The sequence below is a fragment of the Devosia sp. BK genome, from assembly GCF_032907385.1.
Lineage (GTDB): Bacteria > Pseudomonadota > Alphaproteobacteria > Rhizobiales > Devosiaceae > Devosia.
On record NZ_JAIMBX010000003.1, the window covers coordinates 226,380 to 284,050 of the forward strand.

49 protein-coding genes (2 of these 49 cut by a window edge) are annotated in these 57,671 nt (G+C 61.6%); 30 read left to right on the forward strand and 19 right to left on the reverse strand.

Annotation, left to right across the window (positions count from 1 at the left end):
* The 11 genes from tolB to DevBK_RS16760 form a co-directional block, all read left to right on the forward strand.
* Positions 1–566: the 3' end of a Tol-Pal system beta propeller repeat protein TolB gene (gene tolB, locus DevBK_RS16710; protein ID WP_062629263.1), read on the forward strand. Its footprint begins 745 nt before the window's first position; the window shows 566 of its 1,311 coding nt (coding positions 746–1,311); its start codon lies off the left edge, out of view; its stop codon occupies positions 564–566.
* Between the two features lie 275 nt (positions 567–841).
* On the forward strand, positions 842–1,342 hold the full coding sequence (gene pal, locus DevBK_RS16715) for a peptidoglycan-associated lipoprotein Pal (protein WP_061909390.1): 501 nt from the start codon (positions 842–844) through the stop codon (positions 1,340–1,342).
* 250 nt (positions 1,343–1,592) lie between these two features.
* A complete protein-coding gene (gene ybgF, locus DevBK_RS16720) occupies positions 1,593–2,654 on the forward strand; it encodes a tol-pal system protein YbgF (RefSeq protein WP_317186255.1) in 1,062 nt (353 codons plus the stop codon).
* Positions 2,639–3,913, forward strand: coding sequence for a tRNA lysidine(34) synthetase TilS (gene tilS, locus DevBK_RS16725; RefSeq protein ID WP_317186256.1), 1,275 nt, complete (start codon positions 2,639–2,641; stop codon positions 3,911–3,913). The genes ybgF and tilS overlap by 16 nt, the downstream gene beginning before the upstream one ends.
* Before the next feature lie 222 nt (positions 3,914–4,135).
* Positions 4,136–6,067, forward strand: a complete 1,932-nt coding sequence (ftsH, locus tag DevBK_RS16730; RefSeq protein ID WP_061909384.1) for an ATP-dependent zinc metalloprotease FtsH — start codon at positions 4,136–4,138, stop codon at positions 6,065–6,067.
* 110 nt (positions 6,068–6,177) lie between these two features.
* Positions 6,178–7,524 (forward strand): phosphoglucosamine mutase, encoded by a 1,347-nt coding sequence (gene glmM / locus DevBK_RS16735; RefSeq protein ID WP_317186257.1) that lies wholly within the window; start codon positions 6,178–6,180, stop codon positions 7,522–7,524.
* Positions 7,525–7,643: 119 nt separating this feature from the next.
* A complete protein-coding gene (locus DevBK_RS16740; RefSeq protein ID WP_317186258.1) occupies positions 7,644–8,333 on the forward strand; it encodes a hypothetical protein in 690 nt (229 codons plus the stop codon).
* Between the two features lie 102 nt (positions 8,334–8,435).
* Positions 8,436–9,419: a D-erythronate dehydrogenase gene (gene denD / locus DevBK_RS16745; RefSeq protein ID WP_317186259.1), complete on the forward strand. Its 984-nt coding sequence runs from the start codon at positions 8,436–8,438 to the stop codon at positions 9,417–9,419.
* 38 nt (positions 9,420–9,457) lie between these two features.
* Positions 9,458–10,471 carry a UDP-N-acetylmuramate dehydrogenase gene (gene murB / locus DevBK_RS16750; protein WP_317186260.1) on the forward strand — a complete coding sequence of 338 codons (1,014 nt, stop codon included), beginning with the start codon at positions 9,458–9,460 and terminating at the stop codon, positions 10,469–10,471.
* A gap of 19 nt (positions 10,472–10,490) precedes the next feature.
* Positions 10,491–11,261 carry an NAD-dependent epimerase/dehydratase family protein gene (locus DevBK_RS16755; RefSeq protein ID WP_061909379.1) on the forward strand — a complete coding sequence of 257 codons (771 nt, stop codon included), beginning with the start codon at positions 10,491–10,493 and terminating at the stop codon, positions 11,259–11,261.
* A 154-nt stretch (positions 11,262–11,415) separates the two neighbouring features.
* The gene (locus DevBK_RS16760) at positions 11,416–12,555 is read left to right on the forward strand and encodes a GGDEF domain-containing protein (RefSeq protein ID WP_317186261.1); all 1,140 of its coding nucleotides are present in this window, start codon (positions 11,416–11,418) and stop codon (positions 12,553–12,555) included.
* A 300-nt stretch (positions 12,556–12,855) separates the two neighbouring features.
* Here the strand turns inward: DevBK_RS16760 and DevBK_RS16765 are convergent, their stop codons facing one another.
* From DevBK_RS16765 to DevBK_RS16775, 3 genes are all read right to left on the reverse strand, one after another.
* A complete protein-coding gene (locus DevBK_RS16765; protein WP_317186262.1) occupies positions 12,856–14,361 on the reverse strand; it encodes a tripartite tricarboxylate transporter permease in 1,506 nt (501 codons plus the stop codon).
* A 9-nt stretch (positions 14,362–14,370) separates the two neighbouring features.
* Positions 14,371–14,832: a tripartite tricarboxylate transporter TctB family protein gene (locus DevBK_RS16770; protein WP_061909376.1), complete on the reverse strand. Its 462-nt coding sequence runs from the start codon at positions 14,830–14,832 to the stop codon at positions 14,371–14,373.
* 215 nt (positions 14,833–15,047) lie between these two features.
* Positions 15,048–16,016: a tripartite tricarboxylate transporter substrate-binding protein gene (locus tag DevBK_RS16775; protein WP_061909374.1), complete on the reverse strand. Its 969-nt coding sequence runs from the start codon at positions 16,014–16,016 to the stop codon at positions 15,048–15,050.
* Between the two features lie 184 nt (positions 16,017–16,200).
* On the opposite strand from DevBK_RS16775, the gene DevBK_RS16780 reads away from it, so the two are divergent.
* The 4 genes from DevBK_RS16780 to DevBK_RS16795 all read left to right on the forward strand — a co-directional run bounded on the left by DevBK_RS16780 (position 16,201) and on the right by DevBK_RS16795 (position 22,912).
* Entirely contained in the window at positions 16,201–18,060 is a 1,860-nt protein-coding gene (locus tag DevBK_RS16780; RefSeq protein ID WP_317186263.1) for an ATP-binding protein, read from the forward strand.
* Positions 18,053–19,405: a sigma-54 dependent transcriptional regulator gene (locus DevBK_RS16785; RefSeq protein ID WP_317186264.1), complete on the forward strand. Its 1,353-nt coding sequence runs from the start codon at positions 18,053–18,055 to the stop codon at positions 19,403–19,405. Before DevBK_RS16780 ends, DevBK_RS16785 begins: the two co-directional genes overlap by 8 nt.
* A 101-nt stretch (positions 19,406–19,506) precedes the next feature.
* Positions 19,507–20,529: an aldo/keto reductase gene (locus tag DevBK_RS16790; RefSeq protein WP_317186265.1), complete on the forward strand. Its 1,023-nt coding sequence runs from the start codon at positions 19,507–19,509 to the stop codon at positions 20,527–20,529.
* Between the two features lie 88 nt (positions 20,530–20,617).
* Entirely contained in the window at positions 20,618–22,912 is a 2,295-nt protein-coding gene (locus DevBK_RS16795; RefSeq protein ID WP_317186266.1) for a glycoside hydrolase family 15 protein, read from the forward strand.
* Between the two features lie 137 nt (positions 22,913–23,049).
* Here the strand turns inward: DevBK_RS16795 and DevBK_RS16800 are convergent, their stop codons facing one another.
* The 4 genes from DevBK_RS16800 to DevBK_RS16815 all read right to left on the reverse strand — a co-directional run bounded on the left by DevBK_RS16800 (position 23,050) and on the right by DevBK_RS16815 (position 28,693).
* Complete coding sequence (locus tag DevBK_RS16800) at positions 23,050–23,724, reverse strand: ROK family protein (RefSeq protein ID WP_062630023.1); 675 nt, start codon at positions 23,722–23,724, stop codon at positions 23,050–23,052.
* A gap of 2 nt (positions 23,725–23,726) precedes the next feature.
* A complete protein-coding gene (gene zwf, locus DevBK_RS16805; RefSeq protein WP_317186267.1) occupies positions 23,727–25,103 on the reverse strand; it encodes a glucose-6-phosphate dehydrogenase in 1,377 nt (458 codons plus the stop codon).
* A 10-nt stretch (positions 25,104–25,113) separates the two neighbouring features.
* The gene (gene gnd, locus DevBK_RS16810) at positions 25,114–26,115 is read right to left on the reverse strand and encodes a phosphogluconate dehydrogenase (NAD(+)-dependent, decarboxylating) (RefSeq protein WP_317186268.1); all 1,002 of its coding nucleotides are present in this window, start codon (positions 26,113–26,115) and stop codon (positions 25,114–25,116) included.
* 178 nt (positions 26,116–26,293) lie between these two features.
* Entirely contained in the window at positions 26,294–28,693 is a 2,400-nt protein-coding gene (locus tag DevBK_RS16815; protein WP_317186269.1) for a methyl-accepting chemotaxis protein, read from the reverse strand.
* A 255-nt stretch (positions 28,694–28,948) separates the two neighbouring features.
* On the opposite strand from DevBK_RS16815, the gene DevBK_RS16820 reads away from it, so the two are divergent.
* The gene (locus DevBK_RS16820; RefSeq protein WP_062629969.1) at positions 28,949–29,158 is read left to right on the forward strand and encodes a hypothetical protein; all 210 of its coding nucleotides are present in this window, start codon (positions 28,949–28,951) and stop codon (positions 29,156–29,158) included.
* Positions 29,159–29,227: 69 nt separating this feature from the next.
* Here the strand turns inward: DevBK_RS16820 and DevBK_RS16825 are convergent, their stop codons facing one another.
* Together DevBK_RS16825 and DevBK_RS16830 are read right to left on the reverse strand one after the other, a co-directional pair.
* A complete protein-coding gene (locus DevBK_RS16825; protein ID WP_061909355.1) occupies positions 29,228–29,626 on the reverse strand; it encodes a VOC family protein in 399 nt (132 codons plus the stop codon).
* A gap of 67 nt (positions 29,627–29,693) precedes the next feature.
* Positions 29,694–30,905, reverse strand: a complete 1,212-nt coding sequence (locus DevBK_RS16830; protein ID WP_317186270.1) for an ROK family transcriptional regulator — start codon at positions 30,903–30,905, stop codon at positions 29,694–29,696.
* A 268-nt stretch (positions 30,906–31,173) separates the two neighbouring features.
* Here DevBK_RS16830 and DevBK_RS16835 point away from each other — a divergent pair, with 268 nt between their 5' ends.
* The 6 genes from DevBK_RS16835 (at position 31,174) to DevBK_RS16860 (ending at position 38,026) form a co-directional block, all read left to right on the forward strand.
* Positions 31,174–33,081, forward strand: coding sequence for an ABC transporter substrate-binding protein (locus DevBK_RS16835; RefSeq protein ID WP_317186271.1), 1,908 nt, complete (start codon positions 31,174–31,176; stop codon positions 33,079–33,081).
* Between the two features lie 179 nt (positions 33,082–33,260).
* Positions 33,261–34,247, forward strand: coding sequence for an ABC transporter permease (locus DevBK_RS16840; protein ID WP_061909350.1), 987 nt, complete (start codon positions 33,261–33,263; stop codon positions 34,245–34,247).
* Positions 34,248–34,257: 10 nt separating this feature from the next.
* Positions 34,258–35,388, forward strand: a complete 1,131-nt coding sequence (locus tag DevBK_RS16845) for an ABC transporter permease (RefSeq protein ID WP_317186272.1) — start codon at positions 34,258–34,260, stop codon at positions 35,386–35,388.
* A gap of 4 nt (positions 35,389–35,392) precedes the next feature.
* Positions 35,393–36,430, forward strand: a complete 1,038-nt coding sequence (locus DevBK_RS16850) for an ABC transporter ATP-binding protein (protein ID WP_317186273.1) — start codon at positions 35,393–35,395, stop codon at positions 36,428–36,430.
* Positions 36,423–37,475 (forward strand): oligopeptide/dipeptide ABC transporter ATP-binding protein, encoded by a 1,053-nt coding sequence (locus DevBK_RS16855; protein ID WP_317186274.1) that lies wholly within the window; start codon positions 36,423–36,425, stop codon positions 37,473–37,475. The genes DevBK_RS16850 and DevBK_RS16855 overlap by 8 nt, the downstream gene beginning before the upstream one ends.
* Positions 37,472–38,026 (forward strand): HAD family hydrolase, encoded by a 555-nt coding sequence (locus DevBK_RS16860; RefSeq protein ID WP_317186275.1) that lies wholly within the window; start codon positions 37,472–37,474, stop codon positions 38,024–38,026. The genes DevBK_RS16855 and DevBK_RS16860 overlap by 4 nt, the downstream gene beginning before the upstream one ends.
* Before the next feature lie 50 nt (positions 38,027–38,076).
* On the opposite strand, the gene nudC is transcribed toward DevBK_RS16860, so the two are convergent.
* From nudC to DevBK_RS16885, 5 genes are all read right to left on the reverse strand, one after another.
* Positions 38,077–39,036, reverse strand: coding sequence for an NAD(+) diphosphatase (nudC, locus tag DevBK_RS16865; RefSeq protein ID WP_317186276.1), 960 nt, complete (start codon positions 39,034–39,036; stop codon positions 38,077–38,079).
* 75 nt (positions 39,037–39,111) lie between these two features.
* Complete coding sequence (locus tag DevBK_RS16870; protein WP_062629963.1) at positions 39,112–39,675, reverse strand: hypothetical protein; 564 nt, start codon at positions 39,673–39,675, stop codon at positions 39,112–39,114.
* 168 nt (positions 39,676–39,843) lie between these two features.
* The gene (locus DevBK_RS16875; RefSeq protein ID WP_317186277.1) at positions 39,844–41,826 is read right to left on the reverse strand and encodes a glycoside hydrolase 43 family protein; all 1,983 of its coding nucleotides are present in this window, start codon (positions 41,824–41,826) and stop codon (positions 39,844–39,846) included.
* 104 nt (positions 41,827–41,930) lie between these two features.
* Positions 41,931–42,329 carry a hypothetical protein gene (locus tag DevBK_RS16880; RefSeq protein ID WP_317186278.1) on the reverse strand — a complete coding sequence of 133 codons (399 nt, stop codon included), beginning with the start codon at positions 42,327–42,329 and terminating at the stop codon, positions 41,931–41,933.
* A 73-nt stretch (positions 42,330–42,402) separates the two neighbouring features.
* Entirely contained in the window at positions 42,403–43,596 is a 1,194-nt protein-coding gene (locus DevBK_RS16885) for an ROK family transcriptional regulator (protein WP_317186279.1), read from the reverse strand.
* Positions 43,597–43,784: 188 nt separating this feature from the next.
* On the opposite strand from DevBK_RS16885, the gene DevBK_RS16890 reads away from it, so the two are divergent.
* The 3 genes from DevBK_RS16890 (at position 43,785) to DevBK_RS16900 (ending at position 46,713) form a co-directional block, all read left to right on the forward strand.
* Positions 43,785–44,801 (forward strand): sugar ABC transporter substrate-binding protein, encoded by a 1,017-nt coding sequence (locus tag DevBK_RS16890; protein ID WP_410494090.1) that lies wholly within the window; start codon positions 43,785–43,787, stop codon positions 44,799–44,801.
* 74 nt (positions 44,802–44,875) lie between these two features.
* Positions 44,876–45,934 carry an ABC transporter permease gene (locus DevBK_RS16895; protein WP_061909337.1) on the forward strand — a complete coding sequence of 353 codons (1,059 nt, stop codon included), beginning with the start codon at positions 44,876–44,878 and terminating at the stop codon, positions 45,932–45,934.
* On the forward strand, positions 45,934–46,713 hold the full coding sequence (locus DevBK_RS16900) for an ATP-binding cassette domain-containing protein (protein WP_317186280.1): 780 nt from the start codon (positions 45,934–45,936) through the stop codon (positions 46,711–46,713). Before DevBK_RS16895 ends, DevBK_RS16900 begins: the two co-directional genes overlap by 1 nt.
* A 92-nt stretch (positions 46,714–46,805) precedes the next feature.
* On the opposite strand, the gene fdhD is transcribed toward DevBK_RS16900, so the two are convergent.
* Both fdhD and DevBK_RS16910 read right to left on the reverse strand, forming a co-directional pair.
* Positions 46,806–47,579 carry a formate dehydrogenase accessory sulfurtransferase FdhD gene (gene fdhD / locus DevBK_RS16905; RefSeq protein ID WP_061909333.1) on the reverse strand — a complete coding sequence of 258 codons (774 nt, stop codon included), beginning with the start codon at positions 47,577–47,579 and terminating at the stop codon, positions 46,806–46,808.
* Positions 47,576–49,864 carry an FdhF/YdeP family oxidoreductase gene (locus DevBK_RS16910; RefSeq protein ID WP_317186281.1) on the reverse strand — a complete coding sequence of 763 codons (2,289 nt, stop codon included), beginning with the start codon at positions 49,862–49,864 and terminating at the stop codon, positions 47,576–47,578. The genes fdhD and DevBK_RS16910 overlap by 4 nt, the downstream gene beginning before the upstream one ends.
* 332 nt (positions 49,865–50,196) lie before the next feature.
* Here DevBK_RS16910 and DevBK_RS16915 point away from each other — a divergent pair, with 332 nt between their 5' ends.
* On the forward strand, positions 50,197–50,895 hold the full coding sequence (locus DevBK_RS16915; protein WP_061909329.1) for a DedA family protein: 699 nt from the start codon (positions 50,197–50,199) through the stop codon (positions 50,893–50,895).
* Between the two features lie 3 nt (positions 50,896–50,898).
* Here the strand turns inward: DevBK_RS16915 and DevBK_RS16920 are convergent, their stop codons facing one another.
* Positions 50,899–51,696: a phosphodiester glycosidase family protein gene (locus tag DevBK_RS16920; RefSeq protein WP_317186282.1), complete on the reverse strand. Its 798-nt coding sequence runs from the start codon at positions 51,694–51,696 to the stop codon at positions 50,899–50,901.
* Between the two features lie 102 nt (positions 51,697–51,798).
* On the opposite strand from DevBK_RS16920, the gene DevBK_RS16925 reads away from it, so the two are divergent.
* Both DevBK_RS16925 and coaBC read left to right on the forward strand, forming a co-directional pair.
* Positions 51,799–52,584: a nitrilase-related carbon-nitrogen hydrolase gene (locus tag DevBK_RS16925; RefSeq protein ID WP_317186283.1), complete on the forward strand. Its 786-nt coding sequence runs from the start codon at positions 51,799–51,801 to the stop codon at positions 52,582–52,584.
* Positions 52,581–53,801, forward strand: a complete 1,221-nt coding sequence (gene coaBC / locus DevBK_RS16930; protein ID WP_317186284.1) for a bifunctional phosphopantothenoylcysteine decarboxylase/phosphopantothenate--cysteine ligase CoaBC — start codon at positions 52,581–52,583, stop codon at positions 53,799–53,801. Before DevBK_RS16925 ends, coaBC begins: the two co-directional genes overlap by 4 nt.
* A 19-nt stretch (positions 53,802–53,820) precedes the next feature.
* Here coaBC and DevBK_RS16935 read toward each other — a convergent pair whose 3' ends face one another.
* Positions 53,821–54,924, reverse strand: coding sequence for an aldo/keto reductase (locus tag DevBK_RS16935; protein ID WP_317186285.1), 1,104 nt, complete (start codon positions 54,922–54,924; stop codon positions 53,821–53,823).
* A gap of 98 nt (positions 54,925–55,022) precedes the next feature.
* On the opposite strand from DevBK_RS16935, the gene DevBK_RS16940 reads away from it, so the two are divergent.
* Positions 55,023–55,913 carry a LysR family transcriptional regulator gene (locus DevBK_RS16940; protein ID WP_317186286.1) on the forward strand — a complete coding sequence of 297 codons (891 nt, stop codon included), beginning with the start codon at positions 55,023–55,025 and terminating at the stop codon, positions 55,911–55,913.
* Here the strand turns inward: DevBK_RS16940 and DevBK_RS16945 are convergent, their stop codons facing one another.
* Positions 55,914–57,434: an MFS transporter gene (locus tag DevBK_RS16945; protein ID WP_317186287.1), complete on the reverse strand. Its 1,521-nt coding sequence runs from the start codon at positions 57,432–57,434 to the stop codon at positions 55,914–55,916.
* A gap of 82 nt (positions 57,435–57,516) precedes the next feature.
* On the opposite strand from DevBK_RS16945, the gene DevBK_RS16950 reads away from it, so the two are divergent.
* Positions 57,517–57,671: the start of a TetR/AcrR family transcriptional regulator gene (locus DevBK_RS16950; protein WP_061909320.1), read on the forward strand. 382 nt of this gene lie beyond the right edge of the window; 155 of the gene's 537 nt are visible here — the first part of the coding sequence; the start codon lies at positions 57,517–57,519; its stop codon lies off the right edge, out of view.

The following is a 57,671-nucleotide window of genomic DNA, read 5'->3' on the forward strand; positions in this document are numbered from 1 at the left end:
TGACCTTTGCTCCGCGCTTCTCGCCCGATGGCGGCACGGTTGTGTTCTCGGTCGAACAGTCCGGCGCGACCAATATCTATTCGGTCGGCACCGGCGGCGGCGCGCCGTCGCAGCTCACCTCGGGCTCGGCCATCGATACCGGCCCGTCCTTCTCGCCCGATGGCAGCCGCATCGTCTTTGAAAGCGACCGCGGTGGCTCGCCCCAGATCTATATGATGGGTGCAGGCGGCGGTAACGCGCAGCGCGTCAGCTTTGGCCAGGGCAGCTATTCGACCCCCGTCTGGTCCCCCAAGGGCGACCTCATCGCCTACACCCGCCAGTCCGGCGGCCAGTTCCATATCGGCATCATGGCGCCCGATGGCTCGGGCGAGCGTCTGCTCTATTCTAGCTTCCATGCCGAAGGCCCAACCTGGGCGCCCAATGGCCGCGTCATCATGTTCTTCCAGGATCCGGGCGGCAACGATGGTCCGCGCTTGATGAGCGTCGATATCTGGGGCCGCAACCCCCAGACGATTTCGACCGATACCTACGCGTCAGATCCATCTTGGTCAGGTCTCCGCGCTTAGAAGGCAAACACGACATTGCGTTTGTTTGCAAAGAGGCCGTGCGCACAGGCGCCGGCCTCTTTTTCTTGGGCGTTAAGCTGCTGAAATGCTTGCCACTTAACCTTAACGTGATGGCGCTCTCCACCTGTGCCTATTTGGCAACGCCACGAAAAAGCCCGGATTTCCGCCACATTCGCGCCGCGATAGGCAAAGATTAACCATCTTAGCGAACCCGGCTTTAAGATTAAGCGCGGTAAATGCTGCCCTTAAGATTGTTGCCTTTTCTGGAGCTACCCGTGGCCATTCCCGCACCCATTTCGACCGCGTTGCGCGCTGCCGCGATGCTGTTTTTCGTCGTCGTCGTCGCCGCCTGTTCGCGCAGTTCCAATGATGCCGTCGGCCTGACAGGCGCCGGCAATCTCGGCCCGGGTGGCGGTGCCCCCGGCAGCCAGCAGGAATTCATCGTCACCGTTGGTGACCGCGTCTTCTTCGAAACCGATTCCAGCTCGCTGACATCGGAAGCCATGTCGACCCTCGACAAGCAGGCTGCCTGGCTCAACCAGTACCAGAACTATCGTATCCTGATCGAAGGCCATGCCGACGAACGTGGTACCCGCGAATACAACATCGCTCTCGGCGCTCGCCGCGCCAATGTCGTCGTGAACTATCTCGTCTCCAAGGGCGTGAATGGTCAGCGCATCACCAACCAGTCCTTCGGCAAGGAACGTCCGGTTGCGATCTGTAACGACATCTCCTGCTGGAGCCAGAACCGCCGCGCCGTGACGGTCGTCCAGTAAGAAGCAGCAATCCAGTCCTAAAAAACTGGAGGCAATGAGCGCCCGGCGCCACGAAAGTGGGCCGGGCGTTTTCTTTTGACCAAAATTGGCCTTTATCGAGAGGCCAATGATACCCATCTACGAAAGCGTCAGCCCGGACCTAGGCGTCGGAGCGGCACTTCGCAGAAAACGGATAGCTGAAGCGCAATAGGCTGATCGAAACGATAGCGACGCGCTTTAGGCTAGGCAAAGACGGTTACGGAGAGACGGCTTGAAGCTGGGAACATTGAACAGAAGAGCGCGCGCGGGATTAATCGCCGTAGCGATGGGCCTTGGGATTTATGCGCCGGCCAATGCGCAGACTACGATCCTGCCCGGAGAATTGGGTGGCTTGAGCTACAACAATACCCAGCCCGATCGCATGCTGGTGGCCCAGGCCGATACCGCTCAGGTCCTGGTGCGTATCCAGCAGCTTGAAGAGCAGATCCGCTCGCTCAATGGCCAGGTCGAAGGCCTGACGTTCCAGCTCACCCAGATGCAGGAACTCGTCAACCGCATGCAGGAAGACAACGAATTCCGCTTCCAGCAATTGGAAGGTGGTGCTGGGGGAAAAACTGAAGCGGCGACCCAACCTGGTGGCGTGACGCCGCCCGAGGCGTCGCCGCAGACTCAGACCCAGCCCCAGATCCAGATCGAGCCCGCTACGCCAACCGGTGAAGATACGGTGCCACTGACGCAGATCCCCGAGCAGGGCGTGCGTCCTCTCCCGGGTGAAGCCGAGTTCGATCCGACCTTCAACGATTCCTCTGCCGCACCGATGGATGATCTGGGAAATTCCGGCGATCCACTAGTGGGCACCGGCGCGACAGGCGCTGTCGATCTTGCGACCGGCCAACCGCTCGATCTCACCTATAATCCCAGCATCGTTTCGACGGGCGACGCCGATGCCGACGCGCAGTTCGCGGCGGGCTATGAAGCCATGGCTTCCAAAGACTATGCCTTTGCCGCTGATCAGTTCACCCAGTTCGTCTCGCTCTATCCCGATAATCCGCAGGTCACCGAGGCGTCCAATTGGCTCGGTGAAGCGCTGATTCAGGAAGGGTCCTACGATCAGGCCGCCGAGGTCTTGCTCGATGCCTTCCAGAAGCAGCCGGACAATCCGCGCGCTCGCGACATCCTTCTCAAACTCGGGGTCGCCCTCTCCGGCGCTGGCGAGCGCGAAACCGCCTGCCGCACCTTTGCCGAGGTCGACAAGCGCTATACCGATCTGACCCCGGCTTTCGTCACGCGGCTCGCCGAGGAGAAAGCCAAGGCCGAATGTCCGCCAGCCTGACCCCGGACCTTTCCGATCCCACAACCCTGACCAGCCTCTTCTCGCCCCTTGCGAGCGAGGCTGGCGTGGGGCTGGCGGTCTCCGGCGGCCCCGATAGCCTCGCGCTCATGCTGCTCGTCAAGCGCTGGGCCGACATGCTGGCCACCCCGCCAAAGCTCGTGGTCTACAGCCTTGATCATGGCCTCAGGCCCGAAGCAGCCGACGAAGTCGTCATGGTCGGCGAAGAGGCTAAACGCCTGGGCCTCAATTTTCGCGGCCTCAAATGGGCCGATGAGCATCCCGAAACCGGTATCCAGGAAGCCGCGCGGCAAGCGCGCTATCGGCTGATCGGCGAGGCCATGGCCGAGGACGGAATCTCGCTCCTCGTCACGGCTCATCACCGCGCCGATCAGGCCGAAACCATTTTGATGCGCCTCGCCCATGGCAGTGGGCTCGATGGTCTCAAGGGCATGGTGCGCCTCGCCGAAGTCGAAGGCGTGCGCGTTTTCCGCCCGCTTCTCGATGTCGAACCCGCTGCCCTTGTCGCCATTGTCGACGAAGCCGGGCTCACGGCCGTTCACGACCCGTCCAACGATGATGAGGATTACGAGCGCATCCGCTGGCGCCGGCTCCTTCCCGCCCTCGCCAAGGAAGGGCTCGACGGCGCCTCTTTATCGCGCTTTGCCGCTCGCATGGCCGAGGCTGACGCCGCGCTCAGCAATCTCGCCGATGCCGCCTTTGCCGAACTTGTCGGCTTCGATGGCTTTGGCGCAGCGACGCTCCCCCTTGCCGCGCTCTCGCAGCTCGGCCCCGCCACCGGCCGTCGTGTTTTAAGCCGCATCCTGACCGTCGTCGGCGGCCGCCAAAAGCCGCGCGCCCTTGGCCAGGTCGAGCGGCTCTTCGACCAGATCGCGACCGACACCCTATCCAAGGGCACGACGCTTCTGGGCACGGTCATTCGGGTGAAAGATGAAAAACTCGTCGTCGCGCGCGAGCCGGGCAGGGCGCTGCCGAGCGACATCCTCCTCCCACCGGGCGAAACCCTGGTGTGGGACGATCGTTTCGCCATTTTCAATCGTTCGAGCGAAACCAGCCTTATCGCTGCTGCGACAGACTTCTTCCCCCGTCATCGGCTCGAAGAAGTGCTCGGCTTCAAGGTGACCACCCCGGCCGAAGCCATCCGTACAGCGCCCATCGTGCGCGATGCAGAGGGCGCCGTGCTCTCCCTCGGCGGCTGGTCGTTCGACGAGCGCGTCGAGGTGACGGTGATCACCGACTGATCCGCCACGGCGCGGGTGCCAAGCCTCCTATGATCCAATAGTTGTTTTGGCACTTTGCGAGCGGAACCTGCGCAAGCCACACCCCGTTAACCTCGTCGCGACAATATGACTGGACGTATAGGGGCGTAGGCCGCAGGTCTTGCCCTTGTAACGCCCCAATGGGGGCCTTACATTCGGCCCAATGCTGCCGCTTCGCGCGCTGCCTCCCCCGGGACAGGATTGATGAACGGAAATTTCCGCAACTTTGCCATCTGGCTAGTCATACTTTTTATGCTGATGGGCCTGTTCCAGGTCTTTCAGTCGTCTACGCGCACCATGTCAGTGGGCGAAAAGACCTATAGCCAGTTTATAAGCGATGTCGCCGCCGGCCGCGTCTCGAGCGTGACGATCACCGACGATGTCGTTTCCGGCGTGCTCAATGACAGCACCCGTTTCGAAACGGTCATCCCGGCCGGTGCCGATATTATTTCGCGCCTCGAAGCGGAAAACGTCTCGATCACTGCACGCGCTCCGGAATCGAGCCCGTTCTGGTCGATCCTCTTGTCGTCCTGGCTCCCGTTCATCGTCATCATCGGCGTGTGGTTCTTCTTCATACGCCAGATGCAGGGCGGCGGTCGTGGCGGCGCCATGGGCTTTGGCAAGTCGCGCGCCAAGCTTCTGACGGAAACGCAGGGCAAGATCACCTTCGAGGACGTTGCTGGCGTCGATGAAGCCAAGCAGGACCTCGAGGAAATCGTCGAATTCCTCCGCGATCCCGGCAAATTCCAGCGTCTTGGCGGCAAGATCCCGCGCGGCGTGCTGCTTGTGGGCCCTCCGGGTACCGGTAAGACGCTTCTCGCCCGCTCGGTTGCCGGCGAAGCCAATGTGCCGTTCTTCACCATTTCCGGTTCTGACTTCGTTGAAATGTTCGTCGGTGTGGGCGCCAGCCGTGTCCGCGACATGTTCGAACAGGCCAAGAAGAATGCCCCGTGCATCATCTTCATCGACGAAATCGACGCCGTCGGTCGCCAGCGTGGCGCCGGTCTTGGCGGCGGTAATGACGAACGCGAACAGACGCTCAACCAGCTCCTCGTCGAGATGGATGGCTTTGAAGCCAATGAAGGCATCATCCTGATCGCCGCGACCAACCGTCCCGACGTTCTCGATCCCGCGCTTTTGCGTCCGGGCCGTTTCGACCGTCAGGTCGTTGTGCCTAACCCCGATGTGTCGGGCCGCGAAAAGGTGCTCAAGGTCCACGTCCGCAAGGTGCCGCTGGCTCCGGACGTCGATTTGAAGGTTCTGGCTCGTGGTACGCCTGGTTTCTCGGGTGCGGACCTGATGAACCTCGTCAACGAAGCTGCCCTGATGGCCGCGCGCAAGAACAAGCGTTTTGTGACTCATCAGGAATTCGAAGACGCCAAGGACAAGATCATGATGGGCGCGGAGCGCCGCACCATGGCCATGACCGATGACGAAAAGAAGCTGACCGCCTATCACGAAGCTGGCCACGCCATCATCGCGCTCAAGGTTGCTGGCATCGATCCGATCCACAAGGCCACCATCATCCCGCGCGGTCGCGCACTGGGCATGGTGATGACCTTGCCTGAGAACGACACCTATTCGTTCAGCCGTGAAAAAGCTCTTGCTCGCCTCACCATGCTTTTCGGTGGTCGCGAAGCCGAGATCATCAAGTTTGGTCCGGCCAAGGTCACCTCGGGCGCATCAGGCGATATCCAGATGGCAACCAGCCTTGCCCGCTCCATGGTCATGGAATGGGGCATGAGCGAGCGTCTTGGTCGCGTACGGTACAAGTCGAACGACCAGGAAGTCTTCCTTGGTCACTCGGTGACCCAGTCCAACAATATGTCGGACGAGACCGCCAAGCTGATCGACGAAGAAGTGCGCAAGCTTATCGAAGATGGTGAAGCATCCGCTCGTGATATTCTGACCACTTACAACGACCAGTGGGAAGCGATCGCACAGGCTCTCCTCGAGTTCGAAACCCTGACCGGCGACGAACTGCGCGCCCTGATGGATGGCAAGCAGCCGGTGCGTCCAGATGACAATGGTCCATCTACGCCAAAGGCAACCGGCGTGCCGACTGCTGGCAAGTCCGGCAAGAAGCGCCCAGACTCCCCGCCTGAGCCAGGCATGGAGCCCCAGCCGGAAAGCTGAGGCAAAAATTGAAAGGGCCACCTGCGGGTGGCCCTTTTCTTATGGTGCTCGCTGGGCTACTTCCAGACAAGTGGTATCAACCGCAAAAGACCAATTGGCGGGGAACGCATATGGCCCGGAAATATTTCGGCACGGACGGTATTCGCGGCATGGCGAACGGCGATAAGCTGACGCCAGAACTTGCCATGAAGGTCGGCATGGCTGCTGGCACCAAGTTCGTGCGCGGTGACCATCGCAATCGCGTCGTCATCGGCAAGGATACCCGCCGGTCCGGCTACATGCTCGAAAGCGCTCTCGCTGCTGGTTTCACCGCCGTGGGCATGGATGTCTATTTCCTCGGCCCAATGCCAACGCCGGCCGTCGCCATGCTGACGCGCTCGCTGCGCGCCGATCTCGGCGTCATGATTTCCGCCTCGCATAACCCATACGAAGACAACGGCATAAAATTCTTCCGCCCCGATGGCTACAAGCTCAGCGACGAGGTCGAGTCTGAAATCGAGCGTTTGATCGATACGGACATGAACAAGCTTCTGGCGCATGGCATGGACATCGGCCGCGCCCATCGCGACGAAGCGGCGAGCACGCGCTATATCGAATATGCCAAGCGTACATTGCCGCGCGGTGTAGACCTCTCAGGCCTCCGCGTCGTCCTCGATTGCGCCAACGGCGCCGCCTATAAGGTCGGCCCGATTGCGCTTTGGGAACTTGGCGCCGAGGTCATCGCCATAGGCGACGAGCCCAATGGCTACAATATCAACTATAAGGTCGGCTCGACCGCCCCCGAGGCGGTATCCGCCAAGGTCAAGGAAGTGCGCGCCGATATCGGCATTGCGCTCGATGGTGATGCGGACCGTGTCATCATCATCGACGAGAAGGGCAATGTGGTCGATGGCGACCAGTTCATGGCCGTGATCGCGCAAAGCTGGCTGCAGCGCGAAATGCTGCTTGGTGGCGGCATCGTTGCGACCATCATGAGCAATCTTGGTCTCGAGCGCTATCTGATGGGCCTCGGCCTCTCGCTCGAACGCACCCAGGTCGGCGATCGCTACGTGCTCGAGGCCATGCGATCCAAGGGCTTCAATGTCGGCGGTGAACAATCCGGCCATATCATCCTGTCCGATTTCACGACGACGGGCGATGGGCTCATCGCGGCGCTCCAGTTGATGGCCGTGCTCAAGCAGATCGAACAGCCGATCTCCGAAATCTGCCACCGCTTCGAAAAGGTGCCGCAGCTTCTGCGCAATGTCCGCTTCAAGGCTGGTAAGCCGCTGGAAGACAAGCATGTCATCCAGGCCATCGCCGATGCACAGGCGGCCTTGGGCACCGCAGGCCGCCTCGTCGTGCGCCCCTCCGGCACGGAACCGGTTATTCGCGTCATGGGCGAAGCGGACGATGCTGCGCTCGTCGCGAGCGTCGTCGGCCAGGTGGAAGCGGCCATCCTGCAGATCGCCCGTTAGGGCGCCATTAGGGTTAAACCGTACGGTTAAGCCGGTTTTAGGGTTAAGCGGGTTTTAAGGAGTTTGTCCCATATTCGCCACAACCGACCTCGTGTCGTGGCAACTCAAGGACTGAACTCATGCGCAAGCTCATTGCTGCGTTCCTGCTGGTCGGAACAGCAGTCGCAGGCCCGGCAATTGCCGCGGACCTCGTACCCTATTACCCGCCCGTGATCGACGTTCCCGATGTGGATTACGGCGTGGCCGGTGGCCTCTACCTGCGCGGCAGCGTCGCCGGTAACGCCTGGTGGGCCAAGGACGCCGCGAGCTACTGCGGCTGCGTCCCAGCTTTCGATAAGATGGGCTATGGCTACAGCGTCGGCGCTGGCTTCGGTTACGACAGCGGCCACGGCGTCCGCGCCGATATCACGCTCGACTATCTGAGCAATGAAGGCCTGAAGGGTGGCGATCACACCGTCAACCTGCGCTCGGGCCTCGCGCTCGCCAACCTTTACTACGATTTCAATCTGTCGGGTAACGGCTATGGCGCTGGCGGCTTTGGTGCTTATGTCGGCGCCGGTATCGGTGTTGCCAAAAATTATACCGAAGTGAATGGCCCTGGTTACTACGCCTACGGTCACTCGCTTGAAGCCGCTGCTGCCGTCATGGCTGGCGTGAGCTACGATTTCGGCTCCTACGTCGCCGACGTCGGCTATCGCGGTATCTACATGAACAAGGTCATGAACCAGCCGGCGAACATCCAGAACGCCTATCTGATCAACGACAACTTCATCAACGAAATCCGCACCTCGCTGCGCTACCGCTTCTGAAGCCTGTCCAAGACCCAGATCTTTCAGTCGGCGCCCTCGTGGCGCCGATTTGCTTTGATAGGTCAGCGCGGTCATGATGGCTGAAAATGACGGAGGAAAAGCGTGAAGGTTCTCATCATCGGTGCCGCCGGCATGATCGGCCGCAAGCTGACATCGGCTCTGGTCGCGGCAGGACGTATCGGCGCTCAGGAGATTTCTGCTCTCTCCCTCGCCGATGTCATCGCGCCACAGGCGCCTGATACCGATATCCCCACCCAGCTTCATGCCGTCGATCTCTCGGCGCCCGAAACCGCTGCAAAGCTGATCGCCGATCGACCCGACCTCATCTTCCATCTCGCCGCCATCGTCTCGGGCGAAGCGGAGGCCGATTTCGAAAAAGGCTACCGCATCAATCTCGATGGCACGCAGCATTTGCTCGAAGCCATCCGGCTTGAAAGCGCAAATCAGCCCTATAAGCCGCGCCTTGTCTTCACCTCGTCTATCGCCGTCTTCGGCGAGCCGCTGCCGCGCGATATCCCCGACGAATTCCCGCTGACCCCGCTCACGAGCTACGGCACCCAGAAAGCCATTGGTGAACTGCTGCTGGCCGATTATTCCCGCCGCGGCTTCGTCGACGGGATCGGCATTCGCCTCCCCACCATTGTGGTGCGCCCAGGCAAACCCAATAAGGCCGCCTCCGGCTTTTTCTCCGGCATTCTTCGCGAGCCCTTGGCAGGGCAGGAGGCAGTGCTTCCGGTCGATCCCTCCGTGCGTCACTGGTTCGCCAGCCCCCGCGCCGCCGTTGGCTTTTTGCTCCATGCAGCTCAACTCGACACATCGGGTCTCGGCCAGCGCCGCAGCCTCACCATGCCGGGCCTTGCTGCCACCGTCGCCGATGAGATCGACGCCCTCCGCCGTGCCGCCGGCGAAAAAGCCGTTGCGCTGATCCGCTATCAACCAGATCCAACGATCGCGGCCATCGTCGCCGGCTGGCCCCAGGGTTTTGTCGCCAAGCGCGCCGAAAGCCTCGGCTTCCGCGCCGATGCCAATTTCGACGCCATTGTCCGCGCTCATATCGAGGATGAACTCGGCGGCAGGATCGGCTGAGATTGCCAGCCCTTTCAACGCAGCCCTATAACCCGCCCATGACCGCGCTCACCCTGATTCCCGATTTCGACCTCACCGCCCACAACACACTGGCGCTTACCGCGCGCTCGCGCTTCGGGGTCAAAATCGAACGGGCCGAAGATTTTCCGGCACTCTACGCCCTCGCCGCCGAACAAAATCTTCCGCTCCGCATCCTCGGCGGCGGCAGCAATGTCGTCCTTTCTCAAGACTTTGACGGCATCACCGCGCTTGTCAGCATCACGGGCGGCGGCATTATCGAGAATGGCCCTGACGCCACCGTTGTCGAAGCTTCAGCCGGCGAAACCTGGCACGACTTCGTCGTCTTCACGATCGACAAGGGTCTTGGCGGCATCGAGAACCTCGCTGGCATTCCCGGCACTGTCGGCGCTGCGCCGGTCCAAAATATCGGAGCCTATGGCGCCGAAGTCGCCGATGTCTTCGAGAGCCTTCTCGCCTATGACACGACCACCGGCACGACGCGCACCTTCACTGGCCCCGAATGCAAATTCGCTTATCGCGACAGCGTCTTCAAATATGAGCCGGGCCGTTATGTCGTCCTCTCGCTCTGCCTCCGCCTCAAGCGCGATTGGCAGCCCAATCTTAAATTTGCCGGCCTCTCCGAGCTCGAAGGCACGCCCGATCTGACCCCGCGTCAGGTCATGGATCGTGTCGTGGCCCTGAGAAATTCAAAACTCCCCGATTGGCGCGTCACGCCCAATGCCGGTTCCTTCTTCCAAAACCCCATTGTCAGCCTCGAAGACGCCGCGCCGGTCCTCGCCGAATTCCCCACGGCCCCCAGCTTCCCGCAGCCCGATGGCCGCACCAAGCTTTCCGCCGGCTGGCTGATCGAAAAGACCGGTCTAAAAGGCTTCCGCATGGGCCGTGCCGGCATTTCCGAGCGCCATGCCCTGGTGCTGATCAATCTCGGCGGCGCTACGGCCGAAGACATCGCCGCGCTCGCGACGCATATCAAGACGAGCGTCCAATCCCGCTTCGGCATCGCGCTCCACGAAGAGCCGGTTTTCACCTGAATAAAGTCTGAGGTTTGCAATGGGCACGATCCTGCTCACCGGTGCAACGGGGCTGCTCGGCACCCATCTCCATGCCTGGTTCGCCAAAGCCGGCCGCGATGTCGTCGCCACCGACATGCGTGCAGCAAGCGATGGCCGCGACATCGTCCTCGCCGATCTCGGCGATGCGGCCGCCGTCGAAAAGCTGATGGCCGGCATCGACACCGTCGTCCATTTCGGTGCCGTCTCGGACGAACAGGCCTGGGCCGATATCCAGCGCGGCAATATCGAGGGCGCGCGTAACATCTTTGAATCCGCCCGCCGCCAAGGCGTGCGCCGCGTTATCTTCGCCTCGTCCTATCACGTCATGGGTTTCCACTCGACCGGCGACACCCCCATCAGGCTCGATGCCCCGACGCGCCCCGATACACTCTATGCGCTGTCCAAGGTTTTTGGCGAAAACTACGGCCGCTATTGCTACGATCGCTATGGCCTCGAATGTCTCGTCATTCGCATCTGCACCGCCTTTCCGCCTGGCTCACCGCGCGACGCGCGCAATCATCTCGATCGCGACGATCTTTGCCGCCTCGTCGATTGCGGCATCGATACGCCCGATCTTGGCTTCCGCGTGGTCTATGGGATCTCAGACAATCCCAATCCGTTCTTCGTCAATGAGCCCGATCCTGGCCTTGCCTGGCGCCCGCAATTCTCGTCCCGCGCCTTCACCAATATCGATGCCGACGGCCCCATCGATACGAGCGACGCCGTCAATCGCTTCGTCGGCGGCGGCTTCACCCTGCCGCATCAGTGACAGCGCGCGGTCGCAAAGTGATATTTCTGCCAAGAACATAGCTGACATTTCATCTCGGTGATTGACCGCAGCCACCAAGGCTTGCAGAAGAAGCGCAGGGTTTGCTTGCGCTTCGGCCATCAAACTTGGGTGGGGCAAGTTAGAGAAAGCAGTTATGTTTGTTGACCAGACATCCCTGCTGCTTGCGCTCGGTTTTGCCGCCCTCGCGTTGTCGGCGACGCTTTTCGTCACCTGGCTCGCCTCACGCACCGAAAAATTCATCCTCATCTGGGCCGTCGGCGCCGGTGTCCTCGTAACCGCCTTTGCCGGCTTTTCGATATACGCCGTCACCAGCATCTACATCCTCCTCTGGATGTCCAATATGACGCTGAGCGGCGGCTTCGTGATCTTCTTTGCCGCCGCCTGTCTCTTCACCGAACGGCGCCTGCCAAGCCAGCGCGTCGCGGCCGTGGGCATCTCGATCGTCTCGGCCATAACCCTGCCTTTCCTTTTCGGCCTCGATGCGCTCGGGGCTATGATCGGCAATATCGTCAATTGCATCCTCCTCGCGGCGACAGCCTGGAAATTCTGGGAAGGCCGTGCCGAGGCGCCGATCTGGGTCACCGGCATTTCGAGTCTTTATTCCATCACCTCGCTGTCCTTCATTCCTTGCGCGGTCATGATCTATGTGAAGGGCCCCTTGGTGCTGACGGCGCCGCCGAGCGGCTGGGCCGAGGACGTCAATTCCATCGTCGGCCTCATCGGTCTTACCGGCATTGGCGCCATGTCTCTTGCTGCCAATCAAGCGCGCGTCGCGCGGCACCATCAGGCCGAAGCCAATACCGATGCGCTGACCGGGCTCCTCAATCGCCGTGCCATTTTCGATCTCTTTGGCAAGGCCAAGCTGCAGACCAACACCGCGGCGCTGATTTTCGATCTCGATCATTTCAAGTCGATCAATGACAAGCATGGCCACGCCGCCGGCGACGAAGCGCTCCGCCGCTTTGCCCAGGTGATGCGCAAGCAGCAGACCCGCGACACCTATGCGGTGCGCATGGGTGGGGAAGAATTTCTTCTGGTCATGCCAGAGGCCGGTGTCACGCAGGCCATGGAAGCGGCCGAAGCCATCCGCTCCGGCTTTGCCCACGAAATCCTCCAGGGCGCCAGCGGTGGTTTCCGCGGCACAGTCAGCGTCGGCGTCGCCGTGGTCAGCGATGCCGAGAGTTTTGACGACATCCTGCGCCGCGCCGACGACGCGCTCTACACCGCCAAAAACGCCGGCCGCAACCGCGTCTGGGCCGCGGCGGTGAATTAGGCGCTGCCCGCCTGATTACCCTATACGGTCCCGATCGATACTCCCTGCACGCAGATCACTGTGCAGGTTGTCACCTTGGACGTATTCCCCAACGCACCGTTCTTCCCTCGGGCCTGACCCGAGGGCCTCCTGCCCACCCATCAATGCCTGTGGCTCCCGCACTGGCCCTCGGGTCAAGCCCGAGGGAAAGGCGGCTCTTGGGTGAGCTTCCAGAATCCAATGGCTCCGGAGCGCATGGCCCCCCCAAACAAAAATGGGCGCCACTCGCGTGACGCCCATCCAAAATCTCGCAAAACCCACTCAGTCCTCTTCGACAAACACTTCCTTGCGCTTCTTCCTGATCGAGGGAAGCACAGCAATGATCACCGCGAGCAGCGCCAGGCCCAGCAGCGTTGCCGAGATCGGGCGTTCCAAAAACACCATCGGGTCACCGCGCGAGATAATCATGGCGCGGCGCAGGTGTTCTTCGAGCAGCGGTCCGAGGACGAAGCCGAGGAGCAGCGGCGCCGGTTCGCAACCAAGGCGGATCAGCACATAGCCAAGGATGCCGAAGAAGCCGATGGCGAAGACGTCAAAGATGTTCTGGTTGATCGAATAGCAGCCGATGCAGGCAAAGAGCACGATGGCCGGGAACAGCGCGCGATAGGGAATGGAGAGCATCTTCACCCAAAGCCCGATTAGCGGCAGGTTGAGAAGCACCAGCAAGAGGTTGCCAATCCACATAGAGGCGATGATGCCCCAGAAGAGCGCCGGCTGATCGTTGATCACGTTGGGGCCGGGCGTGATGCCCTGCAGGATGAACGCACCAACCATCAGCGCCATGACCGGATGGGCCGGAATGCCGAGGGTCATCAGCGGAATGAACGAGGTCTGTGCCGCAGCGTTGTTCGCGGATTCCGGGCCCGCCACGCCTTCGATGGCGCCATGGCCGAATTCCTCGGGGTGCTTCGAGAGACGCTTTTCCGCCGAATAGGAAGCGAAGGACGCGAGGATATGTCCGCCGCCCGGCAAGATGCCGAGGATGGAGCCGAGCGCCGTGCCGCGGATCACCGGGGCGATGATGCGCTTGAACTCTTCCTTGCCCAGCCACAGTCCCTTGACGGACTTGACCATGACATCGCGGCCCTTCTCGTTTTCGAGATTGCGGAGGATTTCGGCGACGCCAAAGATACCGACAGCGACCGATACGAAGTTGAGGCCGGAATAAAGTTCGCGGATGCCCAGCGTGAAGCGCGGCGTGCCGGTATAGATGTCCTGGCCCACCATGCCGAGAAGGAGACCGAGCACAATCATCGCCAGGGCCTTGAGGATCGAGCCATGCGCCAAGGCAATGGAGACGAGCAGCCCGAGGACGATGAGCGCAAAATATTCCGGTGCCCCGAAATTGAGCGCCGCTCGCGCAAGGGGCGGGGCGAAGAAGGCCAAAAGCAGGGTGCCGACGGTGCCGGCAAAGAACGAGCCCAGCGCAGCCGTCGCCAGCGCATGCCCGGCGCGGCCTTTCTTGGCCATCTGATAGCCATCGATCGCCGTCACCGCCGATGAGCTTTCACCGGGCAAGTTGATGAGGATCGCTGTGGTCGAGCCACCATATTGCGCGCCGTAATAGATGCCGGCGAGCATGATCAGCGCGGCGGCCGGCGAGAGGGAGAAGGTGATCGGCAGCAGCATGGCGATGGTGGCCGTCGGTCCGATGCCGGGCAACACGCCGACCAGAGTGCCGAGCAACACGCCGACGAAGCAGTAGAGAATGTTGATGGGGTCGAGGGCGACGGAAAAACCGAGGCCGAGATAGCCGATGATATCCATTGATCGCTCCTATTGACCGAGCCAGGGCCCGAACCACGGCACGGTCATGCCGAGGCCGATGACGAAGATGGCGGTGCAGAGAACGGTGAGCCCGGCCGCCAATAGCGCGGCAAAGAGCGGCGAATTGAGCCGGCTGGCCATGGCCGAACCGAACGAGCCGATAAAGACGACGGGCACGAAGCCGAGTCCGCGAATTGTCGCGCCAAAGAAGATGACGACGCCGATGATCAGCGCAATGCCGCGCCAGGATGGCGGCAAGGGCTTTTCTTTGTCCGGTTTCTGCCAGCCGCTGGCGGCAACGCCGATCCCTAAAGCTGCGAGCACCGCACCAAGGAAGAGCGGCATGAAGCCTGGGCCCATGCGAAAGGCCGTGCCCACTTCATAGTTGAGCGCTTCGAGCGCGAAATAGGCTCCGGCGAGCACGAAAATGCCGCCCGCGAGCAATTCGCGAAGTGAAAACTTGGCCAGCATGGCCGCCTCCCCAATTTATCTTTCTGGGTGAACTTCGCAGCTTTGTCCGCGAAGATACTGCATCGTGGCATTCGCCCCCCTCCCCAACCCTCCCCGCAGGGGGGAGGGTGCCGTTTCGGCTATGGGAATGGGATCGCGCCAAACACTCGATCGACACCTCCCCATTGACGGGGGAGGTTGGGAGGGGGTGCTTGCAGCCGCCGTTCTTAGAGACCTTACTCGGCGTAGACGCCGGCGGCTTCGATAACGCCGCGCCAGAGTTCGATCTGGCTGGTCAGAGTTTCGGTCAGGGCAGCCGGGGTCGCTTCTTCCGCTGTTACCGGCTTCGTCCCGAGTTCGGCAAAGCGGGCAATGACGGTTTCATTGGCCAAGGCCTTCTGCAGCGCCGCGTCGAGGCGTTCGATGATCGCCGGGTCCGTGCCGGCCGGCGCATAAAGGCCATGCCACACGCCAATTTCGAGATCGAGCCCCGCTTCCTTGGTGGTCGGCAGATCGGGCAGGTTGTCGAGACGTTCGGGCGAGGTCACGGCATAGGCTTTGACTTCACCGGCCTGGATCTGGCTCGTTGTGTTGGTCGTCTGGTCGCAGATCATGTCGATCTGCCCACCGATAATGTCGGTCATGGCCGGGCCAGCACCCTGATAGGGCACGGTGGTCATGATCGTTTCGGTCTGTTCCATCAACAGCATGCCGCAAAGCTGACTGGCCGAACCGATACCGGCATGGGCATAGGTGACGTTCTCGCCGTTCGCCTTGATATAGGTCAGCAGTTCTTCGAGCGTATTGGGTTCGAAATCCTTGCGCGCCACGAGCGTCATCGGCACCGAGGTGATGAGGCCGATAGTCGCGAAATCGGTCAGCGGATCATAGGGCAGGCTGCGGTAGAGCGTCGGAGCGGTCGACATGCCGATATGGTGGAGCAGGAGCGTATAGCCGTCATTCGCTGCGGTGGCGACTTGGCCAGCGCCCAGCGTGCCACCTGCGCCACCGACGTTCTGCACCACGACCTGCTGGCCGAGGTCCTGGCTCATGGCTTCAGCAACGAGGCGCGCCACGGTGTCGGTCGGGCCGCCAGCCGAGAAGGGCACGACGACGGTAATCGGCTTGGTCGGATAGTCCTGCGCAAAGGCCGTGCCGGACAGGGCAAAGGCGATCAGTGTGGCGACGGCAAAAGTCTTCTTCATTGGTTTCCTCCCGGAAGTGATCTGTAGCCGGCTCCTCCGCCGGTCTCGCAATTCCTGTTGCAAACCGTATGCCAACTCAAAAATGCAAGCCAGACCTGCGTTTTGCGCAATTCGTACTGGCCAATGTGGCATAAACTTGCCAGAACTTACGGAGAAGGGTGGCAAATTCTTGCCAACGGAGGCCGTGGCCAATCGTCTGGTCCATCGCGGAATTCGCTCGCGGCGTACGCTGCTCGCTTTCGCCTTGGCGGCGCTCGCTATCCGCGGCACAGGCTGGGTCGCGTTCGAGTGGACGCTCTCGGCTGGCCTCCGCAATGCCGGCGATCAGGCAGATCGGCGCCTCGCGCTCTTTGATCGTACCCTCGAAGCCATCATCGAGCGCTTCCATTATCTCCCCTCGAGCATCGCGCTGGCCGCCGAAGTCCGCGACGTTCTCGCCGAGCCGCAAAATACCGAGAGACGGGAAGCCGCCAACGCTTTCCTCTCCCGCCTCAATGACACGGCCGGGGCAGGGGAGCTTTTCGTCATGGCCGCCGATGGTCATGTCGTCGCCGCATCCAATTGGTGGGCCTATGACAGCTTTGTGGGCGAAAACCTCGCTTACCGCCCCTATTTCGAAGAAGCCATGTTCGATGGCGATGCCAAATTCTACGCCGTCGGCACGGTCACTGGCGTTGCCGGCTATTTCCTCGCCCGCCGCATCGATGGCGAAAACGGACCCCTCGGTGTTGCCGTCACCAAGATCAATCTCGGCGAGATCGAAGCCAATTGGTGGCGCTCGGGCGAATTGATCGGCATCGTCGATATCAACAATATCACCATCCTCTCGACCCGCCCCGATTGGCGCTATCGCCCGATCTCGCCGCTCCCAGCCAGCAGCTATGCGATGATCGCCCCGCAATTGCGCTATGGCGCGCAAGGCGCCAGCAACCAGCCGGTTGCCGTCGATATCTGGCCCTCGCGCGGGGTTAACTTTGCCTATATCGCTGATGAAGATACCGATACGAGCGGCATCTTCATCGTCGATGAGATGCGCCTGCCGGTCCATCAGTGGCGCATCATTTCCTTCACGCCCGCCTGGCCGCTCTTCCGCGATGCTTGGATCGCCGCCCTCGCCGCCGCGCTCGCCGTGGCCGCGCTTTGCCTCATCGCCGCACTCCTCCTCCAGCGCCGCCGGATGCTCGCCCAGCGCCTCGCCGATCACGAAAAGCTCGAACTGCGCGTCGCCGAGCGCACCGAAGATCTCTATGTCACCAACGAAGCCCTCCGCGCCGAAATCGCCGACCGCATCCGCGCCGAAGCCGCCGAACGCGCGGTGCAGGGCCATCTCGTGCAAGCCGCCAAACTCGCGAGCCTCGGCCAGGCCCTTGCCGGCGTCGCCCACGAAGTCAGCCAGCCAGTGGCGGCGCTCACCACCCACCTTGCCAGCGCCAAGCTCCTCGCCGCGCGCCGCCAGGATAAGGACATTACCAGCGTGCTCGGCCATATCGACCGCATCGTCGATCGCCTCGCTGCGCTCACCGGCCACCTCAAGACCTTTGCCCGCAAGCAAAGTGCCGCGCCGATGGAGGCGGATGCCGCCGCGGTCGTCGCCAATGCGCTCGATCTCGTCGACCACAAGCTTCGCGCCCTCGGCATCGAGGTCGAATACCGCCGCCCGCGTGAGCCGATCCGCATCGCCGGCAATCCCGTCCATATCGAACAGGTGCTCATCAACCTCTTCACCAATGCCGCCGACGCCATGGCCGGCCAGAGCATCCGCGTCCTCTCGATTGCCGCCCACACCGGAGCCGACGGCCGCGCGCGCTTCGCCGTCAGCGATACCGGCACCGGCATTGCGCCCGAAGCGCTGACCAGCATTTTCGACCCCTTCTATTCCACCAAGGGACCAGGGGAAGGCTTGGGCCTCGGCCTCTCCATCTCCTATGGCCTCGTGCGCGATATGGGCGGCACGCTGGCCGTCGAAAGCCCGCCCGGCCATGGCGCCTGCTTCACGCTGACCCTCCCAATCGTGGTCACAGCCGAAAGAGAACAGATTGTCTGACCAAAGCGTGCTCATCATCGATGATGAGGAAATGATCCGCACCGCCCTCGAACAATGGCTCCGCCTTTCAGGCTTTGCGACCCATGTCGCGACCGATGCCAGCTCCGCGCTCGCTCGGCTCGACGAGATCAAACCCCACGTCATCCTCAGCGACGTACGCATGCCCGGCCTTTCCGGCCTCGATCTCCTCAAAAAGGTCCGCGAGCGCATGGTGCCGGCCGAGGTGATCCTGATCACCGGCCATGGCGACGTGCCCATGGCCGTCGAAGCCATGCGCCAGGGCGCCTTTGATTTCATCCAAAAGCCCTATGTGCCCGACGAACTGGTCACGAGCCTAAAGCGCGCCGCCGAACAAGCTCTGCTCAAGCGCGAAATCGCTGATTTGAAGCGCCGGCTCGATGGCGGGGAATCCGAACTCGCCCTCCGCCTCGTCGGCAGTTCCGACGCCGCCGAGCGCCTCCGCCACACGGTGCGCGAACTGGCCCATATCCCGGCCGATGTGATCATTCTCGGCGAAACCGGCACCGGCAAGGAAGTCGTCGCCCGCTGCCTTCACGATTTTTCCCCGCGCGCCAAAGCCCCCTTCGTCGCCGTTAATTGCGCCGCTATCCCCTCCGAACTCATTGAAAGCGAGCTCTTCGGCCACGAGGCCGGCGCCTTTACCGGCGCAGGAAGCCAGCGCGTCGGCAAATTCGAATATGCCAATGGCGGTACGCTGCTCCTCGACGAGATCGAATCCATGCCGCTCCTCGCCCAGGCCAAAGTCCTGCGCGTCATTCAGGAGCGGGTCGTCGAGCGCGTCGGCTCCAATCGGCAGATTCCGCTCGATGTGCGGATCATCGCTGCCTCGAAGGTCGATCTCGGTGCCGAGAGCGAGGCCGGCCGCTTCCGCGCCGATCTCTATTATCGGCTCAACCTCGCGACCATCACTCTGCCGCCGCTCCGCGCCCGCGGCGAGGATTGCGTCCTGCTGTTCCACCATTTCCTCGGCGAAGCCGCCAAGCGCTTCGGCCGCCCCGCACCGAGCCTTCATCCCGCCGATCTTGACGCCATCCGCCGCTATGACTGGCCAGGCAATGTCCGCGAATTGAAAGCCGCCGCCGAGCGCTTTGCCATTGGCCTCGACGCGACTGGCCGCTCCCTCGCCGCCATCATCGGCCCCGCCGATCACGATATGCCCGAAGCCGCCGGTGGTCTCGCCGATCGCGTCGCCGCCTATGAAAAACACCTGATCGAAACCGAACTCTCCCGCCACAACGATTCCATCGCCGCCGCCGCCGAGGCCCTGCAAGTCCCCCGCCGCACCCTCAGCGAAAAAATGAGCCGCTTGGGCGTCCGGCGCTAGGCGGTAGCCTTACCAATCCACCCCTCAATCTTTCCATCGAAGCTGACGCCGCCGCATTCCTCCCTTACAAAGGCGCCAGTGATTTCGAGGAGGATGTTTTCATGACCTATCAGGCTTCCCCTGCGCGCTACGAAGACATGGTCTATCGCCGCGCCGGCCGCTCCGGCCTCAAACTGCCCGCCATCAGCCTCGGGCTCTGGCAGAACTTTGGGGGCACCCGCGATTATCCCGGCGCCTTCGCCATTCTTGGCCGCGCTTTCGATGCCGGCATTACCCATTTCGATCTCGCCAACAATTACGGCCCCCCTCCGGGCTCGGCCGAAGAGCTGTTCGGCAAGGTCATGGCGCGCGATTTCAAGCCCTATCGCGACGAAATCATCGTCTCCTCAAAGGCCGGCTACCACATGTGGGAAGGCCCCTATGGCGAATGGGGCAGCCGCAAGAGTCTCATCGCCTCCTGCGAGCAGAGCCTCAAACGCTTGGGCCTCGACTATGTCGACGTCTTCTATTCCCACCGTTACGATCCCAATACGCCGCTCGATGAAACCATGGGCGCGCTGGCAACCCTCGTCCAACAGGGCAAGGCGCTCTATGTCGGCATTTCCAATTATCCCGAAGCCGAGACGCGCGAAGCCCATCGCCTCCTTGGCGAATTGGGCGTCAAGCCGATCCTCCATCAGCCGAGCTATTCCGCCCTCAATCGCTGGATCGAAACCGATCGCACCATAGATGCCTGCGGTGAACTCGGCATTGGCATCATCGCCTTTTCCCCGCTCGCCCAGGGTGTGCTTTCGGGCAAATATAATAGAGGCGACACCAAAGGCTCGCGCGGCACTTCCAACAATCCCTTCCTCGATGCCGCCAAGATCAAGCCCGAGACGCTCGCGGCCGTCGATGGCATGGCCGAAATCGCCCGTTCACGCGGTCAGACCCTGCCGCAACTGGCGCTGGCCTGGGTGCTGCGCCGCCCCGAAGTCACCTCTGCCCTGATCGGCGTGCGCACGCTCGAACAGCTCGACGATAATATCGGCGCGCTCAGCAATCTCGATTTCACCGCCGAAGAGCTCGCCGCCATCGACAAGGCCTGCGCCGGCGGCCTCACCGACAATAAGCCGCGCTGGTAATCGCGCGTCTGTGCGGGATGGCGCTGGAACCAAGCGCCATCCTGCGGCATCTTCTCTGCTGAATAGTCTTCAGCGTCGAATAGTGAAAATGACCGAACATGTTCCGCCCGGCGCGCCGGGTCTTGATCCCACATGGTCTTCCAGCGACAAGGACATGATCACGACGGGGCTGGGAGCGAGCCGCATCTGGGCGACCCTCGGTCATGGCATCGTCAACGAGGTCTATTGGCCCTCGACAGGCCGCCCCCAAATCCGCGATCTCGGTTTCATCATCGCGCACAAGGGCGGCTGGACTGAACTCAAGCGCGCCGACACCTATCTCTTTTCGCTCCCAAAGCCCTATATTCCGCTGCCGACCGTCGTTCATGAGGGCGAACATTACCGGCTCGAACTCGAAGTCCTGCCGCACCCGCTGCGCGATTGCCTCCTCATCCGCTATGCCCTTTCGGGCGAAGATGCGCGGCTCTATGTACTCCTTGCGCCCCATCTCGACGGTGCGCGCGAGAACGATGCCGTGGCCGGCAAAGATCTTTCGGCCAGCCACAATGCCACGGCCCTTTGTCTCCGCGCCGACGGCGGTTTTCTCCGCACCAGCGCCGGCTTTGTCGGCACCTCCGATGGCTGGCAGGATTTTTCTGCCAATGGCGGCATGACCTGGACCTTTTCCGAGGCCAAAGGCGGCAATGTCGCTCTCGTGGGCGAACTCGCCTCGGACAATGGCGTCCTCGCGCTCGGCTTTTCCGAAACGCCGGAAGGCGCGCGCACGCTCGCCCGATCAAGCCTGGCGGACTCCTACGACGAAAGCCGCGATATTTTCATGAAAAGCTGGGAGGATTGGGCCCAGCACCTCCGCATCCCCTATGCTGCGCCTGAACTCGAAGAAGCCGCGCGCCGTTCGGCCATGGTCATCAAATGCCATGAAGACCGCACCTATGCCGGCGCCATGGTCGCAAGCCTCTCCGTCCCCTGGGGCTCGAGCCACGACGACGCCGGCGGCTATCACCTGGTCTGGACGCGGGACACAGTCGAAGCCGCCTTCGCCCTCATTACTGTCGGCCTCTACGAGGACGCGGGCCGCACGCTCGATTATCTCATCGGCACTCAGGCCGACGATGGCAGTTGGGCGCAAAACTATTTTCCGGACGGCCGCGGCTATTGGAGCGGCAAGCAGATGGACGAGGTCGCACTCCCGGTCATGCTCGCCGCAAAACTGCGCGCTGTCGGCCACCTCACCAATTCGCCACCCGAAGAAGCCATGGTGCGCAGCGCCATCCGCTTCATCGTCCGCAATGGCCCGATGAGCGATCAGGACCGTTGGGAAGAAAACGCCGGCGCCAGTCCCTTTACCCTCGCCATGCTGATCGTCGCGCTCGTCGTCTCAGCCGATTATTTCACAGGCGAAGACCGCGACTATATCCTCTCCCTCGCCGATAGCTGGAACGAGCGCATCGAGGACTGGACCTATTCGGTCAATGGCCATCTCTGCGCCGGTCTCGATCTCCCAGGCTATTACATCCGCCTCGGACCCCGCGCGGTCGATGGCGGCATCGACGGCATCATCAGCCGCCGCAATGTCCAAAATGGCGAGACCCCGGCCGGCGATCTCATCGGCCTCGAATTTCTGTACCTTGTCCGCACCGGCCTCCGCGCGGCTGAAGATCGGCGCATCGTCGATACGGTCAAGCTGATCGACGCCAAACTGCGCGCCGAACTCCCCACCGGCGTCGCTTATTATCGCTACAATGGCGATGGCTATGGCGAACACGAAGACGGCACGCCCTTCGACGGCCTTGGCGTCGGCCGCCCTTGGCCACTGCTCGCCGGCGAGCGCGGACACTATGCGGCCCTCGGTGGCGAAGACCCCATGCCCTATCTCAATTCCATGCTGCGCATGGTGGGGAAGGGCGGTCTCATTCCCGAACAGGTCTGGGACGGCGAGCCCATGCCCGAACACGGCCTCGTCCCCGGCGAACCCTCCGGCAGCGCCATGCCCCTCGTCTGGGCCCATGGCGAACTTTTAAAACTCTTGGCGACGCAGACTACCGGCCGCCCGGCTGAACTCTTCGACGTCATCGCCTCCCGCTATGCCGGCAAACGGCCCACGGCCGCGACCTGGCATTGGCGGGAGTCGAGCCCCTTCGCAGCCATCGCCAAAGGCAAAGCCATCTCCATCGAAGCCTGCGACCCTTTTATCCTGCATTTCGGCCTAAACGGTTGGGAAAATGCCAGGGACAAAGCCTCAGTCCTCAACGGCCTCGGCATGCATTGCGTCCTGTTCACCGCTGCCGACCTCGAAGGTCACAAGACTTTGGACTTCACTTTCCGCAATGGTGACGGGGAGTGGAAGGACAAGGATTTTTCGATCGGATTGGCGGTGGATTGAGGCGTTCCCTCGGAGTCATCCCAAGCACCGTGTCATCCCGGCCTTGAGCCGGGATTCATCTTGAGATCTCAGGATAGGCCCCGGCCCTTGCCGGGGTAACAGCCAGTGGTTGGGCCGACGCCGGTCGCTTGATCCCCTCAAACCACCAGCTTCTCATCCGTCCAAAGCGCGAACCCGCCCTTGAACGCATTGGCATTATCCCCCCGCCTTGCCTTGGGCGGCAGGTCATCGAGCGCATCCACATTGCCGCCGCCGATCACCACATAGTCCGGTTGCAGCGCCGCCGTCAGAGTTTCGACCGCCTCAAACACATGGTGCTTCCACTTCTTGCGCCCGCGCTGTTCAAGGCTCGCTTCGCCGAGATAATCCTCATAGGTGCGGCCCTTCTTGTAGGGCAGGTGCGCCAGTTCCATCGGTTGAGCCACGTGCTCGACCAGCATCGCCGCCCCAAGCCCGGTGCCGAGCCCCAAAAACAGCATTCGCCCGCCGTCATAGCTGCCGATCGCCTGCATCAGCGCATCATTGATGATCCGCACCGGCTTGCCGAAGCGCTTTTCGAAGTCGAACCCGACCCAGCCAGGCGCGAGATTATGCGGCTCGGCCAGGATCTTGTTGTGCACCACGGGGCCGGGATAGCCCATGGCGATGACGTCGAAGTCGAGCCCTTCCCACAGCGTCTGCAAATCCGTCGCCATGGTCTCGGCATTCATCGTCGGACCCGAGGCGACCTTGCGCACCTGGCCCCCAGTATTAGCCATGATCTTGACGTGCGAGCCGCCGATATCGACGGCAAGAACCTTTTTATCTGCCATGATCAAGCCTCCGGATCCACCCAGCCGCCGGGCGGTTCAAACCCCTTCATCGCGGCCTTCGGTCCCCAGGTGCGCGGCTTGTAGCGCGCCGGTGCCTCGGGATCGTCGAGGATGGGGTCGAAAATCCGCCACGCCAGCTCTGCCGCATCCTGCCGCGTAAAAAGCTGACGTTTGCCCGCCATGGCGTCCCCGATCAGCCTCTCATAGGGCATCATGTCGTCGGTCGTATCATCGAGCGCGGTCAGTTCCACCGCCTCGCCGACCATATCCCCGCCCGCTTTCTTGCGCCGCACGCCGATCCCCGTCACCACCTCCGGCCCAAGCCGGAAGCGGACATAGTTTGCCTGATCCTTGGGAAAACCATCGAAAACAGCAATCGGCGGCCTTCGGAAGCGCACGATCACCTCGGTCACCTTGACCGGCAGTTCCTTGCCCGCGCGGATATAGAAGGGCACGCCTTCCCAACGCCAGGTATCGACGGCAAAGCGCAGCGCCGCGAATGTTTCGCGCGCGGATTTCGGCGCGACGCCCGGCTCGTCGAGATAGCCCTCGAACTGCCCGCGAACCACGTCCTCTTTCGTCAGCGGCCGAATGGCCTTCAAAACCTGCACCTTCTCGTCGCTGAGATCATCGGATTCGCCATTGACCGGCGGCTCGACGGCGAGCAGCAGCAGGACATTGAGCAGGTGGTTCTGCACAACGTCGCGAATGGCCCCGACCTCGTCATAGAATTTGCCGCGGCCCTTGATGCCGAAATCTTCGGCCATCGTGACCTGGACACTCTCGACATAATTGCGGTTCCAGATCGGCTCGATGAACGCATTGGCGAAGCGTATATAGAGAAGGTTCTGGATCGCCTCCTTGCCGAGGAAATGGTCGATGCGAAACACCGCATCTTCCTCGAACACCTTGTGCAGCGTCGCGTTGAGCGCCTGCGCCGTGGCAAGGTCCCGGCCGAATGGTTTTTCCACCATCAGCCGCGCCCCCTTGGCGATCGCCGCCGCCTCTAGCCCATCAGCCACGGTGCCGAACAGCGATGGTGGGATGGCCAGATAATAGAGCGGATGCTTGTGCGTCCCTAGCGCGGCGCGCAGCTTTTCGAAGGTCGCGGCCTGTTTGTAGTCGCCCGATACATAATGCATCAGGCCCATCAGCTTGCCGAACACCGCCTCGTCCACCGTGCCGAATTGCTTGGTCACGGCATCGCGTGCCCGCTCCGACAACTGCTCCTCTGTCCAATCGTCGAGCGCCACCCCGACCACCGGCTTATCGAGATGCCCCCGCCGCACCATCTGGTAGAGCGAGGGCAGGATCATCTTGTGGGCGAGATCGCCCGTCACGCCGAAAACGACGAGCGCATCCGAGGAAGTCCTGCGCATATTGCCCCCCTCAGTGCTTTTCGCTGTGGCCGCCAAAGGCGTAGCGCATGGCCGAGATCAGCTTGTTGGAATATTCGTCGGCATCGCGCGAGGCAAAGCGACCAAAGAGCGCCGAGGACAGAACCGGCGCGGGCACCCCGGTCTCGACCGCCGCCCTCAGCGTCCAGCGGCCTTCTCCAGAATCGGAAACCTTGCCGCCAAAATTGGTCAATTCCGGATCTGTCTTCAGCGTCGATGCCGTCAGGTCAAGCAACCACGAACTGATGACGCTCGCATGCCGCCAGACTTCGGCCACCCCGCCGACATCGATATCGAACTGATAATATTGCGGATCATGGAGCGGCGCCGTCTCGGCATCCGCCGCCCGCGCTTCGCTTCCCGCATCGGCAGCCTTCAGGATATTGAGCCCCTCGGCATAGGCCGCCATCAGCCCATATTCGATGCCATTGTGCACCATCTTGACGAAGTGCCCCGCGCCGCTCGCCCCGCAATGGAGATAGCCGAGCGGCGCCGTGTCGCCCGACCCGGCCTCGGCCCCATTGCCATCCTTGCCCGGCGCGAGCGAAGCAAAGATCGGCTCGAGCCGGTCAAAACTTTCCTTCGGCCCGCCGATCATCAGGCAATAGCCGCGCTCGAGGCCCCAGACCCCGCCGCTCGTGCCGACGTCGACAAAGCTGATATTCTGCGCCGCAAACTCGCGCGCCAGATCCACCGCATCGCGATAATAGGAATTGCCGCCATCGATGATGGTGTCGCCCGGCTGCAAATGCCCCGCCACTTCGCGGGCGATCTTGCCGGTGATCGCAGCCGGCAGCATCAGCCAGACCGCGCGCGGCGCCTGGAGCTTGCCGATCATCTCTTCCATGGAGCTGGCGCCAACCGCGCCTTCTTTCACCAGCGCTGCGACATTGTCCGGGCTGACGTCGAAGACGACGCATTCGTGCCCGGCCTTGATCAGCCGCCGCACCATATTGGCGCCCATGCGCCCCAGCCCCACCATAGCGATTTGCATTGCATGCTCCCGTGTCGCCGGCGGCACCCCCGCCGCCGTTGAGCCTACAACGCATGGCAACAGATTTGGGCATGCCCAAAGCGGAACATTGCATATTTTTAATGGGCGGCCCGTCGCACAAAAAGAAAGGGGCCAACCCGCGGCTGGCCCCTGTCAATTTTGGTGTGCAGTGGAGGTCCTAGAACTCCGACCAGTCCTGCGCGAGCGCGGCATTGCCCTGCACCTGATATTTTGCCGCTGTCGACGCCTTGGCCGCAGGCCGGGCCGGAGCGCGCTCCGGGGCGCGCTGCTCGACATGGCTAATGCGGAAGACGTCGACCACATGATCAAGTTCGCTGGCCTGCGCTTCGGTCTGTTCGATCGAGGCGTTGATCTCTTCAACGAGCGCGGCATTGTGCTGGGTCATTTCGTCCATCTGCCGCACGGCCGTCGACACTTCCTCGATGGCGGAAGCCTGTTCGCGGCTGCCGCGGGCAATGGCGTTGAGGAGCGCGCTGTTCTCGCGCACCGCTTCAAGCATGGAGACGAGCCGATCAGCCGCATTGGCGACGAGCCGCGAGCCGGCCGAAACCTCGACCGTGCTCTGCTCGATCAATTGCTTGACGTCGGACGATGCCTGCGCCGCGCTCTGCGCCAGACGCCGCACTTCGACGGCGACCACAGCAAAGCCCTTGCCCGCTTCGCCGGCGCGCGCTGCTTCGACAGAAGCGTTGAGCGCCAGGAGATTGGTCTGGAAGGCAATGTCGTCGATCATGCCGATGATGTTGGAGATCTTGGCCGAAGACTGGGTGATCCGGTCCATGGCGCTATTCGCATCATTCATCAAGCTGCCGCCTTCTTCGGCCGAGCGCGAGACGTCCTCGGCCTTCTTTGAAGCGGTTTCTGCCTGGCTCGCATTGTCGATGACGGTGCGGGCCAATTGCTCCATGGCGGCCGAAGTTTGTTCGATCGTTGCCGCCTGCTTGGTGGTGCGGTCGCTGAGATCGTTGGCGCCCGAGAGGATTTCGGCCGTTGCGGTGCGCAGCGAGCGCGACGTGCCGCGCAATTGCCCGACGACATCGGTCAGACGATCGGCGACCGCATTGGTGTCGTTCTTGAGTTTTGCAAATGCACCGCTGTAATTGCCCTGGATACGCTGCGTCAGGTCGGTATTGGCCAGTGCCGCCAGAACCCTGCCGGTTTCATCGAGCCCGGCATCGACGGTTTCGACCAGCGTGTTGACGCCATGCGCCAGCGCATTGAGCTCGGCATCGGGGAATTCGGAATTCACCCGGCGCGAGAAATCGCCCGCAATGGCGGCATCGACGACATTGCCGAAAGCCGATTGCAGCTCGGCCATCATCTTGGCGCGCTCGTCACGATCGCGGATGACGCGCACAGCTTCGGCTTCGGTCATTGCCGCGACCTTAAGACCATTGTCGCGGAACACATCGACCGAGCGAGACAGGGTGCCGATCTCGTCCTTGCGCGTCATATACGGCACGGTGAGATCATAATTGCCCTTGGCCATGGTCTCGACGGTTGCGCCGAGCTTGCCGAGCGGCCGGCCGACAAGGCGCAGCATCAAGACGAAGACGATGGCGATGGCGGCAATGATGCAAAGGGCCGAGAGCCCAATGATGGCCCAGCGCGCTTCCGATACGGCCGCGCTCAGCGTCGCCTGCGGTACGAGCGAGACGACGCTCCAGCGGTCCTGCGTTCCCCCTGCGGCAAAGCTCACCGCCATATAGCGCCAGGGGGCGCCATCGGTTCCGGCTGCTTCGGTTTCGACATAGTCGGTGCTGGCGAGAGATTTTTGCACGAGTTGCGCCAGCGGATTGTCGGCGGGCAATGTCTTGCCCACGAGGCTTGCGTCGGGATGTGCCACGACGATGCCAGTTGCCGAGACCAGCGCCACATTGCCGGTATCGAAGGGCCGCATTTGCGAGAGTTCGGCATTGATCGATCCGAGCGAGAGATCGATGCCGGCGGTGCCGACATAGGCGCCACCGACCTTGATCGGCACACCAAAGGAGGTGATCAGGATTTCCTGGCCGCCCACCACATAGGGATAGGGTTCGATGGCGACGGCGCGATCGAGCGATTTTGGCAGCAAGGCATAGTCGCCAGCGCCGGGTGTGTCATAGCCGGTCAGCATTTCCTGAACGATGGTGCCGCTGCCGCGCTGCCAATAGGGCACGAAACGGCCCGTCACGTCCCATGGGGCTTGCCCCGCAAACTCGGCATCGCGGCCATCGAGCGCCTGCGGCTGCCAGGCCGACCAGGTGGCGAGCAGTTCCGGATTGGCCGCGAGCATTGCCTGCAGCACACCGTCATAGGCGGCGCGGTCGGTGATGCCTGCGGTTTTCATTGCGGCTGTCGTCGTCGCAATATCGACGGCGGTCTGTTCCGCCAGAACGAGATCGCGGGAAACCTTCTCGGAGAGCGAGCGTGTCGTTTCTGCCTGCAGCGCCGTCGTCTGCTGTTCCACTGAGGTGCCGATATGCTGCACGAGGAAACTCATGCCGACACAGAAAACGAGGGCGATAACGACACCCGCGAACAGGGATACGCGGATGGGCAGGGAATTGAGACGCACGACTCCTCCTCGGCGCCTCGAATACTCACCAAGACGTGAGGCGCACGGCCCGAGAATCTCATCGTCACGGTATATTTCCCGTTAACTTGGGATATTCCCCTAGCGCATTTTCCGTAGGGCACACCCGGCGCGGGAACCAGAAGTGATCAAGCCCGTTAACCTCTCATAGACGATGACTGATCAGATTGGTCATCGGCCCAAAGGCCCTGGCGACTCGTCGTCACCTGGGCGCTTTGTGTGTCGGGGGAAGAATTCATGCAATACCGCGTTGTCGATGCTCGAGGCGAAACGGTCCAGGCCGAACATGTCGTCGATGCTTCAACCCCTGAGGCTGCTGCAAAAAGCGCCTTCGGAATGGATCTGGTCCGCAGTGGCCGTATTCGCGACCTCGTCGCCCGTATCTATTGGCAGCCTCCGGGATCTGCCAAGAACATGGTCCGTCTTTACTCAAAGACGGCCTATTGAGCGCATAGCGACTCACTCAGCCTCTCAAGCAATCCCCGCGAAAGCGGGGATTTCTTTTTGTGGCGTGGTTCAGTGTGTTTCGGACTGTCCGATCGCCCAGGTCACGCCAAACGGATCGCGGAGCTGGCCGTAGATATCGCCCCAGAACTCCTTCTTGAGCGGCTGCACGACGAGGCATCCCGCGCCGACGGCTCGGTCCCACCAGGCCTGCGCGTCCTCGACATGAATGTGAAGGTTGAACGCCTGCGGCGGCACGGGCGGAAAGCCATAATCGGGAAAGAAATCCGAGAGGTAGATCGAGGTGCCGTTGATGGCGATCTCGGCATGCATCAACCGGTCGCTGCCTTCGGCCGGCATCGTCTGCTTCACCTCGCCGGCAAAGGCTTTTTCGTAAAATTCGAGCGCGCGTTTGGCGCCGTCGACATTGATATAGGGCGTGACACCCGTCGGTGGGCGAACATCGGCCATGCGAAATCCTCCTCAGCGCATATGCGACCAGATGAGGATAGACCAATGCCAAAGAAACGAGAAGCTGTCAGGCGCGCGGATGGGAGCCGAACATCTGCTCGAGCATATGCTGATTGGAAAATTCCACGGCGCCCAGTAGCCCCGCGCGGCCACCGCTTTGGCTGCGCACGATCTCGATTGGCCGCATCCAGGCTTCTTCGACGCGTGTCCTGACCCGCTCGATCAGTTCGGGCCGTGAGCCGATACTCCCACCAAGTACGATCACGTCGGGATCGATCAGCGCCAGAACGGTCAATGCTGCTCGCGCGACATGTTCGGCCGTGGTGTCGAGCGTCGAGAGGGCAGGGCCATTGCCTGCTGCCGCCATCTCGAAGATATCGCGAACGACATGGCTGGCATCGCCGCCTGCCGCTTTGTAGAAACGCCTGATACCGGCTTCGCCCACCCGTTCCTCAAGCCCCGGCACGCCGCGGTTCTCGATGGTCCAAAGCGGCATATAGCCCATTTCGCCGGCGCCGCCATGCGCACCGCGCAACAGCTTGCCGTTGATGACGAGTGCGCCGCCAATGCCGGTGCCGAGGGCGATGAAGGCGACATTGCCCCGATCCCTTGCGCTGCCATGCCCGACTTCCGCAAGAAGCGCGAGATTGACGTCATTGTCGATCAAGACATCGACGCCGAAGGCCTCACGCAAGGCGGCCGGAAAATCCCCGTCCTCAAGGCCCGGAAGGTTATCGGCAAGGCTCAGCACATTTGTGTCCGGCTGCACGGCTGCAGGAACGCCAATCCCTGCCGCCCGCAAGCGATAGCGTGGCACTTGCGCCTTTTCGCAGAGAGCGTCGACCATGGAAGACAACTGCCCGACAAGACCGGCGAGCCCGGTCCGGATGGTGGGCTCGGTCAATTCTGCGAGGATGACGCCCCGGAGATCGGCGATCGCCCCGGCAACCTTGGTGCCTCCCACATCGAAACCGACATTCAAGGCAGCATCGGTGCGCAGAGCGTAGGAGAGCTGAGACCGTCCAGGCGTGCCGCCAAGTGCGCCTTTGACCTCGACCAGACCCCGCGTTTCGAGGGTCGCGAGCAGTTCGGAAACGGCGAGGCGTGAGAGGCCGATCCTCTGCGCCAGGGCAGGCCGCTGCAGCGGTTCGCCAAGCATCATGGCTTCGGCGAGGAGCCGTAAGTAACCAGCTTGTGAATTTTTTCGCGCTGAGAGGGGCACGCGGCGCGGTGTCATCGCATCGTCATTAAGGCGCTGATTTTGCGTCGCTTCTTCCATTCAGCCCTCCGACAGGTTCACCTGCTGCCCCGGAAAATTCAGCTCCGAAAGCAGTCATGCAATTTTTTTCATATTGCATGGATCAATTTGCGAAGCATAGAGTGTCATCGTAACAGCATGAAATCCGCCGTTTAGACAAGAGATTTATGCATACGGTGGACGACTAGGGAACGGCCCAAGCGTAGGTAATGAAAATTTTTCATTACGCTTGAGTTTGATGTTGATTCACATCCGGCGCCATGGAGAGGCCCGGCTGATGGAGGGGAGAATGATGAAGTCAAAGACATGGATCGCTCGTATTGCGCTTGTGGCTCTGTCCGCAACGGCCATGAGCAGCGCGGCCTGGGCCTTCCAGGAATCACCGATGCTGACGGAGATGGTCGAGGCCGGCAGTCTGCCGCCCGTCGACGAGCGCCTCCCGAAGACGCCGACCGTCGTCAACGCTCTTGAAGTCGGCCAGTTTGGTGGCACCTGGCATCGTGCCTATAGCGGTCCGGGCGATCGCTGGGGCCCGACCAAGCTCATGGAAGAGCGCGTTCTCAAGTGGGCTGCCGGTCCCGATGGCACGGCGCAACTGACCAACGGCTATATCGAGAGCTATTCGGTCAACGAGGATTCCACCGAATTCACCTTCACGCTCCTTGATGGCCTCAAGTGGTCCGATGGCGAGCCGGCGACCACCGAAGACGTGAAATTCTGGTATGAGGACGTCTTCCTCAATCCCAAGATCATCGGCACGATCGACCCAACCTTCTCGCCCGGCGGCAAGCCGCTGGAAGTCGAGATCAAGGACGAGCGCACCTTCACGGTCAAATTCGCCCAGCCCTACGTCTATTTCCTCCAGATCCTCGCCAAGGATTCGACCGGCGAGCCGAGCCTTGATCGCCCGAGCTTCATGTTCCCGAAGCACTATCTCAGCCAGTTCAACGACAAATATGCGAGCGAAGAAGAGCTTGCTGCCGCCGCCACCAAATTCGGCGTTGCAAGCTGGACCGACCTCTGGGGCTCCAAGGGCAGCGCCACCGCCTGGTGGGCCAATCCTGACCTGCCGGTCCTGACCGCCTGGAAGATCGAGACGCCGGCCCCGGCCGAAAACGTCACCATGGTCCGCAACCCCTATTATTGGGCCGTTGATCAGGAGGGCAACCAGCTCCCCTATATCGACCGCATCAATCACCGCCTCTACCAGGATCCGCAGAGCCTCGCGCTCATGGTGGCCCAGGGTCAGATCGACGCCCAGGACCGCGGCATGTCCGAGCCCTACGATTTCTACAAGGAAAACGAAGAGCGCGGGAATTACCACCTCGTCCCCTGGCTGGGTTCAGGCGTCTGGTCGCTGGTCCCGAACCTCAACACCACCGACGAAGTGCTCCACGAAATCTATGCCGACAAGCGCGTCCGCCAGGCGCTCTCGGTCGGTCTTGATCGCGAGCTCATCATCGAATTGACTCAGTCCGGTCTTGCCAAGCCGATCCAGGCCGCGCCGGTCAATGGCTCGCCCTATTATCAGGAAGACCTTCAGAACCACTGGACCGAATACGATCCGGACCTCGCCGATCAGTTGCTCGATGAAGCCGGGCTCGACCAGCGCGATGCCGAAGGCTTCCGCCTCCGCCCCGATGGCAAGCGCTTCAGCATTGTCGTCCAGGGTGGCGACGCGGCTCTTGCCAAGCAGCTCGAATTGATCGCGGAAAGCTATGCCGAGATCGGCGTCGAGATCCTGCCGCGCGTCATCGATCGCACGCAGCTCGACAACAACCGGACGAACAACGATTTCGATATGCAATATATCGTCTTCGATCGTCTGACCTATGTCCCGGCCGATCCGCGCATCATGATGGGTTCGGAAAGCTACGCCAACCAGTCCTATGTCTGGTACAGCACCGAGGGCGAAAGCGGCATTGCGCCGCCCGAAGGCAGCGATTTCCAGAAGATCTACGACCTCTGGGACAAGGCCTCGAGCGCCCCGAGCGTCGAAGAAGCCGATACCTCGATGAACGAGCTGATCCGCACCTTCGTCGAAAACGGCTATGTCATCGGCGTCCATGGCGAAGGCACCACGGTCAATGTCGTGTCCAACAAGATGCACAATGTGCAGCCGGACCTGATCATGGACGACATCTTCCGCGAAGTCGGTCTCTCCCGCACGCAGCAATACTGGCTCGAGCAGGACTAAGACCCCCCGTGCCGGCCGCGCTTCCTCCCGACGCGGCCGGCGCTCTTTCCCCAAGCGGAAAAGACTGCCCGCATCGCCTTGATTTGGCCGGCCCCCGTTCGGCGCCGCGATGCACCAACTAAAAGTGAGAGCGCGCGATCCCGCCCCACCGGATCGGCGTTCGCTCCCGGAGACAGGTCATGGTCGCCTTTATTCTTCGGCGGTTGCTTCTGGCGATCCCGATGCTGCTCTTCATCTCGTTCATTTCCTTCGTCATCATCCAGCTGCCGCCGGGTGATTACGTCACCGCCTATGTCGCCCAGCTCCGCCAGGGCGGGGAATATATTTCGGCCGTGCAGGAAGCCGCCATGCGCGAGCGCCTCGGCCTCAACGATCCCATGCTCGTCCAATATTGGCGCTGGATCACGGCGATCATCTTCCGTGGCGATTTCGGCTATTCGCTCGATTGGAATGCCCCGGTTTCAAGCCTGATCTGGGATCGCCTCGCGATAACCCTCGCGCTTTCGACCGCCAGCCTCATCATCACCTGGCTCATCGCCATTCCCGTCGGCGTCTATTCGGCCACGCGCCAATATTCGGTGCTCGATTATGTCTTCACCGTCTTCGGTTTCCTCGGCAAAGGCACGCCGGATTTTCTCCTCGCGCTGATCCTGATGTGGATCGCCTTTGTCTATATGCAGCTCGATGTCGGCGGGCTCTTTTCATCGCAATATCAGAACGCGCCCTGGTCCTGGGGCAAGCTGATCGATCTCCTGCAGCATCTCTGGATTCCGCTCGTCGTCCTCGGCACAGGCGGCGCCGCCGGCCTCATCCGCGTCATGCGCGCCAATATGCTCGATGAACTGGGCAAGCCCTATGTCGAGACCGCCTATGCGCAGGGCCTCTCCGAGCGTCAGGTCGTCTGGGGCTATCCGGTGCGCGTCGCGCTCAACCCCTTCATTTCGACGGTCGGCTGGGCGCTGCCGGCGCTCTTTTCGGGCGATGTCATCACCGCCATCGTTCTCAACCTACCCACCACCGGGCCGCTGCTCCTTCAGGCGCTCAAGATGCAGGACATGTATCTCGCCGGCAGCTTCATTCTCATCCTCAGCGTCTTCACCGTCATCGGCACGCTGATCTCCGACATTCTCCTGGCGTGGTTCGATCCGCGCATCCGCTACGCGTGAGGAGCAGGCCATGACAGAGCAAACTCTTGCCGCCGAACCGATCAATGCCAAGAAGGAGGATCTCTATTCCGCCAAACCCTGGCAGTTGATCTGGCGTCGCTTCTCCAAGCACATCCTCGCCGTCATCTCGCTGTGGTTCCTGCTGATCCTCGCCTTCTGCGCGATCTTTGCCGAGTTCGTCGCGCCCTATGAGCCGTTCAAGGTCGAGCGCCTCCGCACCATGGCGCCCCCGACCGGCATCCATCTCTTCCACGAAGGCCAGTTCGTCGGCCCATTCGTTTATGCCATGGAGCGTACCCGCGATTCCGAAACGACGCGTGTCAGCTATGAGCCCGACACCAGCGAACCGCTCCCGATCCGGCTTTTCGTCGCCGGCAGCGATTATTCTTTCTTTGGCCTCTTCAAGACCGATATCCATCTCTTCGGCGTGGAAGGCGGCCGCCGCGACCAGATCAACCTCATGGGCACCGACGATCTCGGCCGCGATGTCTTTTCGCGTCTTATCCATGGTGCGCGTGTCTCGCTCTCAGCCGGTCTTGTCGGCGTGGCCTTCGCCTTCGTTCTTGGCCTGACGCTGGGCTCGATCTCAGGCTATTTTGGTGGCTGGATCGATGGCGCCATTCAGCGTCTCATGGAGCTTATCCGCTCCATCCCGACCATTCCGCTCTGGATGGGTCTTGCCGCCGCGCTTCCCGTCGTCTGGGATCCGCTCATCGTCTATGTGCTTATCACCTTCATTCTGGCGCTGATCGGCTGGACCTATCTCGCCCGCGTGGTGCGCGGCCAGTTCCTCGCGCTCCGCAATGAGGATTATGTGCTTGCTGCGCGTCTTTCTGGGGCCAGCGAATATCGCATCATCACCAAGCATATGCTGCCCTCGATGACCTCCTATATCATCGCGGCGCTCACCCTTGCCGTCCCGGAAATGATCCTCGGGGAAACGGCTCTGAGCTTCCTTGGCCTTGGCCTCCGCCCGCCGGTCGTCTCATGGGGTGTGCTGCTGCAAGACGCACAAAACCTGCGCTCGATTTCCCTTGCGCCCTGGCTGCTTGCGCCAGGCGGCGCCGTCGTCCTCACCGTCCTCGCCTTCAATTTCCTCGGCGATGGTCTGCGCGATGCGGCCGACCCCTATGGGCAATAAGACCATGACCAATCAAAACATGCCGCCCGAGCGTCTGCTCGAACTCGATGATGTCCATGTCCACTTTCCCCTCCGCGAAGGCTTGGTCAAGGCCGTCAACGGCGTCTCCTATCACGTCAACAAGGGCGAGGTTCTCGGCATTGTCGGCGAGTCTGGTTCGGGCAAGTCGATCACTGCCCGCGCCATCATGCGCCTCCTGCCCAAGCGTGCCGCAGCGCCCGAGGGCCGCATCATTTTCCGCCCGCGCAATGGCGAGACCTATGAGCTTTCAGCGCTCGGCCGCAATAGCCGCGCCATGCGTCAGGTCCGTGGTCAGCATATCGGCATGATCTTTCAAGAGCCGATGACCGCGCTCTCGCCGGTCCACACGATCGGCGCCCAGATCATGCGCACGGTCCAGCTCCATATGGGGCTCAATCGGAAGGCGGCGCGTGAACGGGCCATCGAACTGCTGGCCAAGGTGCAGATGCCGCGGCCCAACCAGCTCGTCGATGCCTTCCCGCATCAGCTCTCGGGCGGCATGCGCCAGCGCGCCATGATAGCGCTCGCCATTTCCTGCAATCCGAGCCTCTTAATCGCCGACGAGCCGACGACCGCTCTCGACGTGACCACCGAAGCGCAGATCCTTGAGCTCCTTAAGGAACTGCAGTCCGAAATGGGTATGGCGATCATCTTCATCACCCACAATTTCGGCGTCGTCGCCGACATCGCCGATCGTGTTTCGGTGATGTATCTGGGCAAGATCGTCGAGACGGCCACCGTCGATGATATCTTCTACGCGGCCAAGCACCCCTATACTCAGGCGCTCTTGCGCTCAATTCCGCGCCTCGGCGTTGATCAGGGTCGTCGCCTGCCGACCATTCCCGGCATGGTACCCGATCCGTTCAGCGTGCCGCCCGGCTGCGCCTTCAATCCGCGCTGCACCCACGCGGTCGCGGGCATCTGCGATACGCAGGTGCCGCCTGAAAAAATCTTTGGCTCGCAAATGTCGCGTTGCCACTTTGCCGATCAGTTCGTTGCCGCGGAGGCCGCCCATGTCTGAGCTTCCTGTGCTCGACCATTCAAGCCTGCCCGATGACGTTCTTTTCTCGGTCCGCGGCCTCAAAAAATACTTTCCTATCCAGGCCGGCTGGCTCAAGAAACATGTCGGCGACGTCAAGGCGATCGACGATGTCTCGCTCGATATCAGGAAGGGCGAAACCCTCGGCTTGGTGGGCGAAAGCGGTTCGGGCAAGTCGACCGTTGCCCGTCTCATGCTCCGCGCCTATGACCTGACCGACGGCCAGATCCTCTTCCGCCGCGCTAATAACGAGATCGTCGATCTCTCAAAGCTCACCGACCGCGAAATGCGGCCGCTGCGCGCCGAGATGCAGATGATCTTCCAAGATCCCTATTCCTCGCTCAATCCGCGCATGACCCTACTCGAACTGGTCGGCGAGCCCATGGTCATCCATGGCGTCGGCAATGCCGGGGAAATCAAGGATAGCGTCGCCGAGCTTTTGAAGGTCGTGGGCCTCCGCCCCGAATTCATCAATCGCTACCCCCATGCCTTTTCCGGTGGCCAGCGTCAGCGCATCGGCATCGCCCGCGCACTTGCACTCAATCCGAGCTTCATCGCCGCCGACGAAGCGGTCTCGGCGCTCGACGTGTCGGTTGCCGCCCAGAACATCAATCTTCTGCAGGATCTGCAGGAGCAGTTCGGCCTCACCTATCTCTTCATCACCCATGATCTCGGTATGGTCGAACACATCGCTGACCGCGTCGGCGTCATGTATCTCGGCCGGCTGATGGAAGTCGCGCCGACCGAGCTATTGTTCTCAAAACCACTCCACCCCTATACCGAAGCCCTCATGGCCGCGGTCCCTCAGCCAGATCCGCGCGGCAATCGCACCCGGAAACGCGTGCCGCTCAAGGGTGAAATCGCCAACGCTGCCAATCCACCCTCTGGCTGCAGCTTCCACCCCCGCTGCCCCTATGCCCAGGCCAAGTGCAGCGCCGAAGTCCCCGCCCTCCGCACCGTCGCCGGCGGCCGCCAAGTCCGCTGCCACTTCGCTGAAGAACTCTCGCTTGTCGGGGCGGTGGCGTGAGCCGGTTCAAGGCCATCTTCCTCGATTGCGGCGACACGCTCATCGACGAGCGCACCGAGGAAAAACTCCCAGATAGCGAAGTCGTCATCCGCGCCGATCTTATTCCCGGCGCCAAGGAGATGATGGATAGTTTGAAGGCCGCCGGCCACAAGCTGATCCTCGTCGCTGACGGACCGCGCCAGACCTTCGTCAATATGCTGACCCATCATGGTCTCTGGGATCTTTTCGACGCGCGCATCATCTCCGAGGATGTCGGCGTCCATAAACCCGACGCGCGCATGTTCGATGCCGCGCTCGCCGCTGCTGGTCTCACCCGTGACGATACCTGGCGCACCGTCATGGTCGGCAATAATCTCTCGCGCGACATTTGCGGCGCCAATGCGCTCGGGATCACATCCATCTTCATGGCCTGGTCGACACTCCGAACACACGAGCCCGCCAATCCGTCCGAGGTGCCCGACTATCGCATTGAGACCCCCGCAGAACTGCCCGGCCTCCTCGAAAAGCTCGAGGCTTTAACGAAATACCGCGTTCCCTTCGCTCAACGTTAGCGGAATGCTACCGTTTGGCACCCTCAGCGTGCCCAATCGCGCCGCAAAGATCAATTGCCCCAATAGACCGGATCAAGCAGCCGATCATTGGCCCAGGCCTCGATAAGCGCACCCGCAATGGCGCCATTGCGCGGCCGCGAAATAGATTCATGTTTCCCATCAAGGATTTGCATGACGTCTGCCTTGCTGACCCAGCGCGCATCGGCAAGTTCGAGCGGGTCGATGGTAATTTCCTCGCTCGTCGCCTCCCCATAGCACCCAAACATCAGCGACATCGGGAACGGCCAAGGCTGCGAAGCGACGTAGCGGACGGGTCCGACCGTGATCCGGCTCTCCTCGTAAACCTCTCTGCGGACTGCACTTTCTATCGTTTCGCCCGGTTCGACAAAGCCCGCGAGAAGCGAATACATGCCTTCGGGCCAACTCGGGCCACGACCGAGGAGAATTTTATTGCCCCGCGTGATGGCCATGATCACCACAGGGTCGGTCCTCGGAAAATGCTGCGTCCCACACTGGGGACATTTTCGAACCCAGCCAGCACTTTCGACCACGGATTGAGTGGCGCAATTGGCGCAGAAACGGTGCGAACCATGCCATCCGATCAGCGCACGGCCGGTGACGATCATTTCTCCGTCGAGCGGGGATAGATTGGGCATCAAGCCCCGAATCTCGGCAAACCGCGCATCAGGCCAGGCCGGATGCACCTGCTGGCTCTGATCGACAAATTCGCCAATCGTCGCAGCATCTTCGAGCGGTACCCAGAGCGCAAGGTCGGTCGCGAAGCGCGGTCCATCTTCGGTGAGCCCAAGAAAGATGCTTGGTTCGCGCGCGTCGCTCAGAGCCGGATGGTCGAGCATCGACAGAACCGGCCTATCATCTTGGCCCGTCAGCAGTTTTCCGCGCCACAGGACCAGCGTGCGCGCACTCGCGTCTTGCTTGATATCGTCCGAGCCGCGCAGATGAGCGGCGCGATCCAGGGCGCCCGAGATAAAGGAAAAATGTTGGGTCACGGCATGGGTCCTCTCGACGGGGATCCATACCACCACACACAGACCGCTTCGCCCAGCCGCAATAACGCGATGCGCTCAGCTATTGGCGCTGGCGTACAGCATTTCGGCCTGGCGAGCAGACCGGGACATCGGACCATCCTCGCGGACGGGCGCATTGCCGTTGCGGTTGAGACCATCGATGAGCGCGGCCACGCGAGCGCTGGCCCGATACGGCAAATAGCTCATGATTGTCAATGCGATAGCGATCAACGTCATGATGCCAAAAGTCGGGTCGTCGAAATAGGCAATGCCGCCGAGCAGCAAGGCTGCAAGGAGGAAAATCAAAGTGAAGATCAACTGGCGACTCTTGCGAGCGTGCCACATGTCCTGATCCGCCACGCGATAGCCTTCGCCCTCGATATGAGCGCCAACGACGACCATGCTGCGACCAAGGCGGCTAAGCAGGTAACGCCCGGTGCGGCCGGGCTGCAGGAATGGGGCAAGCGCCGAATCCACCATCACGTTATGGACGATCTTGCCGTCCGTGAATTTGATGGTCGGGAGGGGAGAAATGCCCTTGCGCGCTTCAGAGGGAGAGAGAGACTCGATCTCGCCGAAATGCTCTAGGTAGTCGGCACCATCCGTGATGCGCTGGTTCATTGTTACCTCCTGGTAATGGGGCAACAATAGTCCGCGTCCATGAAGAGAGGCGCCGAAGAAAGGATTGCATTTTAGGCAAGTATCGGAGGTTGTTTACTTTAATTGCCGGCACCAACGGTCCCAATCTGCCTCCCCCTGGAGGGGGAGGAGTAAGCTGGTGGCTATGTTTCAGGCGGTGACGAACCTAAAGCGCGTGCCATCTCTTCCGTCCGGGGTCGGGCCAGGACTGTCGGCGCGGACGCGGCCATCGGGATGGATGCGGAGGAAGCGGTTGGTGGCGAGGGACATGAGGATAACTTCGCCAGTCGGGGTTTCCATCCACTGCCAATGGGTGGCGGAGCCAGTGACACCGCCCACGGTGACCACACCGCCCGCCGTGACGGAGAGCGGACCGTCCTCATGATGGAGAATGACCCGGCCGAGTTCGGCCGCTTCAACGCGCAGGTCCATGGGTGGGCCGCCAACGACAGTGCCAAGTTCAGCGGTAAAGCCGCTGGTGGGTGCATTGGCCAAGACGAGCGCGCCGCGCTGACCGGCGGGGATTGGCTGCATCAGTCCGCGCGGGTGCGGTTCGTCGATGTCGATGCGGTCGAAATCGGCATGGCCGCCTGATTGGCCCAGTTCGTTATAGGCGAAGAGGGCGTAGCGGATGCCCTGGAAGGTTTTGAGCTGGAAGATCATGATCATCCGCTCGCCCAGATTTTCGAACTTTTGGCCGTCTGAGGAGAAGCTGAATTGGGCCTCTTCGGTCAGGAAATCACAGGCGACGCGGAGATGAACTATGGAACCGGTGGCTGGCGCGGTCAGGGTCTTCTCGGTCTGATAGTCGAAGAGGCGGATTTCATAGCCGGTTTGGGTGCGGGCTAAGCCGATCCAGCGCCAGGGCATGCCAAGGAGAGCGAGGCCGGCGACGTCGCCGGGTTTGAGATGTGTGCCATCAAGGCTCGTGGTGGCGGTCGAAATCGGCCCGACGGCGCGTTGGGTCAAAGAATTCTTGGCCCACCAGAAGTTTTGGGCGGGGAGGGTCTTGAGGCGCAGATGTCCCGGCCGCTCGGTCAGCGACCAGTTCTCGGAGACGGGAACGTGGTTCCACTGCCAAAGCGGGTTGAGAGTTTCCGCAAGGAAATCGTCGCTGCGCTGCGGCCAGGGCACGGATGGCGGTGATGCTTTGGCGACGTTGGGCTTGGCCCAGGTGCGTGGGGTGCGGCCGAGATTGCCCGGCAGGCCGAAATAGGGCCAGCCTTCGTGCCAGGTGATTGGGGATAGTGCTGTGAGGCGGCCGAGGGAATTATAGTCCATCATCGACCAGGCCCACCATTCGCCGCCAGGGGTATCGACGATGCCGCCCTGGTGCAGGTTGAGGCGGCCATTCTGAGCCGGGTTGGGCGGCACGATTTCGAAGGGCGGCTCAAGCGTAAAGGGAATGCCAGCGCCCTTGATTTTATAGCCTTCCATGAGCCCGAAATCTTCGTCGATCGAAATGGCTGGGTTGATCTCCCAGGGCCCGTCGATGTGATCGGCGCGGGCGCAAGGCATGCGCATGGGGCCGGCGAACCAGGCGCTGGTGATGATGTATTTGCCGTCGACCTTATAGAAATGTGCGCCTTCGCCCATCAAGCTATCGGGCGGTGTCAGGTCGCGCTCGGTGCCAGGGATGATGCGATGAAGCGTCTCGTCGAGTTCGGCGATTTTCAGATTGCGATAGCCCCAGACGACATAGGCGCGGCCATCGTCATCGAAGAACACCGCGAGATCGTGGTAATTGTACTCCGCCTCCGTATGGGTCCAGGGACCGCGCGGATCGGTGGCGGTAAAGATCTGTGTCTTCTGCTTGTTGACGTTGGAGAAGATATAAAAGGTGCCGTCGCGATAGCGGATGCAGGGCGCCCAGATGCCCTGGCCATAGATTTCGCCGCCGTCGAGCCGGAATTCGGGGCCGAGGTCCAGCGTCTCCAGCGCGTAGCCGAGTAGCGTCCAATTGACGAGATCGGTCGAGTGGAGCACCGGCAGACCAGGCATAGTGTGCATGGTGGTGCCGGTCATATAGAAATCCTCGCCCACCCGGATAATGTCGGGATCGGAGAATTCTTCGTAGAACAGCGGATTGGTGAACGTGCCGTCGCCGTTATCGGCGGTCCAAGTCTTTTGCATTGATCTGCCCGTGTTCGCCGGGCCCAGGGCAGGGCCGGCAGCAACCGCTCCTCCGCGGCTGTTCCTATCGTAACGGGCGATATGGATCAGGCAATCGGATTCTTTTACTTGGTTGGCGGCGTGACGCGCACATAGCTGAAGGGCAGGCGCGTGGATTGGGTTGAGGGACCTGTCCATTCCCACGGATCGTAAAAGACCTGATTATCGGCGTCGTAGAGCATGAAGTGATCGTCGGCGACGTGGACGATGGCGAGGCCTTCTACGTCGTCCCAGGTGTTTACGGCGTGTGGACCGTCATGCGGCAAACCGAGATCGGCGAGTACCTTAGTCATTTCGGCCCAGGCCATGTGAAGAGAGCCCTTATCACGCCATTCCACCATGGCGGCGAGATCATCGAAAGGCTTACCCGTCAGCATCTGGAGAACATAGAGACCACAGCCGCCGTCACTTGGACGTTGGGTGATAAAGGGCAAGCGGATGCGGTTTGCAGGGGGGAGGGACAAGAGGCGGCTCGGGCTGATTTTCGTGCGCCCAGAGTGCGATGGGTTTGAGGCGGGAGCAAGGGCGACGCACCCTTTATTGCACGCGGATACTACCGTTCATGAAGTAGCGATCAAAGAGCGGGGTCGTGGCAGCGCCGATGGCGCGAGCATTGAAACCGACGGTGCCGGCCTCGATGCGAGGGGTAATGAGACCACGCATATCCTGATTGAGAAGGTAGCGGCGGGTACGTTCGACGAGTTCGTGCTTGACCGGATCGGGGAAGGCGCCGTCGATCAGGATGGCTTCGAAGTCGATGACAGCGCAGACCGAGAGGCTGGCGCGGGCGAGTTCCTGGGCGGTGCGGCCGATCCAGGGTTCGACGAAGCGGGAAAAGCCGCTCCAATCTTGCGGGAGGGTCCAGAGGCCGGCGGCATCATGGCCATTTTCGATGAGGCGCGTTTCGAGGAGGTGGATCGAAGCAACGTCGATCAATTGCTGGCTTTCGCCTTGCGGACCAAAGCTGCGCAGCGAGCCGAGGGCGCCGGCATTGCCGTGGTGGCCCTGATAGACGGTGTTGTTGAGGACGATGCCGCCACCGATGAAGGCGCCGACGAAGAAATAGGCGTAGTCGCGAAATTCCTTGCCGCGGCCATAGACGTGTTCTGCCTGGCAACCGGCAGTGGCGTCGTTGACGAGGCTAACCGGCAGGTCGGTGACTTCCGCCAATTCGGCGGCGAAATCGACATCTTTCCAGAGGGCGAATTCTTCGGCCGGAGCGCCGACCAGCTCGTTCCACTTCCAAAGCTCAAACGGCACACCGATGCCAATGCCGCAGATGCGTTTGCGCTCATTGGCCGAACAGGAGGCGAGGATTTCGGCAAGGCCAGTGCGGAGAAAGGCGAAGATGCGCTCGGGGAGGGGGTAGGGATAAGTAATCTGCAGCTGCTTGCGCACGGTGCCGCGGAAGTCGGCGAGGAGCAAAACGGCGCTGCGGCGGCCGACCTTGCAACCCAATGAGAGCACGCCGCCTTCGGCGAGCGACATGGGCACGGACGGCTTGCCGACCTTGCCCTTGACCGGCGCGCCGCGGGCCAGCAACCCCTCGGATTCCATTTCGCGCAGAATGATGGAAACCGTTTGGGGCGAAAGGTTTGCAAGGCGTGCGAGATCGCTGCCGGCAAGCGCACCGTGGCGTTGCAATAGGGTCAGCAGCAGCCGTTCGTTATGGTCCCGAACACCGCTTTGATTGACCCCGCTACTTACGCTTCTGATGTTTGCCGTCGTCATGGCCGGCACCATAGTTGGAGGTTTTGCCCAGCGGAAGATAGCATCACTCGAATAAATAAATAAATGAGATTTATATATTGACGCGCCGATTTGGACGCGCCACGATGGAGGGGTCAAAACGCATGAAACCAGCCTTCAGCCAGTGGAGGAGCCGCTTGGGCAAGGCTGGTTACCAGGGAGAGAGACAAGTGAAGAAGCTGCTTATTGGCACGGCGCTGAGCCTTGCCGTGATGTCTTCGGCTGCCATGGCACAGGACGCGGTGAGCGCGTGCCTGATCACCAAGACTGACACCAATCCGTTCTTCGTCAAGATGAAGGAAGGCGCCGAAGCCAAGGCCCAGGAACTGGGCGTGACGCTGAAAGCCTTTGCCGGCAAGGTCGACGGCGACCACGAAACCCAGGTTGCCGCCATCGAAACCTGCATCGCCGATGGCGCCAAGGGTATTCTCATCGCCGCCTCGGACACCTCGGCCATCGTGCAGTCCGTGCAGAAAGCCCGCGATGCGGGGCTTTTGGTGATCGCACTCGATACCCCGCTCAATCCGATCGACTCGGCCGACGCGACCTTTGCGACAGACAATTTCCTCGCCGGTGAACTGATCGGGAAATGGGCGGCAGGCAAGCTTGGCGCGGAAACCGCCAATGCCAAGATCGCCATGCTCGACCTCGCCGTGAGCCAGCCCAGCGTCGACGTGCTCCGCGACCAGGGGTTCCTGACCGGCTTCGGCATCGATGTCGGAGACGCGAACAAGTGGGGCGACGAAAGCGATCCGCGCATCATCGGCCATGACGTGACTTCGGGCAATGAGGAAGGCGGCCGCAAGGCAATGGAGAATCTCCTCGCCAAGGATCCGATGATCAATGTCGTCTATACGATCAACGAGCCTTCTGCCGCTGGCGCCTATGAAGCGTTGAAGTCGATCGGGCGCGAAAAGGACGTGACCATCGTCTCAGTCGATGGCGGCTGCCCAGGCGTCGCCAACGTCAAGGATGGCGTCATCGGCGCAACCTCGCAGCAATATCCGCTGCAGATGGCAGCGCTCGGCGTCGAGGCGATCAAGGCCTGGGCGGATAGCGGCACCAAGCCGACCCCGACCGAAGGCAAGGATTTCTTCGATACCGGCGTCAAGCTCGTGACCGACCAGCCGGTGGCCGGCGTCGACAGCATCGACACGACCGAAGGCGCCAAGCTGTGCTGGGGCTGATGGTTCAATGACAGAATAGAAAGCCGGGGCGGCGCAAGGCTGCCCCGACTTTATTGGACAGGGAGGAGGACCCAATGACCAATCATACCGAGGCCGATGCCGGCCTCGCGCGCCGCACCGAGACGGTGGCAAGCTTTGACCAGCCGGTGACGTTGCTCTCGCGGCTGCAGCATGCGCTGCACAGCAATCCCGCGCTCGTCCCGCTCATCGTGCTCGTTCTCTCTATTATTGTCTTCGGCGCGCTTCTGGGCGGCAAGTTCTTCTCGTCCTTTGCTCTGACGCTGATCCTGCAGCAGGTGGCAATTGTCGGCATTGTTGGGGCGGCGCAGTCGCTGGTGATCCTGACGGCGGGCATCGATCTGTCGGTCGGCGCTATCATGGTTTTGAGCTCCGTCGTGATGGGGCAGTTCACCTTCCGGCTCGGCATGCCGCCTGTGGTGGCGATTGGCTGCGGATTGGTGCTTGGCACCTTTATCGGCTTCATCAATGGTTGGCTGATCGCGCGGGTCAAGCTGCCGCCGTTTATAGTGACGCTCGGCGTTTGGCAGATCGCGCTTGCCACGAACTTTTTGTATTCCGGCAATGAGACGATCCGGGCGCAGGAAATCGAAACCCAGGCGCCGATCCTGCAATTTTTCGGGCAGTCGTTCTCCGTGGCAGGGGCGGTGTTCACTTATGGCGTCATCGCCTTCATCGCCATCGTGCTGGTGCTTGCCTATGTGCTGAGGCACACGGCTTGGGGGCGGCATGTCTATGCGGTGGGTGACGATGCCGAGGCGGCCAAGCTTGCCGGCGTCAATACGCGAGCCGTTTTGATTTCGGTCTATATGTTGTCGGGGCTGATCTGCGCCTTTGCAGGCTGGGTTCTTATTGGGCGCATTGGTTCGGTGTCGCCCACGTCGGGACAGACCGCCAATATCGAGTCCATTACGGCCGTGGTGATCGGGGGTATTTCGCTCTTTGGTGGGCGGGGGTCGATCCTTGGCATGCTGTTCGGCGCGCTGATCGTGGGCGTGTTCTCGCTGGGGCTGCGGCTGCTCGGGGCCGATGCGCAGTGGACCTATCTCCTCATCGGCGTTCTCATCATTGCCGCCGTGGCGGTGGATCAGTGGATCAGAAAGGTGTCTGCGTGATGGAACCGGTTCTTTATGCGCGCGGCCTCAACAAGCGCTATGGCAAGGTGACGGCGCTCGACAATTGCGATTTCGATCTGATGCCGGGGGAAATCCTGGCGGTGATCGGGGACAATGGCGCGGGCAAGTCGTCGCTGATCAAGGCGCTGTCTGGCGCTATTCAGGCCGATAGCGGCGACATTTTCCTTGAGAGCAAGAAGGTCGCTTTTCCCTCGCCGATCGCGGCGCGGCATGCGGGGGTGGAGACGGTTTACCAGACACTTGCCATGTCGCCAGCGCTCTCGATTGCCGACAACATGTTCATGGGGCGCGAGCTGCGGAAGCCCGGCTTCATGGGTAGCGTCTTGCGACAGCTTGATCGGCCGGAAATGGAGCGGGTCGCGCGGCAGAAGCTGTCTGACCTTGGCCTGATGACGATCCAGAATATCAACCAGGCGGTGGAGACGCTCTCGGGTGGTCAGCGGCAGGGTGTGGCGGTAGCGCGGGCGGCGGCCTTTGGGTCCAAGGTGATTATCCTGGATGAGCCGACAGCGGCCTTGGGGGTGAAGGAATCTCGGCGCGTGCTGGACCTGATCCAGGATGTGCGGGCGCGGGGCATTCCGATTATTTTGATCTCGCACAACATGCCGCATGTGTTCGAGGTGGCCGATCGTATCCACGTCCATCGGCTGGGGCGCCGGCTGTGCCTGATCGATCCCAAGGATTACACCATGTCCGATGCGGTAGCCTTCATGACCGGCGCAAAGGCAGCGCCGGGGGCGGAGATGGTGCGGCACTAAAAGTTTGACCGTTGCGGTTGGGCTCTTTCTTTGTCCTCCTTCGGGAGAGCCCGGCAAAGGGTGGTACGGTTCAGCCGTGCCACCCTTTGCTTTTAAGTACCGTAGATTTCAAAACCATCCTCTCGGGCGACGCCGATCAAGGTGATGCCGGCTTTCTGCGCGGCGTCTACGGCGAGGCGGGTGGGGGCCGAGATAGCGATCAGTGTCGGTGCGCCGATGCGGGCTGTCTTCTGGATCAGTTCGATCGAGACGCGGCTCGTCAGCAGAACGGCGCATTCCGACGTCGGCAGATTCATCTGGGCGGCGCGGCCGGCGAGTTTGTCGAGCGCATTATGGCGCCCGACGTCTTCGCAGATGGCGAGGAGGCCACAATCGCGGTGCCAGAGGGCGGCGGCGTGGACGGCGTGGGTTGCGGCGTTGAGGCTCTGGGCCGGGCGGAGGCTGGCCGCGGCGGCAGTGATCTCTTCGGTCGAGAAATCGATGCGCGCCGTGACCGGGGCGATGTCGCGCATGGCCGCTTCAAGGCTTTCGATGCCGCAGAGGCCGCAGCCGGTGGGGCCGGCTTGCTGGCGGCGGCGCTTGGCGAGGGCGTTGGCTTTGTCAGCGCCGATCCAGAGACGTACTTCGATGCCGAGATCGTGGTCGAGCACTTCGATGCGTTCGATTTCAGTGGCGGTTTCGATAATGCCTTCGGTGAGCGCAAAGCCAATACCGAAGGCTTCAAGATCGGCGGGTGTCGCCATCATGACGGCGAGCGTGCTGCCATTGACGACGATGGCGATGGCAACTTCCTCAGCAAGATTGCGCTCGGTGCGGCCGCGGCCCCAACTTTGGGGGGCATAGGCGGAGTGGGTGACAAAGCTCATGGCACCAGCCTGACCGGCACGGATTTAGCGGCAGGCACCTTGCTCTCCTCGGCGTGCTGATAGACAGGGATCAGCACATTGCATTCGGGATAATAGCCGCCGACGCTGCCAGGCGGGATATTGTAGGCGGTGGCGCGGAGGCCGCCGAGGCTGCGCTCGATGCCATCATCCGCCACGGTCTTGAGGCCGACCATCTGGCCTTCGCTGATCCCAAAACGCTCCATGTCTGCTTTGTTGATCAGGAGAACTTCGCGGGTGCCGTGGATGCCGCGGAAGCGATCATCATAGCCATAGACGGTGGTGTTGAACTGGTCGTTGCTGCGAAGGGTGATGAGCCGCAGGACATCTTTGTCGGAGCCATCATCGAAGCTGGCGTGAAGGGCTTTTGGGACGACGAAGTTGGCCTTGCCGCTTTCCGTTTTCCACTCGCGGTGGCTGGCGGCGATGGGGCGGCGGAAGCCTTGGGGCTCCATAATGCGGCGATTGAAATCCTTGAATTGATCGGGATAGGTCGCCTCGATGGCGTCGCGTACCTTGCTGTAATCGCCGACCCAACTGTTCCAAGGGACGTTCGGATTATAGGGGAGGGTGGCCTTGGCGATCTCGGCGACAATTTTTGCTTCGGAGAGAAGGTCGGGGCTGGCGGGCTCGGACAGCGCTTTTGAGCGGTGAATGACGGAGGTGGAGTCTTCGACAGTGACGATCTGCTCGCCTGTCGCCTGGCGGTCTTTTTCGATGCGACCAAGGCAAGGAAGCAGGAAACCTGTCTTGCCATTGAATAGATGACCACGATTGAGCTTGGTCGCGACTTGCACGGTCAGGCGCATATTGGTCCAGGCCTTTTCCATCTGACCGTGATCGGGCACGGCGCGGAGGAAATTGCCGCCGAGCCCGATGAAAGCGTCGACGGTGCCGTCGATTATCCCCTCGCAGGTATCGATCGTGGAGAGGCCCTTTTCGCGCGGGGCGGTGAAGCCATATTGCTCTTCAAGGCGATCGATGGGAACGAGCTCGGGCTTTTCGGAAATGCCGACGGTACGCTGCCCCTGTACGTTGGAATGGCCGCGGACGGGGCAGAGACCGGCGCCCGGCTTACCGATATTGCCCCGCAGCAGCGCGAGATTGACCAGCATCTGTACCGCTTGGACGCCGAGCTTATGCTGGGTGATGCCCATGCCGTAGACGAGCATGGTGGCGGGGGCTTCGGCATAGATGCGGGCTGCGGTTTCGATCTGCCTTTGCGTCAGACCGGATTCGCGCTCGATATCCGACCAGGTGAGGCTCATGACCCATTCGGAGAATGCGCCGAAGCCGGAGGTGTGTTCGGCGATGAAAGCGTGGTCGAGGATAGCCGGCTTGCCGGCGGACGTTGCGGCCGCATCGCGTTCGATCAGCCAGCGGCTCATGCCAGCGACGACGGCGATGTCGCCTCCAGGGCGCACCTGAAAATATTCGCGGGCGATCTGGGTTTCGCTCAGCGTTGCCATCTGCACTGGGTTTTGCGGGTCTGTGAAGCGTTCGAGACCGCGCTCGCGCAGGGGATTGAGGGCGACAATAGTGGCGCCGCGATCGACGGCCGATTTCAATTGATGCAGCATGCGCGGGCTGTTGGAGCCGACATTCTGGCCGAAGAAGAACAGCGCATCGGCCTTATCGAAATCTTCGATGACCACAGTGCCGACGGGTACGCCGATGCTGGCCTTGAGGCCGACCGAGGTCGACTCGTGGCACATGTTTGAGCTGTCGGGCAGGTTGTTGTTGCCATAGAGCCGGGCAAGCAGAGCGTACATGTAACTGGTTTCGAGCGAGGCGCGGCCCGAGGCGTAAAAGACAGTGCGCTTGGGATCGACCTCGGCAATGGCCGAGAGTTCGCGACCAATAGTGGCGAAGGCTTCGGTCCAATCGACAGCGACAAACTTGTCGGTCTTGGCGTCGTAGCGCAGCGGTGTCGTTAGGCGGCCCACTTCTTCAAGCGCATAGTCGGACCAGGTCCGCAATTCGCTGATCGTGTGTTCGGCGAAGAATTTGGGCGTGACACGCTTCTTGGTCAGCTCCCAGGCGGTGGCCTTGGCGCCGTTTTCGCAGAATTCGGCGGGATGGGTGGGGTGGGGCTTGGCCCAGGCGCAACTGACGCAGGCAAAACCATCGGGCTTGTTTTGTTTGAGAAGAATGCCGGGGCCATCGAGCAGCAGGTTTTCGCTCGCCAGATATTTGGCGACGGACTTGGCGGAGCCCCAGCCGCCGGCGGGGCCTTTATAAGGCGCGATATGGGTTTTGCTGGACATGCGGCTCTCGCGCTCCCCGGTCAGAAGGCGTTGGGTTCGCCATGGATTGAGACCAAGAGGGAATGGGAGGGGGGCGGGATTGTTCCCGAGATCGCGAGGACCTGATGCAGCTTCGCGACAGTCGCCCGTTTGTCATCGCCGGGATTTACTTGTCCGCTGGCTATTTGAGCTATGGTCAGAGTAGTCTTGAGTTATGTTCTGCAGCCAAGATGGTTGCAGAGTGAATGGGGTGATCGAGTGAGGCGTCCTGCCGCTAGCGAATTCCAAGGCCGGCTAAAAACTGGCGCGACCTGCCTTCCCCGTTCTCTCACTCTTACGGCCACAAACACCTTATGATCGAATTTCTCCATTCCACCTCGGTGTGGCTCGAGTCGCTGCTTAATTCAGTCTCGGACAATTTCTGGCTCTCGATCGCGTTCATTTTCTTTGTGGCTATCGGCGAGGCGGTGTTCATCCTCGGGCTGTTCGTACCCTCGACGCCGGTTCTGCTGCTGGTCGGCGGGATTATTGCGACGGGCAAATTGCCATTCTGGGAAATCTATTTTGCCGCTGTGCTGGGCGCCGTGATCGGGGACGCGATCTCCTATACGGTCGGCTTTGCGCTCAAGGACCGGATCAAGACCATCTGGCCGTTCCGGAACTATCTTGACCTGCTCGAACGCGGCGAGGCCTTCTTTGCCAAGCATGGCGGCAAGTCGGTGTTCATCGGGCGGTTCATTCCCGGGGTGAAAGCCGTGGTGCCGGGGATCGCCGGGATGATGGGCATGCCCTATCGCTGGTTTTCCATTATCAATATCACCTCGGCCTTTGCCTGGGCGGCGGCGCATATCCTGCCGGGCATGCTGCTGACGGCGTGGCTCAAGTCGATCGGGCTATCGCTGGAACTCGTGATCATCGTCGGCGCCATCGTGCTGACGGCACTGTTCCTGTTGATCCACTATTTCAAGACCATCGTCCTGTTCTTCGCCCCCGTTATGGGCGGGTTCGGCCGCTCGCTACAGGCGCGCTGGGGGCAGCGCCCCAGCCATTAAGGCTTAGGGCTTCGGCACCGAATAGCTGAACATCGGGCCGAAGCCGCCGTGCCAAGAAATGTCGTTACGGTTCATCTCGGGCAGGTAAATGCCCGTGCCGCGACCGCCATCGAGATAAAGCACGTCTGGGCAAGCGAGATGCTCGCGAAAGAGCTGGGCAAGATCGTAGAAGTTGACGCGGGTGTCGCTGATGGCGAGGCGCACCATGCCGTTGTCGCAGACGCCAACGGCGCTGCGGCGGTTACGATCTGTTGAGCCGGGAATGAGGATGGGGTTTAGTTCGCCATCCATGACCAGCAGTGGGCCGGACTGGGTGGCGATGCGGGTTTGGGGCGCGGCGCTCGAAAATGCGTCAGTCGTGACGACGGCGGCTTGGCCTTCGGGACCGACATAAAAGACGCCGTTGGGCGATTTGTAGAAATTGGGCACAGGCCCGCTTTCGCTGCCGACGCTCTTGGTGTTGAGCCTTGTCTTTTCCTTCCCGCTTTCGGCGTAAAGGCCCATGGGGCGATAGTCGGTGTCATACATGCCCGCATTGAGGGCGAAGACGAGTTCGCGGCCTTCGGCGTCTTCGGCATCGGCGAGGGCGGAGAAAGTGCGGTAGGGTTGACCGTCGGCGCCCGTCCAATGAAGGCCGAGGTCGGCGGGATGAGCGAAATCGCAAACGACATAGCCGGCGTGGTTATAGTCCACCTCCTTGCAGACGTCGTCCGCTTGGGCGGCGGTTGGCATAGCGATGACGGCCAGCGCGACGGCGGAAAAGGTCAAAGCCGCTCGGCCGGGAGAAAGAAAATCAGTCATTGCTGTAGTCTCGCCCGATCGGGTGGATGGAGCAACCCTTCCTTGCCTTCGAGCGTCGCCCTGCGTTAGGCAGGCGCATCACCTTTGGGCGAGGAACGATTTATGCGTGTGGTTCTGACCCAGCCGAGCGTCCGGGCACGGGATGCTTCCGACTTCGACTATGTGACGATGCTGCTGCGCAAGCGCCGGTTTCGTGGGCAGTCGGACGATGTGATCGTGTTGCCCGAGCTGATCGGGGAAAATAGCGCGACGGCAGACTATCTGGCGCGGTGCGCGGCGATGGCGCAGGAGTTCGGCTGCCATGTGATAGGGGGTAGTCACTTTACCGAAGCTGGCGGGTGGATGATCAACCAGGGTGCGGTGGTCGATGCACGGGGTGAAGTCGTGACGCTGTATCAAAAAGCCAATCCCTATGGGCTCGAGCGGGAATTCTCGACGGGCAGCGATAGGGCGGGGGCGAGCTTTAAGATTGGCGAGGTCGAATGCTTCGTCCTGGTATGTGCCGATTTCTGGCATGTCGACGCTTATCGCGGGCTGCCAGCGCAGCCGGAGATCATCTTCGTGCCTGCCTTTTCAGTGAGCCGGAAAAGCACGCCGGACCTGGCCCGGGCGCGTTGGCGGCATGCGATGATCGCGCGGGCTTTCGAGCAGGCGGCCTATATCGCGGTGAGCGACTGGGCCTATCCGGTGGGTAAGGAAATCCGACCGAGCAGCGGCGTGGCGGGTCTGGCGCATCCCGATCCGGCGCGGACTGAAGATTTGCTACGCTCGCTAGGCAAAAGCGAGGTTCGGGTGTTCGAGATCGATCCCGAAGCGGGGCGGTTGTTGCGGGAAGATCAGAAATCGCGCGGCTTTGAAATTGCCCGCATGCGGCAGGAGCAGCCATGAGCATCACCGGAAAACGGATCCTCCTCGTCATCGCTGGCGGTATCGCGGCTTTTAAAGCGCCTGACCTCGTGCGGCGATTGCGGGAGTGTGGGGCGAAGGTGCAGTGTGTGATGACGCCGACGGCGCATCAGTTCATCACCCCGACGACGCTGGCAGCGGTGAGCGGGCTGCCGGTTCATACCGACCTCTTCGATGCCGAAGTGGGTGTCGATGTCGGCCACATTCGGCTCGCGCGGGACGCTGACCTGATCGTCGTCGCCCCGGCCACGGCTGATATTCTGGCGCGTGTCGCGCATGGCCTAGCGAACGATCTCGCAACCACCGTGCTGTCGGCACGAAGTAGTCCGGTGCTGTTGGCGCCGGCAATGAACCCGAAAATGTGGGGCAATCCCGCGACACAGCGCAATGTCGCCCAATTGCGGGATGACGGATTTTCGTTCGTAGGGCCCGAGCGCGGCGAAATGGCCGAGAGCGGTGAGGCGGGGCTTGGCCGGATGGCGGAGCCGCTGGCGATCGTCGCGGCCGCCGAGGCTCTGCTGGCGCCGCAAAGCCGCGTGCTTGAGGGGCTGAGTTTTCTTGTCACCTCCGGGCCGACGGAAGAGCCGATTGATCCGGTGCGGTTCATTTCCAATCGCAGTTCGGGCAAGCAAGGACATGCGATTGCCGCGGCGCTGCTTCATGCGGGGGCGCGGGTGCGGCTGGTGAGTGGACCAGTGAACATTGCTTCACCGAAGGGTGCTGAGGTGGTTTCAGTGGAATCGGCGGCGGAAATGCTGGCGGCTGTTGAAGACGGATTGCCGGTCGATGGCGCGATCTTTGCGGCGGCAGTAGCGGATTGGCGGTCGGCCGAAGTCGCGTCCCAAAAGATGAAGAAGCAGGGCGGGGCGGACGAAGAGCTGGTGCTGCGGCTCGTGCGCAATCCCGATATTTTGGCGACCGTCGGGCATCATGCGCAGCGGCCGAAGCTTGTGGTCGGCTTTGCGGCGGAGACCAATGATCTCATCGCCAATGCAGAAGCGAAATTGCGCTCCAAGGGGGCGGATTGGATCTTGGCCAACGATGTCTCGGCTGGCGTCTTTGGGGCGGATAGCAATCATATCCACCGGGTTGGTCGAGATGGGGTGTTGGACTGGGGAAGCGGCAGCAAGACGGAATTGGCCGAACGGCTGGTGCGGGAGATTGCCGTATTCTTTGGGCGGGAAACGGCGACAGGGTAACCGTCGCCGTTTGTATTGGCTAGGCGCGGCGCGGCGCCCAGGGCGAGACCGATTGGCCGCCAAAGAACGCCTGGCGCGGAAGCTGGAAGATGAAATAGGGGCTGGGAAGCGCTATCGCAGTGGCAGCTTCGAGGCGCTGGAGCTGGTTTTCTGAGAGGGCCAATTCAAGCGAGGCGATATTCTGGACGAGTTGGTCCGGGCGGCTGGCGCCGATCAGCACCGAGGCGACGCCGGGACGCCCAGCGACCCAGGAAAGCGCGACCTGCGCCATGGTTTTTCCTGTTTCCTCGGAGATTGCGCGGACGGCATCGACGATATCGAAATTGCGCGCGGTAAAGAGCATTCCGCCGAAGGGATTGTCGCCGTTAAGGCGGCCCTCCGCAGCGTTCGCGTCAGCGCTGCCATCCGGCATTGCGGGCGCGCGATTGGCTTCAGCGATCTTGTCGCGTCCATATTTGCCGGTGAGAAGGCCAGCGCCGAGCGGGCTCCATGGCACCAGGCCAAGGCCGAACTCATTGGCTGCAGGCAAGATGTCGAGTTCAACGCCGCGATCAATCAACGAATAAGAGTATTGCAGGCCAATAGGCCTCGGCAGGCCATGGGCTTCGGCGAGCGTTGCGATCTTTGCGACATACCAGGATGGCGTATTGGAAAAACCATAGTGCAGGATTTTTCCCGCGCGGATGGCGTCCGCGATGGCGGCGAGCACTTCCTCGGCGGGCGTCGTGCGATCCCAGACATGGATCCAGTAGAGGTCGATATAATCGGTGCCGAGACGTTGGAGCGAGCCTTCAAGCGCGGTGCGGATATTCTTGCGACCATTGCCGCCAGCGAGCGGTGTACCCTGCTCGCGGGAGAAACCGAATTTGGTGGCCAGAACGATGCGATCTCGCAGATTGCGCTCGCGGATGAAACCGCCGAGCATGGTTTCGCTCTGGCCACCGGAATAGATATCGGCCGTATCGACGAAATTTCCGCCCGCCTCGACATAGGCGTCGAAGATGGCGCGCGAAGTGGCTTCGTCGGCGCCCCAGCGATCAGTGCCGAAAGTCATGGTGCCGAGGGCAAGAGGACTGACAATCAGTCCAGATCGTCCAAGCGCGCGATAATTGGTCATGTTCATTTTGCGGTCCTTCCACTGCTGGTGCAGCAGAGATAGGCCGCAGAGGCGACACGCATTAGAGCTTGCCCATGGCACGAGCTTGTGAGCAGATTTCAATAATGGACCGCACTCAGCTCAATGATCTATCGACCTTTGCCGTTATTGCGCGGGAGGGCAGTTTTACTCGCGCGGCATCCATACTCGGTATGTCGACCTCGGCGCTGAGCCACACCATGCGCGGGCTCGAAACGCGGCTTGGCGTCAGACTGTTGTCGCGTACGACGAGAAGCGTGGCGCCGACTGAAGCGGGGGCGCATTTGCTCGTGACGCTCGGGCCAGCGCTGCGGAGTATCGAGGAGGGCTTGCAGGGGCTCGATGATTGGCGCGGTAGTCCGACGGGCACCGTGCGGATCACGACCTTTGCCTGGGTGGCGGAAAAAATCCTCGAGCCGAAACTGCCGGCTTTTCTGCTCGCCAATCCCGGCGTTCGCGTAGAAGTCGAAATTGAGGACGCCCTTGTCGATATCGTGGCTGCGGGCTTTGATGCGGGCATTCGCTTCGGCGAAACGCTCGACAAGGACATGGTGGCGGTGCGGGTGGGGCCGGACCTCAGAACCATCGTCGTCGCCACGCCCGATTATTTCGCGCGCATCCCGCCGCCCGTCTCGCCCTATGATCTCGATCGACACAAGTGCATTGGCTACCGGCTGACGACTTCGGGTGGACTTCTGCCTTGGGAGTTCCGGGTAGATGGCAAAGATATCAAGGTCCGCACAACCGGCCCTCTGGTGGTCAATGATGGCGCCTTGGCTGCTTCTGCGATCCGGGCTGGGGTGGGTTTGGGTTACATCATGGAGGAAGAAGTGATCGAGGACTTGGCCACGGGGCGGCTGGTGCAGGTGCTGGACGACTATTGCCCGAGTTTTCCCGGCTGCTATCTCTATCATCCGAGCCGGCGACAATCGCCGCCGGCTCTGCGGGCGCTGATCGAGGCGCTGCGCGTGCGCTGATCAGTGGGAAGCCGAAGTCGTCCCGCGATATTTTGCGAGCATGAAAAAGACCAGCACGGAGAGGCAGAAAATCAGCCCGGCGGCTGTCGAGAGCAGCACCGAGTGGGTAGCCGTAAAGGCCGCCTTGCCGGCGTCGATCAGGGCGGTGGCTTGATCGGCGGGCAGGCTCTGGGCGACGAGATAGGTATCGCCGATGGAGCGGCTGGAATTGTCAGCGAGCGTTGCAGGGAGATCGGCGGGCAGGGTCATCGAGCGGGCATAAACGCTCGACATGAAGACGCCAAAGAGGGTGATGCCGAGACCGGTGCCGAGCTCGTAACCGGTGGCTTCAAGCGAGCCCGCCGCGCCGCCCTTGCTAGCCTCGACAGAACCCATAATGGCGATTGAGGATGCTGTTAGCCCGATACTGAGCGTCAAGCCCAGCAGCGCCAGAAGTGCGGGCACCGTAAAGCCGGGATCGTGGAAGTCGCTTGCGCCAAGCATGGCCAGCGCCCCGGCCGAGAGCAGCAGCGACGAACTGGCGACAAGGCGAAGGCCAAACGCGTTGGACAAGAAACCTGCTATTGGGCCGCCGACGGCCGATGCGGCCATGATCGGGATCATAAACAAGCCAGCCTGAAGTGGGGTCTTGTCGAGCACATATTGCAGCTCTTGCGCGAGGGTCAGCTCGACACCAGCCAGGGAACTGGTGGCGACGATGGCCATGATCATGCCGGCAACGATAGCGGGGTGGGAAAATAGCGAGAGATCGAGCATCGGCTCTTTAGAGCGCAATTGCTGACGGGCAAAGGCGCCGAGAAGGCAAAGGCCGATGGCGACGATCCCCAACGCGAGGACAAGCGGGAGTTTGGCACCGAAGCCGGCCTTGATGCCGTATACGACCGAAATCATCCCGGCGATGAGGAGGAGCGCCTGACCAATGGCCCATTTGCCCGACGTCGTCTTCTCGACGCGCGGCAGGAGGAAAAAGCAGGCCGAAATCACCACGACCATGACGGGCACGTTGATGAGGAACACCGAGCCCCACCAAAAATGTTCGAGGAGGCCTCCGCCGACGAGTGGACCGATGGCGGCACCGGCAGAACCGACCGTGCCCCAAAGTCCCAGGGCGATGGCGCGTTCTTTTGGATCTTCAAAGGTCCGGCGAATGATGCCGAGAACGCAGGGCATGATCATGGAGCCGCCAAGCGCAAGCAGCACGCGGGCGCCGATCAGCATGGCAGCGTTCTGGGCAAAGGCTGCCGCGACCGAAGCAAAGCCGAACGCCACGAGGCCCGTGAGAAGAATCTTCCGGTTGCCGATGCGGTCTGCCAAGGTGCCCATAGGCACCAGGAGGCCAGCCATCAGCAGCGGATAAATGTCGATGATCCACAACACCTCGGTGCTTGAGGCGCGCAGCGCCTGGGTTAGGGTTGGCACCGCGACGTGGAGGATGGTCATATCGAGCACGACCGGCAGGAAAGCCAGCATGACGGCGACGAGAACAAGCCAACGCTTCGGGTCGGGACGGGTCGTAGACATAAAGCACCTAACACTATTGAGCGTCCGTATATAAATACATACGTATGGATTGCAATTCACGAGTTTGCAGGAGGCGCTTAGCATGGGCAGGAAGCCGACGATCACGCGGGAGAAACTGCTTGAACTGGCCGAGGAAATCGTGCGCACCGATGGGGTTAAGGCGCTGACGGTGGATGCATTAGCCCAAGCCGCCAAAATCTCGAAGGGTGGGGTGCAATATTCGTTTGCGTCCAAGGA

Bases quoted from the DNA above. Each gene is read 5' to 3' on its own strand.
- DevBK_RS16800 (WP_062630023.1), bottom strand. From the start codon at position 23,724: ATGGCAGATAAAAAGGTTCTTGCCGTCGATATCGGCGGCTCGCACGTC.
- DevBK_RS16795 (WP_317186266.1), top strand. From the start codon at position 20,618: ATGACCGAACATGTTCCGCCCGGCGCGCCGGGTCTTGATCCCACATGG.
- zwf (WP_317186267.1), bottom strand. From the start codon at position 25,103: ATGCGCAGGACTTCCTCGGATGCGCTCGTCGTTTTCGGCGTGACGGGC.
- DevBK_RS16765 (WP_317186262.1), bottom strand. From the start codon at position 14,361: ATGGATATCATCGGCTATCTCGGCCTCGGTTTTTCCGTCGCCCTCGAC.
- murB (WP_317186260.1), top strand. From the start codon at position 9,458: ATGACCGCGCTCACCCTGATTCCCGATTTCGACCTCACCGCCCACAAC.
- DevBK_RS16840 (WP_061909350.1), top strand. From the start codon at position 33,261: ATGGTCGCCTTTATTCTTCGGCGGTTGCTTCTGGCGATCCCGATGCTG.
- DevBK_RS16945 (WP_317186287.1), bottom strand. From the start codon at position 57,434: ATGTCTACGACCCGTCCCGACCCGAAGCGTTGGCTTGTTCTCGTCGCC.
- DevBK_RS16935 (WP_317186285.1), bottom strand. From the start codon at position 54,924: ATGAACATGACCAATTATCGCGCGCTTGGACGATCTGGACTGATTGTC.
- DevBK_RS16760 (WP_317186261.1), top strand. From the start codon at position 11,416: ATGTTTGTTGACCAGACATCCCTGCTGCTTGCGCTCGGTTTTGCCGCC.
- DevBK_RS16825 (WP_061909355.1), bottom strand. From the start codon at position 29,626: ATGGCCGATGTTCGCCCACCGACGGGTGTCACGCCCTATATCAATGTC.
- DevBK_RS16920 (WP_317186282.1), bottom strand. From the start codon at position 51,696: ATGACTGATTTTCTTTCTCCCGGCCGAGCGGCTTTGACCTTTTCCGCC.
- DevBK_RS16910 (WP_317186281.1), bottom strand. From the start codon at position 49,864: ATGTCCAGCAAAACCCATATCGCGCCTTATAAAGGCCCCGCCGGCGGC.
- DevBK_RS16940 (WP_317186286.1), top strand. From the start codon at position 55,023: ATGGACCGCACTCAGCTCAATGATCTATCGACCTTTGCCGTTATTGCG.
- coaBC (WP_317186284.1), top strand. From the start codon at position 52,581: ATGAGCATCACCGGAAAACGGATCCTCCTCGTCATCGCTGGCGGTATC.
- DevBK_RS16790 (WP_317186265.1), top strand. From the start codon at position 19,507: ATGACCTATCAGGCTTCCCCTGCGCGCTACGAAGACATGGTCTATCGC.
- DevBK_RS16870 (WP_062629963.1), bottom strand. From the start codon at position 39,675: ATGAACCAGCGCATCACGGATGGTGCCGACTACCTAGAGCATTTCGGC.
- DevBK_RS16925 (WP_317186283.1), top strand. From the start codon at position 51,799: ATGCGTGTGGTTCTGACCCAGCCGAGCGTCCGGGCACGGGATGCTTCC.
- DevBK_RS16835 (WP_317186271.1), top strand. From the start codon at position 31,174: ATGATGAAGTCAAAGACATGGATCGCTCGTATTGCGCTTGTGGCTCTG.
- DevBK_RS16900 (WP_317186280.1), top strand. From the start codon at position 45,934: ATGGAACCGGTTCTTTATGCGCGCGGCCTCAACAAGCGCTATGGCAAG.
- ftsH (WP_061909384.1), top strand. From the start codon at position 4,136: ATGAACGGAAATTTCCGCAACTTTGCCATCTGGCTAGTCATACTTTTT.
- DevBK_RS16775 (WP_061909374.1), bottom strand. From the start codon at position 16,016: ATGAAGAAGACTTTTGCCGTCGCCACACTGATCGCCTTTGCCCTGTCC.
- DevBK_RS16875 (WP_317186277.1), bottom strand. From the start codon at position 41,826: ATGCAAAAGACTTGGACCGCCGATAACGGCGACGGCACGTTCACCAAT.
- tilS (WP_317186256.1), top strand. From the start codon at position 2,639: ATGTCCGCCAGCCTGACCCCGGACCTTTCCGATCCCACAACCCTGACC.
- DevBK_RS16830 (WP_317186270.1), bottom strand. From the start codon at position 30,905: ATGGAAGAAGCGACGCAAAATCAGCGCCTTAATGACGATGCGATGACA.
- gnd (WP_317186268.1), bottom strand. From the start codon at position 26,115: ATGCAAATCGCTATGGTGGGGCTGGGGCGCATGGGCGCCAATATGGTG.
- DevBK_RS16755 (WP_061909379.1), top strand. From the start codon at position 10,491: ATGGGCACGATCCTGCTCACCGGTGCAACGGGGCTGCTCGGCACCCAT.
- DevBK_RS16770 (WP_061909376.1), bottom strand. From the start codon at position 14,832: ATGCTGGCCAAGTTTTCACTTCGCGAATTGCTCGCGGGCGGCATTTTC.
- DevBK_RS16855 (WP_317186274.1), top strand. From the start codon at position 36,423: ATGTCTGAGCTTCCTGTGCTCGACCATTCAAGCCTGCCCGATGACGTT.
- DevBK_RS16845 (WP_317186272.1), top strand. From the start codon at position 34,258: ATGACAGAGCAAACTCTTGCCGCCGAACCGATCAATGCCAAGAAGGAG.
- glmM (WP_317186257.1), top strand. From the start codon at position 6,178: ATGGCCCGGAAATATTTCGGCACGGACGGTATTCGCGGCATGGCGAAC.
- DevBK_RS16850 (WP_317186273.1), top strand. From the start codon at position 35,393: ATGACCAATCAAAACATGCCGCCCGAGCGTCTGCTCGAACTCGATGAT.
- DevBK_RS16820 (WP_062629969.1), top strand. From the start codon at position 28,949: ATGCAATACCGCGTTGTCGATGCTCGAGGCGAAACGGTCCAGGCCGAA.
- DevBK_RS16915 (WP_061909329.1), top strand. From the start codon at position 50,197: ATGATCGAATTTCTCCATTCCACCTCGGTGTGGCTCGAGTCGCTGCTT.
- DevBK_RS16885 (WP_317186279.1), bottom strand. From the start codon at position 43,596: ATGACGACGGCAAACATCAGAAGCGTAAGTAGCGGGGTCAATCAAAGC.
- DevBK_RS16895 (WP_061909337.1), top strand. From the start codon at position 44,876: ATGACCAATCATACCGAGGCCGATGCCGGCCTCGCGCGCCGCACCGAG.
- fdhD (WP_061909333.1), bottom strand. From the start codon at position 47,579: ATGAGCTTTGTCACCCACTCCGCCTATGCCCCCCAAAGTTGGGGCCGC.
- DevBK_RS16740 (WP_317186258.1), top strand. From the start codon at position 7,644: ATGCGCAAGCTCATTGCTGCGTTCCTGCTGGTCGGAACAGCAGTCGCA.